Below are 50,513 nucleotides of genomic sequence, written 5' to 3' on the forward strand. Positions count from 1 at the left end.
GTGAACAGGCTGTCGCTGTCGAAGGCGTGCTCGCGCAGCATGCGGTTGCACCAGCTGTGGATGGTGGATACGGCGGCTTCGTCCATCCATTCGGCGGCCAGCTGCAGCTTGCGAGCGCAGGCTCCCCAGCTCTCCGGCGGATAGTCGGCGCGCAATTGCTGGAGCAGTGCGTCTGCGCCGGGCCCGGACGGATCGGCACGGAAGTAAGTTGCTGCCTGGGCGAGCCGGGCGCGGATGCGGTCGCGCAATTCCTTGGTGGCAGCGTCGGTGAAGGTGACGACGAGGATCTCCGGCGGCGTCAGGGCCCTGGGGAAGGCGGTTTCATCTTCACCATGGCCCAGCACCAGGCGCAGGTAGAGGGCGGCGATCGTGAAGGTCTTGCCGGTACCGGCGCTGGCCTCGATGAGGCGGCTGCCACGCAGCGGGAAACGTAGCGGATCAAGGGAGGTCGGGGTCATGCCTGCTCTCCGGCGGCAGCCGCAGCTTTGCGCTTGCGGGAGGATTCGACAAAAGTGGCGGCAAAGAGCGGGCGCAGCAGGCTGTCGGCCAGGCGGGCGAACTCGCCATCTCCGGTCAGTGTTTCAAAGTCGGGCCAGGCGCGCCGCAGGTAGGGGCTGGACTGGACCTCGCCGGTGAGCTTGTAGCCGCCCTCATAGACGGACTTGGCGCTGGTCGAGCCATCGAGCCACGCAAAGGCGGTCTTGATCGCCAGCGGCAGCGGACGGCGCATGCCGTCCTGCCAGGCGGCCAGCAGGGTATCGATGTGGGCCCGTGCATCGGCGGGTTCAAGGGGCTCGAAGCGCACGTTGCCGGCCTTGCTGACGATCAGCGTGGTCAGCGGTTGCCCGCCCAGGTGGCCGGCCAGGTGCACCAGCCAATGCTTGATGAGGTGGTGGCGCTGATATTTACGCTCCTTCACGGCGTCGCTGGGCTCCAGCACCACGCGCCCGCGCTCGTCGTCTGCATTCAGGCGCAGGTCCCGCAGCCAGTCGTCGATGCTCAGGCCGGTGGCCGGGTGCGTGTGGCTTATCAACTCGTCGTGAGGCGCCTCATGCGGCCATTCGGCGAGGCCCTTTGCGTAACGCTCGAACATGTCCGCCATTGGTGCGGCCAGGTCATTGATCATTACGTCAGCAAAAGCCTTGGCGGCCAGCTCGCCCCGGCGCTGGATGCGCTCAAGGGTGGCTGCGAGGGCGTCCTCCCGCGGCTGGCCGGCGTTGAGCGCCTCCGCCTGGCTGACAATGAGTTCGTTCCACAGGCTCCATTTCTGCAGGCCGTCGAGGTCGAAGGGCTCCTGGTCTTCGCTGGCCGGATCGTCGATGTCGAAATCCACGTGCAGGCGCTGGCGGAAGAAGGCCTTGACCGGGTCGCGCAGGAAGGTGGCCATCTCGGCGATACGCAAGGGTTCGCCACGGCCTACTGGGGCCAGCTGTTGTGGGCCGTCTGAGGGCCGGTCGTCTTCCATGCGCCATTCGTGGGCGTAGGTGAACAGCGGGCTGGCCGCCGCGGTGGCTGGAAAATAGTCGGGGTTGAAGGGCTGCAGGCTATGCTCGATGGTCAGGGCACGGAGCAGGGCGCCCTCCGTGGCTTCGTCTCCGGCCAGTCGCCAGCCGGCGGCCAGGTGGTCGCACAGCTGGCCGACCAGCACCGAGGGCGGCCGCACGGTGTTGTCGTTGATGCTGCGCCCGACCCATGAAATCAGCAGTTTTTCGCGGGCCGACAGCAGGGCCTCGAGGAACAGGTAGCGGTCATCTTCGCGACGCGAGCGGTCGCCGGGGCGATAGTCGCGGCCCATCAGGTCGAAGTCCATCGGCACCCGGGTGCGCGGGTAGTCCCCGTCGTTGAGGCCCAGCAGGCAGACGTGGCGGAACGGAATGGCGCGCATCGGCATGAGCGTCGCGAAGGTCACCGTGCCGGCAAAGAAGCGTTGCGACAGGCCGCTGTCGTCAAGCTGGGCCAGCCAGTGTTCGCCCACCACTGCCAGCGGCAGCGGGCTGTCGAGGCGGGCCGCGGCGCAGGCTTCCTGCCAGCGCACCAGAGCCAGGTCGAGGCGCTGCAGCGTGAAGGCGTCGGTGCTCTCTTCGGGCGCGAAGAAATCAGCCATCAATTGACGCAGGCGTGCGCTCCATTCGGCCGGCGCGGCGTCGCTGGAGAAGATTCGCCAGGTGGTGTCGAGCCGCTCGAGAAGTTGCACCAGGGGGCCGAGCAGCGCAGCGTCGAGGCCACCGATTTCATCGAAGGGCTCGATGTCGTGCCAGGCGCCGCTGGTGGTGCCGACCGCGTAGCCGAGGAGCATCCGGCGCAGGCCGAACAGCCAGGTGTTGCCTTCCGGTGCGTCGGGCAGGCCGAGGCTTTCGCGGTGCTCGGCGTGCAGACCCCAGCGCACTTTGGCGCCGTGGATCCAGCGCTGCAGCAGCGGCAGCGCGTCTTCGGGGATGCCAAAGCGGCTGCGCAGGGTCGGCACTTCAAGCAGATCGAGCACATCGCTCACGGCCACACGCCCGTTGGGCAGATCGAGCAGCTTGCCGATGGCATTGACCAGCGGGTCGTGATGGCGCAGCCCCTGGTCGGCGATGCTGAACGGAATGAAGCGCGGGTCGCGGCCGTCGATGAGGCCGAACACCGCCTGGATGTGCGGCGCGTAGGCGTCGATGTCCGGCACCATCACGATCACGTCGCGCGGGCGCAGGGTGGTGTCGGCATTGAAGGCGGCGAGGAGCTGGTCGTGCAGCACCTCGACTTCGCGCTGGGCGCTGTGGGCGATATGAAAGCGGATCGAGTCATCATCGGGCCTCACCGCCGGCCATTCCGTCAGCGTCTGGCTGAGCGGACGCAGATCGCGGATGTCGTCCTGCAGCTGGTTGAGCAGGGTGCCCCGGCCGTGAGGCGAGAACAGGTCGATGCGCTGGCGGATGTCCACGAAATGCTGCAGATAGCCGGCGCGGGCCGTGTCGCTGTCGTGCTCGTCGAGCAGGCCGATGAAGTCGCGCCCCTGCTTACCCCAGGCGGCCAGCAGCGGGTGGGCGAATAGGTGCAGGTTTTCGTCGGAAATCTCGGTGCTTGTATCGGCCCGGCGCTGCTGGCGCGAATGGGTGGCCCGCAGCAGATCCTTGTTGGCGACGATGTCGGCCCAGTAATGCTCGCAGGGGTTGTGCACGCACATCAGCACCTGGGTCCAGCGTGCCAGGGCGGCCAGCACTTCCAGCGACTGGCGCGGCAGCGCCGAGATGCCGAAGACGATCACCCGGCGCGGCAAGCCGGCGGGCCGTTCGCTGCCCGCGCCGCTCTCGGGCCACGCCTCGACCTGGCGCAGAAAGGCCTCATGCACCGCCGCCCGGCCCTGACCCGCCAGCGCACTGCCGTCCGCTGCCGCCACGTCGGCCAGCAGCGCCCGCCACAGGCAGGCCTGCCAGCCCTGTTCGTCGGACAGGGGGCGGCGTTCTCCATTCGCCTGAATCAGCACATCATCACCCGCGGCCCATGCGGCCAGCCAGTCGGCGCGATACACCTGGTACTGGTCGAACAGGTCGGCCAGCCGCTCGGCCAGCTGGAAACGCTTACGCTGGTCGGCATCCAGCGCCAGAAAACGGCGCAGCGGCGCATAGGCCGGCTGCCCCATCACATCCGGCAGCAGGCGCATCAGGCGCCACAGCAGCAGGGGCTTGTCGAAAGGCGAGGTTTCGGGAACCCCGTCGCGCCCCAAAACGGCCCGATACACCTGCCACAAAAAACGGGAGGGCAGCGACATGTCCAGCCCGGCAGCGATTCCGCAGCCACCGCCGGTCTCGTCGTTCCCGTCCTCGGCCAGCGCCAGACGCAGCCATTGGGCCACGCCGTTGCTATGCACCAGCAAGGTCTCGGTTTCCAACGGAACCAAGGGATAGCGCCGAACCCACGCAACTAGCAGATCGCGCAGGGATTCCGGATGGTTGCCATGCACAAGCATCAGGCCGGGGAGCAGGGTAGGTAAGGTCAAGGCGGGCTCCTAAGGCGGATAAATCTGTAGATCAAGGGGTGGGGAGTATTTCAACATGGAGATGCGTCAATGGATGTCGCTTAGCTCCCCAGCTCAACACCCTGCAGAACTCCAATTGGAAGTCTTTACGGAGATTCCCACCGGGTTAATAGCTCTACGGCTTCCCCGTTCACTCCAGGCGCGTCGAAAGGCAGCGCCAGAGCCGGGTCGATAAACGCCCTTTTGTGGGGGCGACTGAAGTCGCCCCCACAAAAAATCATCGGTGAATACCGACGGCACGTTCAGGCTGAACGGTGGTAAGCGCATTTGAGCCACTCCCGCACTTCCGGGATAGCGAGCCTTCGGAAGGGTCACCGATGAAGCCGAGTCCTTGGCATCTTCACGGTTGTGTTTGGGCGGACAGCCAGTTTTCTGTTGAGCGACTCGAGACCCCTGCGCGTGCAGCGTAAAACCGCCTCCGCGAAGCTCTGCTCGCGTGCGTCGGTGTCGGTGTCAAGGGGCGGGACGCCACCGAGCAACAGGCCGAATGCGTTGATGCGTTGTCTCATGATTTCGACGGCCTTTTCGTCGCGCGTTCCGCCGAAGGTCGGATACGCGTAGCGGATCGGCTGCCCCGTCAGCGCCGCCCAAGAGCCGACCCGGCGAATGCGTCCGTTGCGCTGCAGGGTGCGCACGGGGCTCGGGTCGAGTTCGTAGTGAATCAGATGTCTGCAACAGCGGTGCAAATCGACGCCCTCGCTGAGATGGTCCGTCGTGACGAGGACGTCAGGGCCGAACGGACTGTTGAAAAGGGCGAGCACGATATCGGCCTTGCCGGTGTAGAGCGTCTCTGGCTGCACGCCTTGTCCATCATGCCCCCACGAGCCCATGACCCGGAATCCGTCGTCGAGCCGGCCTGGAAAGTGGGAGCTCGTACCCCCGAAGGCGCGCTCTTTTTTGGCGATGCTTCTGAGCAAGGCAAGGGTCGACGTAGACTGGGTGTCCAGGAGCGCGGCGACGAGGCTCCGTGCCGATTCGGCGATGGTCGGCACGCTGGGGGCCGATTTGCGCGGCCGTATTTCCTCGAGCTGGTCGGCAAGGGGCTCCGCCGCCTCGGCGGGATCTCCGAGCCAGCCTGCAACCTGTCGGCGAATGCCTTCTGAGCACAGCCAGTCGAGGATCGGCTTGATGGGCTGCTCCTCCGTCTCTGGCAACACGGACGTCCAGGCCGCGCGCCACACCGCGTCGGGAGGGTCGCTGGGGATGTCGTTCTCGAGCTTCAGAGAGCTCTCCAGCCCCACAAGAAGCTCCGCTGCCGTCGCGTGGTGGTGGCAGAACACCAGAACCTTCTCGCCTGCGTCGAGCAGCGGCCGGATGGCCTCGCTGACCGCCGCAATCTTCGGGTGAGCCGTGCCGTGCCGCGCCTGGAGTGCCTGGTTTGCCTCCTCGATGTGACGCGACACGATGGGATCCTCATCGTTTGCGTTTCGCTCTGCTGCGCGCTCAAGCTCGGTGCCCAGGTGTTGCCAGCCGACGTGGAGGCGCGGATCGTTGCGACGCGCGCCTTTGCGCACGGGCGTGAGCTGGAGCAAGCGGTCCATTCGCAGCAAGAGCTGGATGTCCTCCGACGAGGCGGGGGGCGTAGCGATCTCCCACGGCACACTGCCGACAGCACCAAAATGCTTTTGCTCACCGGACAACAGATCGTCGATTCCGTGGCGAATCAGGTAGGGTTGCAGTTCCTTGATCGCCGTCTTCGCCGCGCGTACTAGGCGCTTGGATTCAGCGACAGCGTCGTGCCCCTCGCCGAGCGTGTACAGCCGTTTCATCTCGTTGGCGTAGTGCCTGATGGCGTCGAGCTGGGTCGCGCCGGCGAAGCGGAGAAGCTGCTCCAGTTCGGTGAGCCGGATACTGAACGGCGTCGCGGTGAGGATCAGCTTCCGCTTCGCGCGGTCACCAAGCTTGCTGAGGGCTTTGTTGAAGGCGCTACCCTCACCTCTGGCGCGGTGGGCTTCGTCGACGATCATCAGGTCGCAGTTGGTGCTCTGTTGCCCTTCACCGTGGCTCAGCGCATGGTGCGTTGTAACCTGGATGCGTCCCGGGTTCAGCCTCCCAACGTCACCTGGCTTGATGCGATTGTTGTGAGCGCCGAGCGACGTGAGCATCGGCACGTGGTGTTCGAGCTCCTCCGCCCAGCGGCGCCGCAGGACTTCATTCGGTGCGTAGATGCGGACCCGCTTGTTCTGGCAGGCAACGGCCCACGCGACAAGTGCACCGACGGTCGTCTTCCCGAGCCCGACGTCATCGGCGAGTAACACCCCCCGACCGTCTGCGAGGCGCGCCAGGATATCCTTCGCGGTATCGAACTGCCGCTTGAGCGGCTCGATACGGAGGCCGCCGGATTCTTGCTTGATGTAGCGATCGGGGTGGTCGAGGAAGCTCCACTGCGCGGCGTCAATCTCAAAATCGTCCATCAGACGTTGTCCTCAATGTGCCAGCCAAGTTCTTGAGCGGCGAGGCGGGCGGCGGGCCCCTCCCGCCGGGCGTAAAGCGCCCTGAGTTCGTGGCCATCCAGGCGGACACGATCCAGCAGCATCGGCTCGGTTTTCGCTGCGTCGAGGGCAGCGCGCCACTGGTCGACGACATGGAACGCACGCCGAGCGTCTGCCCAGGCCTGCACCGCGTAATCGCTGGAAGGTGCCGCCGTCCCCGGCCGCCGCGTGCCTCCGAGACCGGGGATGGCGTCGACATCCACGACCGGCCCGCCATAGCGCTGGAGGAGAAACGCCTCCCGCAGCGCCTCCGAGAGGGCGGGATCGATCTCGGGCAGGGGTGTCTTGGCGAACTCCGAAGGCGGCCGGATATCGAGGATGTGTGCTTCGAGGGCCTCGTCTCCCTGGACGAAGCGCACCGTGAGCGGGGGGCGCCCGGCATCGCTCCAACGCATCCTGGCCTCTCCGTTTCCGAGCGTGAGCGCTTTGTCGGCGCGACCGCTGAAAACGATGGTCGCCTTGATCGGCTCGGCGGGATGAGTGCTGCGCGCGCGCAGCGCAATGCATTCGCCGTCCCAGGTCGCCTCGGCCCATTCGAGCGATGACGAGGTCTCATCGTCCTCGGTTCGATTGAGGCAGAAGGGAAGCGTGTGGGGCGGATCGAAGGGTTCGGCGATGTCCTTGAGATCGCTCCAGGTTGACGCAAAAACTACGCCCAGTTCGAAGTTCCGTGGTGGCGTCTTGCCCGCCCCCCAGGCCGAAACGCTCCAGTTGGCCGAGGTCACGAGCAGGCGTCGCTTCCTGCCACTGCCGAGCAGGTACAGCTTGGCGTGGCTCCAGCGCGCGTCGGCGTCGCGGCGGGCTTGGGTGAAGCGGGCATCGTCGGGCATACACTCTACCTGTACGCCGTGTGCCTTGAGTGTGGCGCTCGTCTTGGCCGAGAGCGTCCAGCCTTCGCTCTCGGCCCACGGGTGCCGCTTTGAGATCCATTTGAGGTGGACCTTATCGGGCGCGACTCCAACATCGCTCGTCCAGCGCGCGAGGGTGCCCTTGTTCCATTCGCCGATGGTCGGCGTCAGAACGTGGATTTCCGACACCTCGAACGGCCCGAGCTGGCGAGCTGCGCTCTCGCCGCCCGGAATGCTCGCGATGAACGTGATGTCCGCCGGACATGCGACGCGGGAGAGGAGGGTGACGAGGCGCTGGACCCGCGTTTGGGCGACGGCGCCCGCCGACGTTCCGAGCGCATCCAGAAACGGGATGAGCGCTCCCCATGAGCTCCGCGCGGTCGCAGTAGGGCGCGGACCAAGGGGCAAGGTCAGCTGCCAGCCGGCCTGGATTTGTCCCTTGAAGGCCGACGCCGTGAGATTCGTCGACGACACGTGCAGCTCGATGAACTCCTGATCCTCGACCTTCCAGTGAAACGCCCACAGCTTGGAGTGCTGCACGGCACGCGACTCCGCTCCCACCGTGAAGTGCCCCACGTAGCGCCACAGCCACGGATACTGCGAAGCCTCTCGATCGCCCCGGGGCGAGGACGAGATTACGGTGATCCTTCCATGCAGCGCTTCCAGCGCAGTGCTGAGCTCGCCGAAGAACAGCGTGCGCTCGTGCACCTCTGGCGTGAGCGTGTAGCTCGTGCCGAGCAGCGAAGGTAGCAGGTGCTCGACGAGGAGCCCGGCGTCCGGCTGGTCGAAGCTCGTCATCCAGGCCTCGTGGAGACGGCCGCCAGGCGGCGGGGCGGGAAGGACGTCTTTCCAGTCAGGGGCGCTCACAGGAGTTCTCCATCGTGTTCGGGGTGATCATGGGTGATGACCTTCAGCGCAGATTGCATGTCTGCCACGCCGCACTGGGCCGCCAGCAGGCAGATGGATCGCAGCCTGAACCGGTAGTCACTCGCGACGATGCCGGTGTCCGAGACGAGGGGAACGAGCTTTCCGGCCTGCTCCCGGAACCAGCGCCGCCCGCCACCGTGCTGATCGTGATGTCTCGCCAGCGCCCGCAGTTGTTCAAGCGGCGAGATCGCGCCACGCATCGCCTCGGCGAGCTGGTCGGCGACCTGCGCGTGGGGGAACGCGCTTCGCCCTGGCGCCCTGAGCCACGCCTTGCTCATTTTGTGGAGCTGTTCGAGCTTCGACTGTAGCTCGGCCAAGCGCACGAGCTTCTGGACTCCAGGCGCCTGAGCTTCCTGGTCGCGGTTGAGTTCCGCCCAAAGCGCGCGCATGGCGTCCATCGCGGCGTCGGCGAGGCGCGTGAAAGCCGGCAGCGGCGCGAGAGACTCGCGAGCGATCTTTTTCGCGATCGCATCGGAGCCGGCGAGCGCATCGCACAGCTCAGGATGCGAGCGGGCACCCTTCGCGCTCGCCAGCGTCTCGGCGGTCAGCCGCCGAACCGAGTCGTCGCCGAAGAGCGCAGGCTTGAGGAGGCCGCGCTCCTGTTCGGGAAGCAGGCTGCCGATCTTGTCGTCGGGCGTAGGGAAGAGGCCCTTGTCTGCCTGCTCCCAGGCGGCAGGCCAACCGCGCTTGACCCAGTAGCTCGCTTCATCGTCAGTCAAATGGCGCCGTTTCGTGCTGCTTTCGAAGTGCTCCTGCTGGAGTCGCACCGCGCTGGGAAGACTGTCGTTGACGAGGTCTGCGAGCTTGAGGGCAGTGGCATCTGGCGTCCAGCCGTCGTTGTCAGTCGTGAGGCCTGCGACCGTGCGGAACATGACCCGGTACGCGCCATAGGTGCCGACCTGCCGGTAGCGGCGGAACTGGTCGGGGCTCATCGCGAAATTCGTAAACTTGCGGTCTTCCTTGCGCCAGCGATCCAGGCTTCGCCGCCCGCGTAGCTGCCCGGACGTCTGTCCGGACTCCAGGGTGCGGTCCACCCACAGAAGCTCCAGTGGGCGCAGCCATGCGTAGCGAGCGCGCTGCTCATCACGTCGCGTGAGATCCCCGCCGCCCGTGTTTTGCCACACGACGTGCGACCACTTGAGACACCAGGAGAGCAGGGTGATCCACCGGGCGTCAGAGCTTGCGTTGCTCAAGCCTGGCGCGATGAGCTCGGCGAAGTAGTCTGCTCCCGCTCGCAGGCCAAGCGCATCGCCACGCCGCATGGGCACCGGGTCCCAAGGGGCTGTGAAGTACCAGCTTGCGTTCATTGCGAATTACCTCTCAGTTTGGGAATGTCACAAAAAATTATACGGAGGGCTCCTCGAAAAACCTCTTTTCCAAAAATAACGCCTCTATAAATCAATAAGTTACGAAGCACTTGAGGTGGAAGTCAGGGGTTTTCGAGGTGCCCGGAATGAGTTTTGGTAATTTGATCAACGGTGGCCTCCTGCACCGTGGCGTGGAGCGCGCAGTGCCGGATCTTCCTCGGGGGCGCCGATTTTTCGGGTCGGCGCGCGCCCCTGATCGCCACCGCGCGCTCAAGCCGCCGCCGGACTCATCGCTACCCGCTCCTTCCACCGGCATTCGCTCATCAGCCGCCGCAGGAACTCCTCCGGTGCCAATTCCTCGTCCAGCAGATTGCGTTGCCGCACCACGTTGGCGAAATCCCCGGGGGTGAGGTGTTCCAGGCTCTGCAATTTGCGCACTAGCAGCGGCGGGATGGATTCGACGGCCTCGGCGCTCCCCAGCGCTTCGCGGGCGAACAGCGCGAGGCGCTGGGCCGGGGCAAGCGGGCGGAAGTGCAGCTTGAAGTCAAATCGGCGTAGGGCGGCGGCATCCAGCCCGTCCATCAGATTGGTGGCCGTGATGAGGATGCCGGGGAAATGCTCAATCTGCTGCAGCAACTCATTCACCTGGGTCGTCTCCCAGCTGTGCCGAGCCTGGCGGCGGTCGCGCAGCAGGCTGTCTACTTCATCAAGAAAGAGCACGCTACGCTCGGCGTCGATGTTGTTGAACAGGGCGGCGAGGTTCTGTTCGGTTTCTCCCACGTATTTCGACACCAGATCGGAAGTTGCGCGAACCACCAGCTCGCGTCCAAGCGCATCGGCCAGCACATGCGCAAACTCGGTTTTGCCGGTTCCAGGCGGCCCGTAGAAACATAGCCGGCCGTGGCCGTTGCGCTGGAGAGCCTCGGCGATTTTTCCCGGTGCGATGCCGCCGGCGAGGTTGAGATAGGCCACATCGAACTCCGTTGTGGTCTGACGCCGACGCGGGCTGGCGCTTCCATGCAGCAGGCGACGTGTCGCGGCCACACCGCCCCGCACGACATCGATCGGATCGGTATCCGGCTGAAGGTCGAGAAGGCGCCTGGCCGCGCCAAACTGGGCCGGCAGAAGTGCTTCGTCGGCAGCCAGGTCATCAAGCAGTTCCGCCGGCACCGGGGTATCCCCGAGGTGGCACTCGGCCATGCGCCGGCGCACGCTACGCGGCGGCGTCGTGAAGGCGACCGGCAGCAGGAAACGACGCAGAAAGGCGGGGTCCATGCTTTCGGCGTCGTTGGTAATCCACACCGCCGGCACCGGGTTTTCTTCGAGCGTGCGGTTCATCCAGCCCTTTTCGCCACTGCCTTGGGCGGGCTTTCCCCCGAGCAAGGCCAGCAGGATATTTTGGCCATTGCCGAAGGCGTCTTCCACTTCATCGAAGATCACCAGACAGTCGGTGCGACCCCGCAGCAGACGCTGGAGAAGCAGGTAGGCACCCAGACGACCCTCGCGCGACAGGCCTTCTCCATCGTCGTCCGCAGTCTTGACCCGATAGGCGGTGAGCTTTGCGGTGGTGGCCAGCGCTTGCGCAAACTCGGTCTTGCCGGTGCCGGGAGGGCCGTAGAGGAGGGCATTGACTCCCTTGGCGCCCTGATCTGCCGCACGGGCGAGCACGCTTTGCAGGCGCTGGCCGTCACGGTCAAGATGCGGAAAATCGGCCAGTGTCCACCGCGATGCGGGCGCTTCTTCGACGATCGCGGCGAGGAGTTCGTCCTGGTTCTCGGGCGCCAGGATCAGGATGTCATTAAACAGTTCTTCAGGCTTTACGAAGTCTTCCAGATCATCCCGGGAACGGCCGACGCGCAACAGCTGCAGGACGCGCAGGGTGCTTTTGCGTCCCAGGGCGCGCTTGATTTCGGCCAGCGGCACATCGATCGCGGCGGCCAGGCAAGCATAGTTTTTACGCTGGCCCGCGCACTGGGTTTCACGCAGAAAGTCACTGAAGGCCGGTGTATGGGCGCGCTTCTCGGCAAAATCGAGGATCGCAGTCTCAACGGCGTCGAGGCCTGTGCAGTCCGCAATCACCGCCACACTGGGATGGGTCGGCGCGGCGCCATCCTGGATCGCGAGGCGCTGCAAGACGGGCAAAGGTACCCGCTGGAGTACGTCAGCCAGGTAGGCGCGCATGCGCTGTCTGGGCAGACCACGCAGGCTTCGACGTTTGGGCGGGCAGAGGAAATCCGGCAGATCGTCGTCACAGAACGCGTCATCGGCGCCCTCGCTTTCTTGCTCCTCTTTCTGCTGCCACTTGGTCTGAAGCTGCACCAGCAGCCGCGGGTCGATCAGCGGCAAACAAAGCGCCCACAGGGCGCCCAGAAAGTCCGAATCTTCGAGCCGGTCAAGCAATTCGGTTCGTTGGGTGATCAGCTGCAGGGCGTAGCGGCCAGCGCGGCGCTGTTCGGCCGGCAGGGTACTGAAGTCGGTCCGCCACGGTGAGCGGCTGGAAGGGCGCACTGCGCGGGGCAACCTGGAAGATACGGCCATGATCAGTTCTCCTCGGAAGTCCAGGTTTGCAGGCGACGGCTATCGAAATGCCACACGACGAAGTCCCCCCGATGCGGCCCTTCCTCGATGAAGACGCCAACTGCGAGATCGAGCGGCTCGCGGAAATACGCATCGCCGGAATCCTTTTCGGTATCGTAAATCGGCGACTCGAGCACCTCCACGACGATGGCGGGCTTGCCATAAGTGGGCCAGCGACGATTCTTGAGCCCGGCCTTCCAGCCGACGACATCACCCGGCCGAAAGGCCTCGCGGCGGGTGAAGCTCCGGAAACGCTCGCGAAGGCCGGCAGCCAGATCCTCCAGCGGCGAGTCGAGCGGTTCATCGTCAAACAGCAGGGGCTCGGGGTCGTTCTGGCTAATCCCGATCTTCGCGAGCAGTTCGCTGGAAGACAGGGGCTTCGGGTTTGTCGGGTTCATCGCACTCTCCTGGTGGCTTCGATGAGTGCATTTGAACAGGACAGTACGTCATCAGATGTCGTACTCTGCCCTCTTTGAAGGAGAGGTGAAGATGGCTGCTTACAAGGATCGTATAGACCGGCTGAACATGCTGGCGAAGCTGATTCCAGCTCATTTGTCGAAAAACGATTGCCCTGATCCCGGGCGGCTGCTTGGCAGCATGGCCGAGCAATACGACCAGCTGGTCAGCGAAAGCGCACGCCGCCGGGCAATCCAGCGTGACCTCGAAGCGCTGGTCAAGGAGAAGCGTATCGAGGTAGTGAATCCAAATGGAAAACCCCTGCGCTATCGCCGGCTGATCGATCCCGATGCGGCAGATCCGCGCATGTGGGACTACGCCCGCAAGCTGATGACTTCACTGATACGCGATGCGCTGCCAGAGCGTCGACTCGAACGGATCTGGGCCAAACTGCGGGAAGAGGGTGACGAGTTTGGTCTTGGCGACGACAAGCTGTGCATTCTCAGCGATACCCAGCGTCTCCTGCCGGCTGACATTCGCGAAGAGGTGCTCGCCGCAACGCTCGAAGCCCTCTCCCTGTCGCGAACCCTGCACGCCACCTACCGCGACCGGGACGACAAGCTGACCCGCCCGGTGCTGCACCCCCAGGCCCTGCTGCAGCGCGGCCCGCGGCTGTATCTCTTCGCCATGAAGAACGACGAGCTTGAGCCGGTGCGCATGTATGCCTTGCACCGCTTCATCAGCGCGAAGCTTGGAGAGGAGTCTGCCCGTGTTTCAGAGCACTTCAATCTTCAGGACGCCGTTCGAAAAGGCCAGGTGGATTTTGCCGGAGACCGCCAGGTTTGCCTGGAACTACGCGTGCGTGGTTATATCGCCGAACTGCTCCGGGACTGCCCGCTATCAGACAACCAGGTGATTGAGGACGAGTCCGAAGGCAGCCCCTTTGTGGCCCGCGTCAGTGCCACCGTACCCGACACGGGGCAGCTCCTGCGCTGGGTGCTGGGCTGCGGCGCCAACGTGGAAGTGCTTGCGCCGCCCAAGCTGCGCGAGGTGGTCGCGGCCCAGGCCGCAAAAATGGCGGCGCTATACAGCGGGCCGGCGGCCTGAGCGTTCTGCTTCTCGACCTCATCCACGGATCTGCGACTAATAAGACAGCCGCGAATGGCCGATGCCGCCCCCTTTATCAACCCTGATCTGGGCGGGAATGCGTTCCTTCAGCCCCTCCACGTGGCTGATGATGCCGATCATCTTGCCGCTGGCGTTGAGGGTGTCGAGTGCATCCAGGGCGATGTCCAGCGTATCTCCGTCAAGGGTGCCGAAGCCTTCATCGAGGAAAAGTGAATCGATGGATGTCTTGTGGCTGACCAGATCGGACAGGGCCAGCGCGAGGGCCAGACTGACCAGAAAGCTTTCGCCGCCGGACAGCGTCCGGGTGTCGCGGGAGGTTTCGCCCTGCCAGCTGTCGATGATCTCCAGCTCCAGCTCTCCGCTGCTCTTGCGGCGCAGCAGATAGCGGCCATGCAGGCGAACCAGGTGACGGTTGGCCAGATGGAGCAAATGATCAAGGGTCAGCCCCTGGGCAAACTTGCGGAATTTGTCGCCCTGGGCCGATCCGATCAGGCCGTTGAGGCGCTGCCAGACGTCCGACTCTGCCGTCTGCGCCTTGATCTGGTCAAACAGCGCTTGCTGGCCAAGGCGTTGCTGGGCGTCTTTTTCAAGCAGGGCACGTTGTGCTCCGATTTGTGCGTTCAGGTCGGCAAGCTGTGCTTCCAGTTCCGCCAAGTCCCGTTCCAGATCGGCAAGCCCCCTGTCGGTAAGCGCCCGGGCCTGTAGTTCGGCGAGCTTTTTGCCGGCCGAAAGCTGCAGGGCGGCGGCTTTCTGGCAATCCTGCTCACGGGCCTCCTTGAGGAGCTGGAGGCGCTGGCGCTCGGCGGCGGGGAGCAGTGCAGCCAGAAATGCGTCCCGGTCGGCGAAGGGGCTGGCAGCGCAGGCGGCCTGCCAGTCTCCGGCCGTGCGGGTCAGGGCCGTACGCTGCTCGGCAAGGGTGCTTTCCTGTTGCTGAATGCGCCCGGTGAGGCTGTCCAGCTGCCGGGAGAGCTGGACGATCCGCTCCGCGGTCCGGGCCAGTTCAGAAACGGGGTCGTCGGCAACAAGGGCTTCCAGCGGGGCCTCGGCGGCCTGGCCCAAGGTCTGCCAGCGGCTTTCCCATTGCTCGGCATCAGCCTGGGCGGCCTTGCTTTCGGCCTGATGACGCGGCAGCTCGATGGCGAGTTGTTGGATGCGTTGCTGGCTGCGCTGCCACTCCAGCCACTCAGCCTCCCGCTCCCGCAGCCAGGCGACAGAATCGGCCGGCCGCTCGAAACCGGCCTCATTCAAGCTGGCAACAAGGCGGGCGTCCAGATCCGTCCGTTCTTGTTGCCGCGCCTTCAGTTGTGCGTGGCCGTCAGCCAGGCGCGTAGCTGTGCTATCGATCTCCTGCTGCAGCAAGGCAAGATTGCTGCGGGCAACCACGAATGCCTGGCTGCGCGTGTTCACGAGCTGGCTGGCCTGCTGGATGGATGCCTCTCCTGTCTCGGCGCCCTTGAGGTCGGCGCCGAGGCGTGCCTGCACCCGCTCGGCCAGCTCCCGCCCGGCCTGCAGGGCGTCCGGGACTTGCCACGCGTCGGGGGCGGGCGTGTCGGCCAGCCGGGCGCGCTGGCCGTCCCAGTCGGCAGCGTCACGGGCCAGCTCCTTGCCCGTCTGCAACTGCTCGGCCAGGAGCGAATCCCGTCGAGCTTGCGCAGCCTTGAGGTCCCCGGCCGCCTTTTGCCCCTGCTCAACCACGGTTTCGAGGGCGGCCTGCCTTTCCTTGAGCACCGCTTCGGTGACCGAGACGTCGAGGGCCTGGTAGGCGGCGATCGCCGGGTGTTCGGTTCCGCCGCACAGGGGGCAGGCTTCGCCGGGCTGGAGGCGCTGGCGATGGGCTTCCAGGCTCTGGATGCGGCGCTCCTGCTCGAGCAGCTTCTGCTTGTCAGCCACCTGGCCTTTCAAGTCCCGGTGCTTTTCGCGCTGCGTGCCGAGGGACGCTTCCTGGCTGACGATGCTGGCGTTTTCACGCAGGATCCGCTCGGTCTGGGCTTCGTGACGGCTCGTCAGCTCCCGGCGCTGTCGGGCCAGGGTTTCTAGCTGTTGCCAGCGGGCCAGGCTCACCTGGCCATCCTGCCAGGCCTGTCGCAGGTCGGCCAGGCTGCGGCCGGCGAGACGCGTGCCCTGCTCGGCCTGGAGGGTCTGAAGGGCCCGCTCGGCGGTGGTTCGAAGCTGGTTGGCGAGCTCGACATCGGTGTTCTGTTTCTTGAGCTGGGCTTCCTGCTCAGCCCGCGTGTTGAACAGGGTTTTTTGGGCAAGCTGGCGCTCGACAATGTCATTGCCCAGCGTCTGGTCGTGGTTGAACTGCTGACGCCAGGCACCCAGGCGTTCGCCCAGCCGTGCACGTTGCGGGTGGGCGACGCACGCCTCTTTGAGCTTTCGACTTTCGTCCTGAAGTTGCTGCGATTGCCTTGCGGCGTTATTCGAGATGTGGCGCGACAGGATGCGTGCGAGGGTGTGCTGGTTGACATGTTGATGCACCAGCGCGGTCTGCTCGGCACGCAGGGCGAGCAGGGCCGCTTCGCTATGATTCACCGCTAGTCCGCTCTCCTGCCAGCGCTCGTGCAGTGGTTTGAGCGCTTCCGCGGGCATGCTGTCGGCCAGGCGACGCAGCTCCGGGGCCACGTCGGCCAGTGCCTGTTCGGCGAGTTTCAGGGCCGCGTCGGTATCGCGTGCCTCCTGCCCGGCGTGTTCCAGATCCAGTCCCCACTGACGTAGGGTCCGGGTCTCGTGTTGGCTGCGCTGCTTGTCGACCAGCTCTGCACCGAGGCGGCTGATCTCCAGCTCCCTGGCCTCGCGCTCCCCGGCGTCGAGCAGCTCCATGCCGTCGGCCCGTGCCTTGAGCTGGTTCAGCTGTTCACGAGCTTCTTGAGCTTGTTCATAGACACGCTGGGAGATCAGCCCGTAGATGTCGGTCCCGGTGAGTTCTTCGAGGAGCGCAGCCCGATCGTTTGCGTTGGCATTGAGAAATGCCGCGAAGCCGCCCTGGGCCAACAGCATCGATTTGGTGAATCGCGGAAAGTCGAGGCCGGTTATCTCGGCGATCTGCCTGAGCTTGGGGGCGATCTGACTGCAGAGAATTGCGCCCTGCCCGGTAGAGGGATCCACTTTCGAGAGCTCTGCCTGTGGCGGCTGGAGGTTTCCCTCCGGATTGTTGCGCGCCCGATGTTGGCTCCAGAAGGCCCGGTATACCTCGCCTTTGACCTCGAACTCTACCTCGGCGAGGCAGTCGGCCGTATGGCGGGTCATGATGTCGTTGCCCGATGCGGAGATGCTCTTTAGCCGTGGTGTCTCGTGGTAGAGCGCCAGGCAGATGGCATCCAGCAGGGTCGACTTGCCAGCGCCGGTAGGGCCGGTGATGGCAAACAGACCATTATCCACAAAGGGCGGGCGGGTGAAGTCGATGGACCATTCACCCTTGAGGGAATTGAGATTCTTGAGGCGAAGTCTGAGGATTTTCATTGGGCGGCATCCTGCAGCTCGGCAACGATTGCCGTGTAGCGTTCGGTCAGGGCCGCCTCAAGGTCGTCGGCGAGCTCTTCCTGGGCAAGGCGACGGGCAAAAACGTCGGCGGGGGTGAGCTCATCCAGGGTTTCGCTGACCTTGGCTTCCAGCCGGGCCACGGCACTGCCCCGGTCGCGGCGGATGCGCAGTACCTCCACGTGGAGCCCTTCGGTCAGGGCCTCGATACGGGCCGGAAGATCAATCAGATAGTCGTCCTCCTTGACGGTCACCTCCAGCCAGACCGGCTTTGCTGCGGTGCCTTCGCTTGCCGCCGCGGCAATCGCCGCCTTCAGCTCCAGCAGGTTGCCGCTGATGCAGATCAGTGCCTGAAAGCACGGTACCGGCAGCGGGGTCACCGACTTCAGTCCATCCGCACCCAGATCGACCAGCAACACCTCCTTCTGTTGGCGAGTCTCGTCAAAACTGAGTGGGATGGGCGAGCCGCTGTAGCGGATGTGTTCCTGTCCGCCGACCGGTTGAGGGCGATGAATGTGCCCGAGGGCGATGTAATCGGCCGGCGGAAAAGCATTGGTCGGAAAAGCCTCAAGGGCGCCCACATAGATCTCCCGCACCGACTCGCTGGCACTGGCTCCCACCGTGGTCAGGTGGCCAGTGGCAATCAAGGGCAGCGTCCGGCCGAGGTCGGTGGCCAGGGCGGAGCGTCGGGCGCTGGCCGCGTCGAAAACCGTCTGATAGTGGGCCTTGATGGCGACCTGCAGTGACAACAGTTTTTCTTCGGCGCTTTGCCCCGCCTGGCTAAAGAGCACATCCCGCGGACGGATGAAAGGGATGGCGCACACCACACAGCCGGCTTCACCGTCCCGGCGCGGCAAAACACACACCTGAACTGCCGGATCTGCGGCGGCGGCCACGACGGTTGTCCCCAGGCAGGCCAGCAGGGCCCGGCTTTCGTCCAGCACCGCCACCGAATCGTGGTTGCCACCGAGCAGCAACAGCCCGACACGTGCATCTCGCAGCCTCACCACCAGCTGGCCATACAGCTCACGGGCGTAGCTGGGCGGCGCACCGGTGTCGAAGATATCGCCGGCGATCAGGACCGCATCGACGTTGTGCGTGACGACTTGCTCCAGCAGCCAGTCGATCAGTGCCTGGTGCTCGACCTGCCGGCTCTTGCCCATAAAGTGCTGGCCGAGATGCCAGTCGGAAGTGTGGAGAATGCGCATGGTATGACGATAGATGAGTGAGAAGGCCGCTGGTATGGGTCGGCTGTACCGCAGGGCAAAAGTGAAGAACCGGGAGCCGGCGGCATGCCCGCAGAAGTGTCCTACTGGCAGGGAAACGCTGCCGAAGACCCGACGCTGACACTGACCTTGCACGACCCCTTTCTCGAGGGGGGCATCGGCTTCGAGGGTGAGGTCGTGGCCCTCCTCGACTACGCCTGAGCTGCCTACCCCAGCGCCTTGGCCAGACAGGCTTCGGCGCGGGGCGACAGCACCATCTCCACCGCCAGATGTGCCCGGGTCAGGCCAACAAAGAGCTTGCGGCGCTCGATGTCCGTGAGCGCGTCGAAATCCAGTTCGCTCAGCACGACGCCGCCCGCGCTTTGCCCCTTGAAACGGTAGATGGAGTCGACCAGCAAATCACCTTCGGTCCAGCGTGGCGTACCGTCGGGGGTGTAATGCCCGGTGAAGCGTTTCAAGACAAAGCCACCAAGGCAATCCGCGTTCTGGAGGATGGACTTGGCGCGTCCGCGACCGCTCAACACGACAATTTCGGCCAGGGGAATGCCGCGTGCCATGAGGTCCAGCACCGCCTCTTCGGTGCGCGTCGGCAGATCCCGCTCGTCGGCATAGGTCCGGAAACCCGGCAGCTCACCTTCGTAGGGGCTGCGCCCTTCGACCGGATGATCCGACAGTCGCAGGGCATTGATGACCTGACAAATCACTCTCGGACTGCGGAAGTTGTCGTGACAGTTGAGGGTGACCGCCCCGTCGAGATCGAAGCCGTCCCGCTCGTAGAGGCGCTGCGCATTGTCTTCCATCACATACAGCCGGGCATCCTCCGCCAGTTGGGGCAGCAGGCTGGCGACCCAGTCAGGCTCGAAGTCCTGCCCCTCGTCGATAATGATCAGATCGTAACGTGGTGTCTGTGCCGAGGATGCTGCGCAGTAGGTTTCAGTCAGGATCTGGAACATCTCAGGACGATCGAAGTCCGGGGCGCTGTGGTTGCGCGCATGGTACTCGACGCACAACTCATGGAAGCTGGTCACCTTGGCCCCCGGCGGTGCAATGCGCCCCATGTGATCTGCCAAACTGCGGTTGAAGCAGACATAAAGGCTGTGTTGCCCCTTTGCCGCAGCATCCCCAAGCAGGCGTAAGGCGAGTTGCGTCTTGCCAGACCCGGCCGTGGCCTGAATGCGCACCGCGCCAGAAGGGGAAACAATGCGCGGCACCCAGGTTGCGAGCCCATCCGCCAGTCGCTGGCTGCTGCGCCTGACTTGTTCGCCGAGCACCTGCAGATCTGCCGATACCCGGAATTCGTTGGCGAGAAAACGCCGGATCGACGCCACATCACTCTTGCTATGCCCCGAGTCGAGCATTTCCCGAACCCTGGTGCCAAGAAGCGGGTAGTCGCTCGCATCGATGATTCGGCTGCGGGGAATCGCCACCACCGGTGTCTCGCCCAGATGGTAGTCGGGGAGCACGAGACAATTGGTGACTTGGGCATGGAGACTGGCTTCACTCAGACTGCTCACCATCGCGCTGTACTGGACGCGGGTCTGGCGCGCCACGTCATGCTCCCGGCCCTGGTAGAGCTTGAACACATCGCCGTTGCGCAGCACCACCCCGCCCGCCTTCACCTCCATCAGCAGCATGTTGCCGGTGGGGCTGAGGATCACCAGATCGATTTCCCCGTGGTGGTCGCTACCCAAGTAAAAGGTGTGCCACGAGACGCTGTGGAAAATCTCGAAGTTGTCAGGAAGACATTGCTGAAGGTGCTCCAGTACATCGAGTTCGCGAGCCAGGCCCGCATCCTTGCGTTGCGTGGGAAGGCTGGGGGAAAGCTGGGCCATCTGGGAGTTCGTACTTAATCGGAATGGATGACACCCCTGATTCTCCCACAATGAGAAGGCATGAACAGGCCCCATTCCTTACGTTCATCGGGATGCTCGAGTGCGACAGGAGATGTCGTTGGTTCAGTCCAGAATAAAACCCTCAAAAAGATTTCCACTGGAGCCCCCATGACAGTCGACCTTCGTCCCATCTCTTCCGGACCGCGTTTCAAGTCTGCCGCCGTTCGCGAGCGCCTGGAGAGCAGGAATTACATCGCCGTCTGGCTGGAAAACATCACTGCGCCGGAGGGGGACCCGATGACCGAGTACGAATTCATCATCATGGTGTTCCCCAGAGAGCTACCCGACCCCGTGCTTTTCATTACGTCGGAGAGAGACGCCTGTTATGGTCATGCCAGCAAGAAGGGTGCTTCTGGCAAAGATGGCGGTTCGCACTTCTTCTGCCTGTTCGATGCCGACCGCCACTACAACTTCGGCGCATCCGACTCCTGGGCTGACCCGCTACTTTTCCGGACCGAAGCCATCATCCACATGGTTGAGCGTACGGGAGAATTGTTGCGCCCGGAGGGCGCTTATTTATAGCGGCTCCCCTTGTATCTAATGACTGCCGGGAGGACACGTCTCACCGGCTCTGATCACGATTGAACAGGGATGCCGCCAATGCTGGACTTGAATGACCCTATGCGTTACTACGCCATTCGTAACCGTCCGGCCATGGGCTTACCTCGTTAGCGAGCGTGAGTTCGGAAGTGAAAATATCTTTCATCTGGCCAGAGGGCACCCGGCGGGGAACCAGTGTTTGACTGGGGCCGGGCAAGTAGCCCTTGGCGGCAAGCAGGCACCGCGTGTAACGGAAGGGCTCCCGGCCTCCCGGTGGCGCAAAAGCGTGCTGCACGCCCAGGATGGACAGAAGCTCCAGAAAGACGCGGACGGTGCTGAACCGGTCATCCTCATTGAGGGTGAAGCCCGCATCGAGTGCCGACCAACGGGTTCCTGCATCGAAGCGGAAACGCTCCTTCATGGTCGTTCCGAGTTGCAGGACTTGCGCGGCGCTGCCGAGCTGGGGCCGGAGTTGCAGCGCGGCGGCCCGGAGCCCACGCAAGATACTGACGGCGCCAGTTTGTCCGGCACTCAATTTCCAGGCGGACCTCTCCTCAAAGTCAGGACGCAACCAGTTGTTGAGCAGGAGCGGCGACTCGCCTTCACCGAAACGAAGCTGTAGCGGCGGGAACTTGTCGTCATCCTGGGTGGGGTGGAGGGCCGATTCGTCCAGATGGATTTCCATTGTGAGGAGCCGATCCACCGCGGCAAGGACATCGGAATCGCTGACACCAAGCAGTCGGAAGCCCTGCGCGGTCCACATGGCCGACAAGTCCGTTTGGCTGGAGGAAAGCAAACCTAGAAGCCCCAGACACGCCAGATACTCCCAAAGTTACGTGGGTCGGCCGGGATATCGACAGCGTTAGGCGATGGTGCTGGAGCGGGAAGAAGTAACGGCTGTGCGGACTCCGTGGCTGGCGCTGCGGCAAGGCGTTCGGCATCCAGTTCTGCCAGGACATCCGCTCTCTTGCGTGCATTGGCAAAGACATAGGCATGGTGTGGCAGCGCCGCGCCAAAGACTGCCACCACTCGGGCCAGCGTCGTGTCGGGGCCGGCACGCATGTCCATTGGCTTGACCGCCAACCAGGCCGCATCAATGCGGATCACCGCAGCCAGTCCTGCAACGCGCTGAGCCGCGGCCGATAGGGGCCAGTGCAAGGTGATGAGCTGATCGCCCTTGCGCAGTTCGATGCGGATATCGGCGCCCGACGTGTTCAGATCCAAGGGAACAAAATCTGGAGACGGTGAAGGGGACGGTGGCGAGGGCAATGCAGGACTCAGGGCTTGCGGGGATTTAGCCCGAGTGACGGCCTGATGGGTCGGGGCGCTATAGAGCACCCAGCGACGAATGAGGCTGGCATTGAGGCTGTTGGCCAGCGCCACGGCTGCGGTTGAAATACCGGGCGCCTTGCAGGTGGCCACGACGTCGACCTGCGGTGGGGAGATGGGTTGTTGAAGCGTCCATGTGTCCTCCAAAGGAGTTGTGCGATGACGTGATCATGGGCTCAGGAGCGCCTGAGAAGATGACTTGGCTGGACGCTTACGGTGATCGGGCACCTGAAGGGCGACTGCTGGCTAAGGCGAAACTGGCTTAAAGGATTCGAAGGGGATGTGTTGCACCCGGTGCTGTGTGCTGCTCGGGCGAGGGTTCTTGGCCGGAGGGTAGACCGCTGGATGTGGCAGATATTTCAGGGCCGACTATAAGACATGATCTGTCGTTTAGGGCTTGTACACTGGGTTTTCCTTGGATTGGAGACTTGTGTGAGCGGCTCGGATGGCTCACCTACCACCATGCTGCAACCGCTTGCCCCGGGGCTCAGTGTGCAATCGGTCGAGGTTGACGTGCTGTGACTATATTGAGGCATTAGTTTTTTAATTGATGCCGTGAAAAAACGATGTCTTGTGCTCAAGTTTCACTTTTCTGGGTCGATACTCTTAATGAGTAAAATACGGGAAAATATCAGCCGTTATTTTTATCATTGGTGTTGGGCTTCTACATCGAGACTTGGTAGTGCTGCCGTTGAATGGTTTTATTAATCTATATTATTAAACGGATAAAGGTGCATGGCGTTGATTTTTTTGCTGCTCGTGATGCTTGGCGTTTTCTCTGCACTCGGCATTTTGATCACTGTCACGCATGTTGCAAAGGCGATCGGCATTGCTACTTTCTGCATTCTTATTGTTGCGCTTTTCGCTGTTGGCTACATCGGGGTTTTTGTTTCAAGTATCAGCGCTGCAGTTTTTTTTCAATGGTGGGGGAGTGACATTGGGGGATGGGCTTTGCTTGCAGGAGGATGTTTAGGGCTTCTAATAAGTATCGGAATAATTGTTTCGATCGTAGATGAAATAAAGGCTCGGACTCAATTTGTTTCTCATTTTTTTCGCCGCAAATCGCCTTGCGACAAAAGGCTCCATCAAAATATAGACTGAAGAAAGCGCCTGTGCCGATCAAGCCTCCTGCAACAACTTACACCTGCCCTTCCTGTGGGTGGTCAAAAACTGTAACGCCAAGGAGCGATGTGCTCATGCCCGGCGATATTTTATTTGAATGTCCGCGTTGTGGGTGCCAGTTTTTGAATAGTCAGAAGGCGACACTGCTTGCGGAAGTGGTGACGATTCTCAATAGCAAGCTGAAGCGCTAACTGAGCTTGCACCGTTTGAGTTACATGCAAGATAAAGACCGCTCTGATAGATGTCGCCGCCTTAAGATTCGTCGACCATGCTTCCGATGAATAATCAATGAAAAATAGATGAACATGAATCGCGGAAAATATGGAATTGGTATGCAAACTCCGGAAATTCTACTAAAGGATCTGAACGCAGCCTTGCGCGAATTGCGTGGTGCCGCGACGCGCCTGAACGAGGAACGGCTGAACGATGAGTTGCTGCCCGTGATGCGGCGACTCCTGCTGGCCGAGGTTATCGGTAATACCTGGATCATGGCGATTGGTGGCTCGCAAGGCGCCGGGAAGACTACGCTGCTGTCCACGCTGTACCGTCTATCTGGTGAGGATGCACAGTGGCTCAAACCAAACGAAGGCCGCGGCGAGAAGCTGCCTGTGCTGGTGCTGGAGGATGCAACGATCACTAAGGTGCAAGGCGCAGTTCGGCGACTGCAGGATACGGGAAACCACTACCAGTTGATCGAGGACGACGTAAGCATCCCAAAGTTCCAGGAGGCCGTCAGCGCTTCCGATCCAGAAGTACTACTGCCGGTACTGAAGGTGCCCCAGCGCTACTTCAGTCGTCCCAACCAGGCCTGGTTACTGCTGCCTGGCTACGAGCCGCAGGATCGTGAGAACAAGGCCTGGCAGGAATTGATGCGCCAGGCGCTTGTGGCGGCTGCAGGCTGCGTCATTGTGACCGACGAAACCCGGATGGCTAATCAGCAGCAGGTCGATATCGTCAAGGACATGATGTCCAACGAACTGAGCGGCGCGCAAGCGCTGGTGGTGATCAGCAAGACCGAGGCAGCGCGAGCTCAGCCCGACCGACTAGAGGAACTGCGCTCAACTGCGCAACGGGTGTTCGGTATCGCGGAGAAGCATGTGCTCTGCGCTGGAGCGGATGATCCGTCCTATGTCGATGAATGGCTTCCTCTGCTGACGGTCGCGATCGGGGATCTGAGCTTATCGGGAGGCGGCGACCGCAAGGCACAGCTCGCACGACTGGAAGAAGCGCTGGGCCGGGATCTGACCCGGGCACTGAACTTGATTCGCACTAAGTCGCAGTTGTTCTTTTTGCAGCGGGATGGTGGCGAAGATGGGCCACGCGAAGTGCTGAAAGGCTGCACGGAAGCGTTCGAGGAGGCCAGGGATCAGTTGCGCTCCCGTTACCAAGACGAAGTGAAGCGGTTTCTTGACGAGCAGCTCGAATCGGCTTGGGTTGAACTTCAGAAGCACCTTGTCAACAACCACGAAGGCTTTCAGAACATTGTGACCGGGGCCTTCGACACCGTGACGGAAAGCCAGCAGCGCATAGAGAGCGACGTCAGCAGTGCGTGGCGAAGCGGTCGTCCGGTACTGGAGCGCCATGCTGAGGCGGTGTCTCGCTTGACACGGCGAGCATTGGGCGCGCCCGAGGACAAACCGTGCTTGCCTGGAGGATCCATGCTGCAGCAGCTTGGCTATGTCAATGACAAAAACGAGCCTGAGCCGTGGAAGCGACCGGATCAGAACGACCAGAAGAACTTGCAGATCATATTTTCAAGACCAAAGCCGTCAGACGAGCTGAGCGCCGATCGGGTAACAAAGGACTTCAAGCGCACGGTCGAGCTGCTGCCTGCCTTGGCCATGGAATATGTGCGTGCGGCCAGTCGATGCCTGCGCTGGTCGGTGTGCATCCCGATTCATTGACAGAGGCATCAGCCACCGAACGGTCGGATCTGATTAGTCTATCTGTGGACAAGTTGAAAGACGGGGTCACGCTGGGCCAGACCGTGCTGCGCAGCATTGCCACCATACTGGCAATCGATATCGCGAGCGATGGCGAAATCGACGTAATTAACGCCCTGGGAGGTAAGGCCGAAGCAGACACGGCTGCCGAAGGAACGGCGGCTGGCAGTGCTGCAGCAGCGTTAGGCGGCGTGGGTGCCGCGGTCATCGGCGTGGTGGCAGTGGGCTATCTGGCGTATTCCGCGATGCAGGAGGTGCGCCGCCACGACGCCAAGGGGCGTGCGCTTGCACATCAGCTACTGCTGAACATCAAGGATCACCACCAGCGGCATTTCATGCACCACTTCGACAGCCTGATGGATCAGGTTCGGTCACGCCTGGTTCAGCGGTTGCGCGAACGCTATCGCCTGGACGAATTTCTGATGGAGCAGGACCGCTTGGCTAAGGCACTCGCTGACGCGCGCGCGCTTCAGCGCGACCTGCTCGACGAACTGGGACGCTCAGGAAGAACCGTGATGCTGTTCAATGCAGACGTAGAGACATGATGGCGATGAGATCGTCCGCTCGATCGCAATCGACACTCAACGAGCGGTGGGCCGCGCATGAGCAAAACCGCCTCGGCTGGGCTTTCAAGGCCTATGAACGCTTCGTCAAATCACTGAGTCCGGAAATCAGGGAGCGTCTGGCACACAAGAATCACCAGGAGGAGGCCTATGTGGTGGTCTTCGGCAAGACTCAGGTCGGAAAGACCACCCTGCTGATGGACCTGATGGGAGTTTCTCCTGCTGCGATGGAGCGCGTATCCACCGCGCTGCGTGGCGGACGAGCTCATGGACATTCGGCTACCGCCACCACGATGGAATACCGGCGTTCGGAAGACCAGCGCTGGGGCCTTCGGGTACATGAGGTAACCCGCTGGTTCGTCGCCGATAGCGAAATCACTACCGCACTGGGTGATCTGCGTGAGCGGATGGAGCGTGGAGAGTTGCTCGTCGATTCGCCTTGTGTGGTCTCTATCCCAGCCAACTGCTTCGTCACTCAGGCCGACCAAGGACCGGTGATTAAGATGCTCGATTTACCAGGCGACCAGCCTGCGAATCCGGTCGAGCGGGAGCATGTGCACAATATGGCGCGCCGCTATGTGCCGCTTGCCGACCTGATCCTGTTGGTAGGACGTGGAGACGATCTGTCCTTTCTGCAACCTGGCGGACTGACCTTGCCCGGCATCGAGGACTGGCAAAGTGTGCCTGGACGCTTCCGCATCATCACGACCTATTCGTTCACTCCGCAGTCGATCCGTGATTTCGTGCGCCAGAACGGAAAAACAGCCGATCCACAGGTCTATCGACGGCGATTGATTGAGCAGATCGAGAAATTCGCGCCCCTGAGCGACGATGCAAAAACTCCACGTCGCTACTTCCCGCTTGAGTTCGGAAAGTCCTGGATTTCCGCAAAAGCCAGCCAACCCAAGTTGTATTCACTGGTCTCGCCGATGATCGACGAACTCAAGAGTGAATTGCATCGGGACATACAAGACGCCACTACATCGCTGGCCCGACTGAACAGCGCAGTGGAGGCCCGAGTGGTCATCAAAAGGGTCAAGGAAAACAAGCTCAGTGAGATGGAGACGATCGGCAAGTCCTTGCGGAACAGCCTTGAACGAGACCAGAGCGAGCTCGAACAGGTGGAAGCTATCGTTCAACGGATGTCTCCTGAACATAAAGAGATGAGCTGTCGACTAGCGGAGTTGACTTTTGATCGCCTTCAGGACGATCTGAAACAATATCTCAAGCTCTCAGGATCGACACTACCAGGGGATCCTGGTGAAAGGGTCTCCGGCTTCAAGCTCTTGATCTGGCGAATTCGAGCGTCGCTGAAGCAGCGGGTGACGGACAGTCGACCCGATACCGCTGGACTGTCGGAAACCGCATGGTTCTGGCGCGGCGTGAAAGTAAACTTCGAACGGCTGTCAGGCAAGATGGAAGAAGTCCTGGATTCAAGTTTCAACGCCTTCGAGAGCCATATCTCCGATTACACTCTCGACAAATACTGGTTTAAAGGAAGCAGCAGCGACTACCAGGCCGACATCTGTCGGCTAAAAAAATGCATGGAGACCGCTGAGTTCAATATGCTGGAATCCTCAAGAGAATGGTGGCTAGAAGAAGCCAAGCGATACCTCAAGCAATTGCATAGAGAACATAACCAGTCAAAGAACCAGATTCATTTTTGGCACCGGCGCACCCAAGAAATAGATAAGTCTATCAAAGCAGCACAAGACAATATTGATATTCACGAGAAAGGCTGTGAAGCATTCAAGCAACGGATGGAGCTGGATCTGAAAGAAAGCAACCGCTTCAGCGAGATCCTGGACAGTGAGTACCTCCACGAACTCAAAAGTCGGCGCCAAATCATGCATGAGCAGACACAACCCACTCAGACTTTCATCGACTTGCTGGCGGCATTGCAGCTGATCCAGACCCGGCAGAAGCTCATAATGAGAATCGAAACCTGCACCGTTTAACCTCGACTTCCAGAAAGATATGAAATCCGGGCAACAAATTGAACAAATAGAAACAGAACTCCAGGAACTTCTGCAGAGTGTGATGCAGGCTCCCTTAAGTCCGCTCACACACACCCTGCAGAGTCTTCAGAGTCATTTGGATGAAGTCGAAGACTTGGTCAAGGAAATCAAGAACGAAGATTTAATAGCGCTCTCTTTAAACTCACAGGACACCGAGAAACAGATCAAATCTCTTAAGTCAAGCATAGAGGGCACCCCCAGAGACATTCAGGAAGCGCTGCACCCCCTGTTGCAGCAGGAACTGAAATCACTGGAGCAGTCATACCAGGCGAACATCGATCAACTTCAATCAGACCTGAAAACAAGCGCAGTGGAAAACGATCGCCAGCTGCTCCAGAGCCTGGCAGAGAGAATTTCAGCCGTTTCTACGTCAGTCGAGGAACTCCAAGCTGCACTGGCGACACAGTCCCAGCAGGCCTCATCGTTTCTGGACCAGGCTGCACAAACTTTGACAATTCGTATTTCCGAACAGTCGGCTTCGATCTCAAGGCTGCAAGCCACGCTCGAAAAGCAAGCCGAGCAGGCCGCATTAGTATTGGAGAAAGGGACACGAGAGCTGGTGGTAGAGATTTCTGCCTTGGCAGAACAGGTTGCTCAACAACAGACCGTGCTGACAGTGCAGTCAGAACAGATGAGCCGGCTCCAGCAACAACAGTCCTCAGCACAGGTCAAGTTCGCCGAGCAAGCTCAGCGACTCCTGCAGCCTATGCGGCGATGGCTGACTACCGCCGCTGTAGTAGCCGGTTTGGGATTGCTTGGCACAATGGCGTTGGTGGCACATCAGTTTTATTAACTACGAGTGGGCTCGTCCTTGTCTCATCGTGTCAAATTCTGGTGGCTCCCCCGATATATCGGCCCTGATGGCTTTTGGGGGCTTGGTCTGGAGCTAGCAGGCCGATGCAAAACGCCGAGAAACCCCGCCAGCCGTAGCCTTCGCTATTTGATTTCTCATGACTTCATTCCCGGAATTGGTTTCCCATTCCCGTTTTGATGCCCATCGAATGAGCAGGAGAATGGGCTTTCGCCCAATTCCGGGTGCCGCTTCATGCCGCACTCCCCGCGCTCTGCAATTTCGCAATTCGCAGCAGGTTGTACGCCGCCGCCGACAGATAGGCGGCGATCTGGGTTCGGGTTTGGCCGATGAAGCGGGTCTTTCTCATTCCACCCACCGTCTTCAGCCAGCCGAAGATCTCCTCGATCCGCTTGCGTTTTCGCTGGCTGACCTTGTAGCCCGCGGTGCGGGTCGTGCGCCCGTCGAGCCCCGGTGTCTTGCGCCCGTCGATTCGGGCGATATGTGGCTTGATCTTGTGCTCCCGCAGGTGCTGGACGAAGTCCTTCACGTGATAGCCCTTGTCGGCACCCAGGGTCTTCGGGTGTATCTTCCGCCGCCGCGCACGAGTGAGCAGTTGCCGCGCCGCTTGATGCTCGGCCAGGGTGGCGTCGGTGATCAGCAGATCCACGCACAGGCCGCTCCGGTTCTCCATGAGGGCATGGCCGCCGTAGCTGAGTCTGGCCGGCTGGCCGTTGCCCTTGCGCATAAGCTTTGCGTCGGGATCGGTGGTGCTCCGGTGGGTGGCGTTCGAAAGCTTCTCACCCTTGAAATCGACCATTCCGGTGCCGTCCCCGGGCTTGGGCGGTTCTTTATCGTCCTTGCGCTTGAAGCTCTTGAAAGAGGCCCAGGCGTCGATCAAGGTGCCGTCGACGGTGAAGTGATCGGAGGAGAGCAACTTGTCCTTGCGGGTCAGACGCACCACCTCGTCGAAGAAGCGCCGGGCGATGTCGGTTTCCACCAGACGCTCGCGCAGGCGACTGAAGTTCGATTGATCGAGCCCACCCGATTCCAGGTCCAGATCGAGAAACCAGCGGAACAGCAGGTTGTAATCGAGCTGCTCGCAGAACAACCGGTCGGAGCGCACCGAGTAAAAGGCGATCAGCAATTGGGCCTTGAGCAGGCGCTCCGGCGGAATCGAAGGGCGGCCCGTCCTGGCGTAAAGGCCGTCGAGTTCCGCAGAAATGGCCGACAGCGCCGAGTCGGCCAGTTTCTTCACCGGTCGGAGCGGATGATCGGCCGGAATCCGGGATTCGACCGAGAAGTAGTGGAACATCGAGGACTGAGGATCGACTTCGCCGCGCATCGTTGCTGTGCCTGGGGTTCGGGGGTGCGGCTAGGACAGGCGGGTGGCCGAATCGTTCACTGGGTTTTGCATCGGCCTGCTAGGATTCTTGTTCCGGGCTGCTGAGGGCTGCAGCGCAATCCTTATTGGAACACCTTAATCCGGGCTCAGAACCATGGTCCGTCTTGCCATCGTCCACCGAAAGGCACTAAACATTGCTCAAGACGGGGCTGCACTGAAAGGTTCCCCGCTAAGATGTTCAACGGAGATGGTCAGCATGTTTTCTTATTTGCCAGAAAATACGCATGCAATTAAGCGTCAAGAGCCTACTGAACCAGACCAGCACGCGTCTGAAGACCTCTTCGACTCCCTGGACTTCTGGCTCAAGACGCCGCACATCGCTTACACATCCTGGTTAAGTCGGCAAACCTACGCAGCTTCGACCAAGACGGTTTACATCGCCATGTTTACGCGCTTTTGCGAATGGCTGGGCGAGCAGGGTAAACGTCTTGACCGCTGCGAAAAGGATGACCTTTGCCGGTTTCTCGATACCGCCAATCCCAATCTGCCTGAAAGCCGACGCCGCCCTCAAACAGGGCTTCAGCGCCAGCAGTACGTTCGCCAGCTTGAACGAGTCTTCGTGCACCTCAATGCTTTGGGTCTACGAGGACAGAACCCTGGCCGCCAAGCGGCATACGACAAAGTTGGGCAGGGCCAAGATAAGCCGACACGTTTTCTTTCGAGGGAAGAGCGAGACGCCGTAATCCGGACAATTGAACAATCCTTGACGCGCCTGGAGCTTGAAGATCCTGATTTAGTGCCCTGGACGGATTTTCGGGATCTGGCGCTGGTGTCGCTCTTGCTGGGAGCAGGTTTGAAAGTTTCGCATATTGAACGGTTGACGATTAATTGCATAGATATGCATGAGGAGCGAATTGATCTTAGCTTGCCCCGCTACACTCACCGGGCCCGAATCATGGTTTTTGCCATGGCACCACTTCGAGCCTGGTTGTTAATTCAGGCCAAACGGCGCGGGGGAGAAGTGAGTGGGACGCATCCCGTTTTCGAGGGAGATCGGAGTGTCGGCTTTGGGCGAACTGCGAAGAGCTTGTTCATGCACGCCTCGTCCATCCATCGTCGTACCCAACGTTGCCTCGAAGCGGCTGGCGTGACGGGAGATCGGGCCTGTGCCCAGACTCTGCGCAACACCTATGCGGGTTTACTAATCGATGCAGGCGCCAGTGACGAGGAACTCGTCGACTTCATGGGTCTGAAAGCGTCGGTTACGAGCACGCGATTGCGCCAAGCCTATGCGCAGAGCAAATCCCGTCATGAGCCAGTCGTTTCAACCCCGCACACGGCCCATCCAAATCTGAAAACCGATCAGCTGGTCTGAATCATCCCGGGTTGGTAAAGGCTTGAAACCCCCTGCATTGCTCTGCCACCCCTGGAGACCTCGCCGCGTGCAGACATTTGTGAGCATGCGCTTCGATCACGAGAGCATTGCGGTCACTGGCTCGCTCTCCCTGGTCAATTCAATACCAGCGCCAGCACTTCAGCATCAACGACTTCGGGAATCGCTGGGTGCCGGATCAACGTGCTTTAGATATGCCATTTCGGCTCAATTACCCAGTGTGCGGTGACTTGGCTTCAGTAACGTGCTGCGAGACGATAGGCCTCGTCGATCACGCGCATGGCCGGGAGTTGATCCCAGATCAGTTCGTCATGCCAGCGCCCGCTGCGGATATGGGCGGCGAAGCCATCCAGTTGCCCGGCCATGGCTTGGTGCCATTCGCGGTCAGTGGTGGCGACCCGCAGCTCGTCGTGCCAGATGCCTTCGCGGTTCGCCTCCCAGATGCCTTGGCTGGTTTTCAGGATAAGGCGCTCAGACTTTATCGGCTTACCGGTTTTCGGATCGGGCTGTCCGGCCAGCCATGAGTCAAGCATGATCCAGCCTTTTTCGGCGCGTCCGGTCAGCCAGGCGCGTTCGTCGATTTCGTTGTCGCCGATGGGCTGTCCGTTCCGCCACAGCGAGGCTGATACGAGATCGAATGGGCCGAACATAAAATGCAGCAGATCCACAAGGTGGTAGCCGGCGTCGAGCAGTGCGCCGCCACCGGCTTGGTGACGCTTGTCGCGCCACGACTCAACACCGCCTGTGGTAGCCGTGAAGCCCAAGTGCATGTGGGCGTGAACTTCCCTAACTTCGATGCGCTCTGTTTCCAGCGTTTGCTTCAGTAGTCGGTAGCTCGGGTGATGGCGACGCTGAATAGCGGTCTGCACCGGACATCCGGCCGCCCGCGCACGATCGAGCAGAGAAAGGGCTTCGTCGAAGCTTCGGCCAAGCGGCTTTTCCTTCAAGATGGGCAGGCCCAGGGCGAGCAGAGCGTCCCACGCCTCAGTGTAACGGTGGTGCGGCAAGGCCAGCACCAAGCCATCGAGCATGGCCGGGTCAAGGCTTTCTAGGCTCTCCAGTACCTGCATACCGTTGCCGCTTTCAAGCACACGCTGGCGCGTTTCTGGACTGGGGTCTACGCCAGCCACAAAAACAATGTCTTCGCACAGGTCCGCAGCGTTCAGGTGTTCCAATCCCTGCTTGCCCAGACCAATCAAAGCCAGGCGCAATTTTTTCTTGCCCATCAGTGCCCCCACATGCTGCCGGCGGTCATGTCTATGACGCTGCCGGTCAGGTAGCTGCAGTCCTCGCCAAGCAAAAAAGAAAGCATTCGCGCGATTTCATCCGGCGCACACAGCCGCTTCAGAAAGCTGCCGTCGGCAATCGCAGCGCGACGCTCCGCGCTCCAGTCGTGGGTCATACCGGTGAGGGTCGGACCGGGCAGAAGCAGGTTTACGCGGATATTGTCGGGTCCGAGGTTGCGCGCGCAGCTCACGGTAAGGCCGGTCAGGGCCGCCTTGCTCGCGGCATAACTCGGTTTGCGGGCTCCGACAATGCCGACGGGGGAGCCGACGTTGACGATGCTACCTTTGCCATTGGCCTTCATGCGCGGCGCGAGGAGGCGTATGAGGCGCATCGCTGGGGTCACATTGACGGCGAACGATAGGTCCCAATCTTCGTCGCTGAGCCTGTCGATCGTGTCGCCGACGGAAATGCCTGCCATGTTGACGAGGCCGGCAACTGGCGGCAAGGAGGTGAGAGCGCCCGCGACCCGGTCTGGCAGCCCGGAGTCGGCCAGGTCTGCAACGAGCGCGTGGAGGCCCGGGATCTCCTTGCTGAGCGGCTTCAGATTTTCGGCGCGGTCGATGCCCAGCACCTGCCAACCCTGCGCGGCGAGGTGGCGCGAGGTTGCGTAGCCCATGCCTCCTGCAGCGCCTGTCACGACGACGGTACGTTCGGTTTGCATCTGCATGGTGCTTCGCTCCAGAGAGTTCAGTTCGGTCATATAAAAAAGCAGGCTCGCCTGACCATAGTGGCATCGAAGGATTCGACCTCCTCACACAGCCAGGCAAAGCCGTTTTCGGCTGGCAGCGCAAGGCTGGCCCAAGTCCGGTCGAGGATCGATTCACCCGGAGGAGCAGGCAGCGCCTCCAGTGCCAACAGTTGGCATACGGCGGGAGGCGGGGCCACGGGGAGCCCATCGAGCGTGGCGAGCAGGCGGTCGACCCAGGCCCTTTCGCAGGGCAGAGCCTGGCCCGGGAGGTCCAGCACGCCGAGCGCAGAATGCAGACACTTGCGCGCAGCGCCGGTATTGCCCAGACGCTGCTCGCGCATGGCCCGGCCGACATGCAGGAAACCTGCAGCAACGGGCGTCAGGCGAGTTGGCAGGTAATCGCACAAGGTCAGCAGCACGTCCGGTGCGCTTTGTCGTCGGTCGTCAAGGAGCAAAAACTGAAGCCGAGCCAGGGCGTGCCAGACGCTATCCGCGTCTTTGGCATCGTGCGCCATGTGCAGGCTCGTCATCAGGAGCGATTCGGCGCGCAGCGCAGCGCCACTGCGCATCAGGGTACTGGCCAGGTAGTTCAATTGCCGTGGCTGTTGGCCACTGCCCGGCGGGAGCAGATGGTAGGCGGTGCTCATGCACGCGTGTGCCGCCTGGGGCTGTGCGGCCCGCAACATCAGCTCGCCGAGCGCGCCATAGGCCTGCACCAGGCCGAACAGGCGTTGCTCGTCACGGCTTTGCTGCAGTGAATGCAGCAGCCAGCAGCGGGCGTCCTGCCAGTGTCCGCTGCGCGTATAGACCTTGCCCAGGCCCAGCGCAATGTCGGCCGCGAGGGCTGCTTCGTCGGGCGCCTCTCCGAGGGTAGCCCAGGCTCGCGTGAAAGATGCAGCGGCTGCTGGGTAGTCACCTCGATAATAGTCAAGCCAGCCCTGCCAAGGCAGGCGCAGAGCTTCAGGCGCCTGGGCCAGGTGAGCGGGTTGGTCAGACAGCCTAAGTTCGGCCGACAGCCAAGCGGCCAGTTCTGGGTCGTCGCTGCCGTGCTCCGCGACCCAGCGTCTGGAATAGCTTTGTTCGCCATGAACGAGGCGCTGGAGGTGGCGATCCTGGCGGACAAGCGTGGCCCTGATTGTTGAAGTATCCATCCTGGTTTCCTGCGAGGCTTTCATCGATTTAGTCGGTGCGGTTCCCCATGCCTCGGATACTGCAGTGTGCCAGTCCCGCCCAGAAGGGGCGGCCTTGCAAGCTTGCGAGGGAATTGGGTGCAGGCTAGTTTGGACATTATGCACAACCAACTCATGCGACCAATCGAAAGAACTTTCCATGCAACATGCTTCATCCAGCGCCCTGGCCTCGCCGATCTGGCTGTTGAACGCACCCATCATCACGGCTGACGGGCTGTTCCGCAGCCGCACGATTCCACTTCTGGAGGCGCAGCAACGCGTTCATGAGCACGGCTTCGAGAGCGCCATAGGGCATGCGCCGACCGCGGCCATCCTCTCTGAACTGCTAGGTATCGAGTGCCCAATGTGCAGGATCGAATTCGAGCAGGCGCCGGGCCAGCTTGCTCTCGTCTTCCGGCTTGCGCGGCGCATGGAAGAAGGCCGGGTGCTGCAAAGTCGGGCCGAAATCGAGGCGGTGGGTTTCTCCTTCCTGCTGCTCGTCCGTGAGTCATGAACGTCTGGCTCTGACGGGCGGCGGCGTGAATGCTCTGGCATATGCGTTCAATGCCCCATCCAGTCGAGAATCTCGCGCTTCAGGCCGTTCATGCGGACGGCTTCGAGTACCTTGACGCCATAGTTGCTGGCGCGGCGGCGAGCATCGTCATCGAGCGGGCGGGCGGACACAAGGAGGGTGCGACCGAACAGTCCGCGGGCATGATTGCCGAGCGCGTCGAGCTTATTGAGGATGTCCTGCTTGCCACTTGCTCCCCACCAGTTGATGGTCTTGCATTCGGCGATGAGCAGGCGGTTGTTGTGCAGTACCACCAGATCGAGTTCGTTGTCGTCCTTGTCGCTCGCCATGCCGTCCTTGTTCATCTGCACGAAAACCCCACAGCGGCAATCGTCGGCGCCACATGCGCGGGCCACATGCCAGGCCCATTCCTCCAGCCAGCCGCCACTCAGATAGCGCAGCGCGTCCACGCCAGCGAAGAAAACCGCACCGTCTTCGTTGCGCCGCAGCAGACCGGTATCGAACAGGCTGGCGATCAGCGGGGCCAAGGCTGCCGGAAAGGCGAGCGCGGGGCTGGGGGTGAATGGCAGGTGTTGTTCGAGGAGCGCGTTGCGCCTCTCCGTACTGAGCGATCGGGGATTGCCCTGAAAATGAGTCCTCAGGAGCTTGTCCTCCGTCTGCTGGGCACGGCGGTTCAGTTCGCCGATGAAATTGTTCATGATGTTCGTGCCGCTCCCGGCAGCCAGCTGTTCCGAAACGCCGCGTCGAGCATCGGCGTTTTCGCGCCAGCGTTTATCGTCCGAGGTGCAGCGGGTGATGCGGTAGCCCTGGCAATGCAGGTAATCGTCGATGCTGGTCACGAGACTACCAAGCGGCTCGGGGCCGGCAGCGCTGCCATCCATGTGGCGGATGAAGCCGCCGCCCTGGGTGTCGGTATAGAGAATCTCCAGCCCCTGGAACTCCATCAAGAAGGCGCTCGAGAGCGCCTTGGTGCCGCCGGTGGCGTTGAGTGTCAGGGGCTCGCCCGGATGAGTCTGGAGTAGCTTTTCGCGCAACTGGCGGGCAAACAGGCGCGCAGCATGAAAGTCCGCGGCGCATTCGCGCGGCGCTGCATGTGGCGTGACCTGCTCGACGCTGTAACCGTAATTGCCGAGCGAGCGGGCGAGGCGATCCACCCCTCTGCCATCCTGCTGCATCTCCGGCGTACACACCAGTTCGACACGGGCGGGCCGGCGCTTGAGGATGGGCAGTAGGTTGGCCATCTGCTGGTCGGAGACGAGGCACACATGGGCGCCGGTTCCGGATGCAGGAAGCGATGCGGGCGCTCCTTCAGATGAAGTGCCAGGAGCGCCAAAGACGATGAATTCGCGGCAACTGGCGCCAAAGGCGTCCATGTCGTCCGGCGTCAACTCCTGCCCGCGTCGCTCGGTGGGCACTGACATCGCAATATGAAAATAACGCGCCCCCCGCGCACAGATATCCGCTGCCAAGTGAACTGGCAGGGTGCCGATTACAGTGTCACCCACGTTGACCTCGCTGGCCGCGATGCTGTCGACGATGCGTTCTGCGCCCTCTTCGGTTGAGACGATGCCATGCCGGTGTGCCCAGGCGATGGCGCCACGGTGACGGGTGACAAACCAGATGGTCATGAGGTTTTTGCTCGATTGATCAGGGGCGGCAGATGCTGAGGGAAGAGACTATTTCTGAAGATTGGGGCGGCCGGAATTCACGCCTGCAACACCTGAATTCCGGCCAGGGCCGCCCAGTATTTCAGTCTTCGCCCTTGAGCCCCATGAAGAACTTGTAGGCCTTGGCTTTGGCATTGTTGGTCTTCTTGGTTTCTTTGCTCCAGGAGCGGATCAACTCGCCATGTAATTCCAAACCGATTTTGGGCACCAGCACCCATTCCGCTTCGGAATACTCGCTTTTCGTTGCATTGAAGCCTTTGCCGAATTTTTCGGCGAGCTTCTTTTCACTGAGATCACTCAGTTGAAAACGAACTTTGCCGGCTGGGTCGAGGGCCTGTATCAGCACTTCGTTTTGCGCCTTTTTAGCTTTGTCCATGGCCTTCTGATCGACTTCCATGAAGCCGTAGCCCGCGGCCCGCTTGGCGCCGATGCCAGACTCTGTCAGTGCCTTCTGAAGTAACTTGAGGGCCAGATCGGTCCAGGCAGCATCCCCTTCGACGACGAAATGAAACCCACCACCAACGGCGATCTGCACATTCGGGATCGGACTGTCGAAATCCGTCGCTTCGCCCTTTCCGGCGTAGTACTGCTGATGATGGACGGTGACCACATCCCGGACGAAGGGCCTAGGCGCACTGTCCGGAATCCACCAGGCGTCGTGCCATACCAGGCTGCCTGCGCCCGGCACGCGCTTGGCCGCGGCCGCGGTAGTCTCGTCCTCGCCGAAGAGCGCAGCCAGGTATTCGACCGGTACGCCGATCGCCGCAGCATGGGCTCTCACTGCACCCTTGACCGAGGAGCCAGGAATCATCGGCATACCGTAGCTGTGGCTTGTACAGACTCCGGTTTCGATGGCAGAGGCTGTGCTGAGACCAATGAACAGGCGCTGCGGAAGCCGCATGTAGAGGCTGCGAAAACGTGCCGTGTCGGCCGTCAGCTGCTTCCAACGCTCATAGGCCAGTTTGTAGAGGGGCGATGGGGTCTGCTCGCACGCCCTATCGAGATGCCCACCCTTGCAGTCATGCTCGTCCTGACTGAACTCCTTCCAGCCACGGCTGAGCCACAGCCCCACATGGGGAGAGATCGCCTGGCTCACGGCGCCCTGGAGGGTCTTCCTCATCAGTGGCAGATTCATTCTTTTTCCCCGTCGGTGGTCTGGGCTCCTAGAAGACCCTGGGCATAGCGCTTGAACCAGCCAGCCGCCTCGAGCGTGCGGCGCGTCAGGTGCTGGTAGTCACTCAGATCGCTGGAAATGATTTTTGAGTGAAAAGCCGCACCATCTTTTTCGCCAAGCACATCGGCGATCTCATCAAGGTAGCGCAAGTGCTCATCTTTCTTTTTGGCGAGCACAAAGCCTGTGGCCTGGGCCAGCCCCGACTGCAGGACCATAACCGGGAAATTCAGCGCCAGCGCGCCATACTTCTTGGCTACGGAACTGTCCTTGACCGCTACGACCTTGGCGTAAGCCGCTTTTGCATAGCCTTGGGAACGTGTCTGCATACGATCTCTCCTCAGGCGACGAGGAAGCGGCACAGGCCGCGGCCGACGGTGTGCTTACCGCCAATCTGCAGAGCCAGTTCCTTCTGCGGCAACAGGGCCGCGAGGTCGGCCGCGGTGGTTTCGTCGTCCTTGTTGCGGGAGCGGGAGACGCCCATCACGCCCCACAACACCGCTTCGGCGGGTAAATTTTCCTCGTACCACAGCGCGCCGTTCGCCACCGTGCGGGTGGCTTCGTCGATCCGGATTCGCGCACGGATCTCGGTAGCCGTATCGGCGAGGAAGGAGAACACCTGGTCGGGCAGGATCGCGAAGTGTTGCCTGAATTCCTTCTGCCATTCCGGCTGATCCGGATAGAGGCCAACCGCGATGCATTCGGACCAAGCGGTGATCGCGGCATCGTTGGAGACAGCGTTGAGGTCAAGATCTTCGAGCAGCACCTTGTTTCCGCTGACGAGCAAGCTACCGCCGGTCACGGCTACCTGGTCTTTATTCAGCGTCGGTACGGTCGCCGTGAGGCCCAGATCGCGGGCGTAGCGCTTGAGGATGAAGGGGCAGGTCGCAAAGGCCACCACGCCGTTGAAGGAGCGAATCGGCAGGATCAGCAGATGCGCGTCACCTACGGCGAGGGCGCCCGCATGAATGTCGCCGTCGAGTGCAGATTCCGGCCCAAAGAGGGTCTTGATACGGCGCATATCAACCCCCGGCAATTGGGCGAATTCGTCGCGCAGAACGCCTTTGAGCGCGGAGCCTGGCACCAGAGGCAGGTTTGTCGCGCGGGCGCGGGCGATGGGCAGGTCGACGACACCAACGCTCTGGCCCGTACCGACATGCAGCGCGGAGAGTGCGTGCAGATGGAATATTTTTTGTTGCATGACAAATCCTTTTTATTGATGTGCGGGCGGGAGCCAGGCGGCGGGCAGTGCAAGACCGAAGCCGTCATGTCGGTCCTGCGTATGATCGGAAACAGGGCGAAGCCACAGCTGGTCGAGGAAGCCGGAAGGCGGATCACCAAGCAGCTCAAACCAGTACACGGCGCCCGGAGCGACAGCCTTGCGCATCGCGCGTGCCTTGTTGGTGGCGAGATCCCAGCCCGAGACCGGCAGCCAACGCTCGATAGCGGCGGCCCTGAGTCGTAGCGACAAACCCGGACAAGCTGGTGGTTCGCCAGACAGCGTCTGTGCGTCTAACCAGCCAGGCAGATGCCCTGCCGAGAAGATGGCTGGTGTGGCCAGCGTCAGGCGCAGGCCTTTGGCGGCGCGGATCTGCGCGTCGAGTTCATGAGGCGGGGCAGGCCAATAGTGCCCCGTGTCCGCCGCGTGAAGGCGCGAGAGGCGGCGTTCGCCACCGAAGGTGGCCAGGGTGCTCGCCAGTTTGACTTCCCCGCGGCCCAGAAACACGAGGTCGTGCGACTCCCAGCCCTGTTTGTCCTGACATGCGGTCAGTTCAATACCTCCGGTCTGGAACAGACGTCCGTCGTCAGCCGCGTAAGTCTTGCGATCAAGCGCCACATGAGTGCGATCTTCCGTTGCCAGGGAGGCCAGACCTTCAACCTTGAGTTGATGGAAATCCAGTTCGGCTCCGGCACTCCATTCGATTACGCGCTCAAGCGGCCAGAACTGCGGGCCCACTACGGGCTTGCCATCAAGTGAGCGGGTCATTTGCACCGGCATAAGCGCTTCAGGCAGATCACAACCGGCGCCCGACGGCAAGCGAGCCGGTGCGAGACGGATCACACAGGTATCAGCACCGTCCTTCAGATACAAGGCATCGTTCGGTTTGGGCAGTAGCGGCACGGTTCTGCCATCCGCTTCGCGCCTCGCCAGCAGAGGGCCGGCCACGGCGATCTGACGCAACGCATCGGAGAAGCCCTCCTTGTGCTGGTCCGCATAGAGGGTTCGGACCAGACCGGCCAGGCTGGAAGGGAGGGGGAAGGCCGCGCCGTCGGCGCCGGCTTGCGAACCGAACGGTTTGCCGGAGCGGAACACCAGCGGAGCGAGGGCTTCGATCAGATAGTCGTGGGGCATCATTCGTCTCCGATGTCGCGTGCTGTATGGGCGGCAAGCCAGCGTGCAACGATCAGTTCATCAGCCAGCGTGGCGAGGCCGATCTCCCGGTTTCGGGACTGGAGCCTGGTCTTCATTTTCTCATCCAGTGGTTTGCCGGTTTCCGTGCGGGTACGCTCCAGCAGGCGCGCGAACTCGGCGTGTTGAATGCCGGGTTCGGGCTTGATTTTTTCGGGCTCGTCGTCGAGCAGCGCGAACGCGGTGCGCTGCTGAACCTGGCGGGCATCGTAGGCTAGGCGGCTGGGCAACTGGCGCGCGCCCTGCTGATAGCAGGTCTGCCAGAAGACAAAGTCTCTCAGCGCCTCATCATCATCCCAGCGCATGCGTAACGTGATGACTCCGCCGGAGCGCACACGCAAGGCAATCCCGAGAGCGTTGCGTTTTTTGTCGTCCGGGCAATCGTCGCCCTTGGCTATTTTTTCAGCCTGACCTGCCAGGGTGCGCAAATTGCCAAGCGGCTCCATGATGTGTCCGATGGCCAGACCGACGCTTAACGTGGGCAGGTTCGTTGCGCCCAGCGCCTCGGCGACGGGCTGCAGAAAGTCGGCAAAATCTTTCTGCAAGGCACTCGCGCATTCGTAAGCGGATTGCAGCGGCACGAAAGCCAGTACATCGTCGCCCCCGGCGTAGATGGCGTGGCCGGAAAACTCTTTGACACGGCCGCGCACACTTCCCGCAAAGTCCGACAGGGCCCGGGTGATGCGGATGTGATGTTCGCGATCGTGCACTTCACCGAGGAGGGCACCCATCTTGTCGCCATCAGCGAGCAGGATCACGCCATAGGGGCAGGGCTCGCCGCAGCGATGCCAGACGCCCTTGAGCACGTTCCGCAGGGCCTGCAGAGCTTCGGCCTCGCCGTTGTCGGCATCGCGCAGCGCCGTATCGAGCCGCGAGCGGTAGAGCAGTTGCGCGTCGAACGGGAAGGCTTTGAAGCAGTCCCCGTTGCCGGCAACACGGGTCGCCAGACCGGCGCCGACCAGTGGCTCATAAGCGTCAATGAGCGCCTGACGGTCCACTTCGGACAGGGCTTCGATCCATGCATGGGCGGCGAGGCGGGTGTAGGGCGTGAACTGGTCGATGTTGCCGCCCATACGTTTGGCGATACCTGCGCAGTCGAGTTGTTCGCCACCGCTCAGGCCTAGCTTGCGGCGCAGGGTCTGACCCGGTGAGTCCTTGGCAAGCACGGTTTCACGGGCTCCGTCGAGGGAAGATTTCGGCAGGCTGAAGAAGGGGTTTTCATTTGCACTGCGCGCCGAAGGCTGGAAATCCCGCGTCGCCTTGCGGGCAGCGAGCGCAGCCGAGGCCCGCTTGACAGCCGTGTCGTAGCCCGCTTCGCCTATACACGCCCAGGCCGCATAAGTTTCGACATAATCGCTGACTTGTGCCTGCCAGATGTCGTCGCGCAGGGCGCCTGGATCCTTTAGCTCCTTGCGGGCGCATTCTGCGATTTCTCGGAATCGATTGCGCGCCGCCTGCTTGGCTGTTTCCATCAGTGCCCGGACGGCAGCCTCGTCCTCCTTTTCAAGGACGGCCTGAACCTTGTTGCCGACCGAAAATTCGCTGCCGGGTGAAAGATCGCTGCCCGGCGCCGGGAAGATCAGTAGCGCGCCGCCATCCTGCAGCGCTTTGGCCGCGGCCTTCGAGATTTCCGACAAAAGCCACGAGCCGCTCCACAGATCGCGGCTACGCCGCGCAGCGCTGATGAAGCTCTGGACAGGGCCCAAGGCAAGCAAGAGAAGATGGTCACTCATTGAAACAACTCCTGCCTATTTAGCGAAATATTTGAGAAATGCCGACAAGGCATCCTGGCCATGCGGTGCCATCGGCTCAACCTGCGCAGCCTGTTCCGGTCGCCACCATTGCTGCGGCGCGGCAATGGTGCGATCCGGCATGACGAGGCGCATTTTCTTCACGTGCTCGTGGGGCAGCAGCAGGGCGGCCGGAAACCACTTGCCGTTTTTGAAATACGGGCGCAGCAGAAGCGGGCTCCCTAGGCGATCAAACCCCTCCGGCCCCAGCGTAAAGTTTTGGGGATCACCGGCCTTCTTGTCCTCGTCCTTGAACTGGAAAATGATCGGCAAACCGAAGGCCGCGCGGGGATAGGCTTGTCCGGCCTGATGTTCCGGCGCGTGCAGTGGGGCATGCGTGTTGGTCGCACGCCGGATGGCATCGGGTTCTGGCCACCGGCTTCTGCCCGGACGGCCGCTTTTGGTGCCTGTGTTGCGAGCAAAGCCGGGCTTTTGCCGGAAATCCTTCAGCTTGTTGATCGAAGCCTCCCAGGCTGCACTTGCGTTGTCCTTCGAGGAATTGGTGACCACCAGCCGGCAGCCGGCAACTTCAGCTTCGTCGGCACTGACGCACTCGAGATTCTGTATCTGGAAGGCACCAAGGCCGCGACGGGACCTGGCACCCACGCCACCGAACGACGCCCACCAGCGCAGGGCCTCATGCACCCGCCCGTCCAGATCCTCGCGCAGTGTCGCGTCCGCTTTGTCCGGGTAATGGAGGCCCAAGTGCAGGGTCCACGTCAAGCCGGGTATGGCCAGACCATGCGGGTTCTCCGAGCCCGGACCGGGCCGCTTGCCCTGGGCAGGGAACAGGGCATAGGGCGCATTGGCCCACTGTGCAGGCTTCGGAATGGACTTCCAGCCGCCACGGTCGCTTTTTTCATATTCGGCCCAGGGTTCGACTACAAGATTTGCAATCGTATCGATCCGCACCCAGACATTGCTGGCCTGCGGCGTATCACCCAGACCGCCCCAGAGTGCGAACTCCCGCTGCCGGATTTCGTCCGGTTTGAGTCTGTATTTGTGCTTCGCGAGGAGGCGCCACCAGAAGCGCAGATGACCGCGGATTGCGCTGGCACGGATCGGCATGTAGGCATCGACTTCTCCGGCCTTGACCCCACCACCGTAGAGCGGTGTCACGAGGGTGCAGGAGTAGTCCTGCCAGCGGATATCCGTGGCTGCCCCGGTCAGTTGCAGTTTGCCGGGGTCCAGATCGACGGGCGGTTTTCTGAGTGCCATTTCTCAATCCTCAAAGGAAAAGTGGGTATCGATGCGGCCAAAGCCGAAAGCAGTCTTGGCGCCCAGCTGGAGAACTTTTCCGAGGGCCAGGAGGCCCGTGAAGGGGGCCACATCGCCGCGGTAGATCAGGTGCCCGGTCATGCCTTCGAGCACCATGGTTTGCCCGCTGCGTGACGACTGGCGTTTGACCTGCACCCACTCAAGCTCGCTGTGCATGAGGCGCACGTCGGCGGCAAGACGGAGCTGCGTTTCGGTGAGAGGGCGGGCAAGCGGGGAGGCTTCCCCGGCGGCTTCGCACAACTGGGCGATCCGTTTATGGAGACGGCGCACAAGCTGACTGAATTCGAAGGCGCCACAGCAGGCGACCTTGCCGTCCTTAACGCACAAGGGCGTCCGAAGATCGATACGGATGAGGTTGGCATTGCCGGACGACTGCTCCAGCCACAGCTCAGGGCCGGCAGCGACAGGCCAGGCCGCCAAGCCCGACGCTGCATCCAAGAAGGGGGAACTGCCGCTGCCGGCGACCCGGGCGTCGAGCAGGCGGTAGTGTCCGCGGTGTTCGCCGAGCCCCATTTCGCCCAGCCGGGCCACCGCCTGTGTGCAGGCAACGGCATGCTCGGTGGCGGCGCCAAACAGGGTCAGACCAAGCTCGAAGGGCTCGCCGGGATTCACCGCAGCAAGTGGCGACTGCAGGGCATAGAGCCGGCCAAGACGCGCATGCTCGGCAAAGAGCAGGTCGAATACGCCCGGAAAATGATTCTTCAATGCCAGGCCAAAGCCGCTCCTCCACAGTGGCCCGGAAAAGAAATCCAGGGCCAGTGTTTCGGACTTCAGCCTGAGACGCAGGGGCAGCAGACGGAGATGCATACCATTCACCTGGACATTGGCATGCTCTGAAACTGAATCCTTCAAGTGCATTCTTTCATTTTACAAAGGTCTGGTCGGGCGGAATGCACGGGCACGTCGCGCAGACCCGCGGGAGGGTTTGGATAATGCCAAAATTGTGAAGCCCCGGTTAGCACTTCAGCGTGTTTATGTTCGGCGCGTAAGCGGTTGCCCTGGGGGGGCTCACAACGGTTTCCAGTAAATCGAACAGGGTGATCTTCTGGGTTAAGCGTGATTCGATGGCTTTATTGTGCATGGCCGGCCCGGGATGAGCTCGTGTGGCAAGCTTGCGCTGCGGCCTGCTTTCCGATGTCGCTGCATTTGCAGTGGCGCAGTGGATCGGAAGGTCGTAGGGCGTGGCTTATTCACCCGGCCCTTGAATATCTCAGCCCGATCGCTCCAGGCATGTCGAAAGGCAGAGGCAGCGCCGGGTCAATAACATTACGCCATTGGCTTGTGCCCACACTGTGGAGATGCACCGCCCCATTCCAACACTTCCTGGACGATCCCATGCCTGCAACGTTGATTTCTTTTCTCGGTCTGGTGCCCCAAGGCGGCAACTACCACCAAACCACCTATGTGCTCGGCGAGCATGTGTTCACGACGCCTTTTCTCGGGGTTGGCCTGGCCGACGCGCTGGGCGTGGATACAATCCGCATCCTGGGCACAACCGGCAGCATGTGGGATGTGCTTGCCGACTCGCTGGGGGCGACGCGCGACGAAACAACCTGGGTCGATCTAGCCGACGCCGTCAAGGGAAACCGGGTGGACAGCACGCTGCTTGCCCGCGTCGAGGCAGAACTGAATGCCCACAGTCAACGCCGTTTCGAGCTACGCCTGATTCCATACGGATTCGAGGAGGGCGTGCAGGTCGATATTTTGCAGACCCTCGCCGAAGGACTGGGCCACAACGACGACACCCTGTATCTGGACATTACCCACGGTCTGCGCCACCTGCCGATGCTGGGGCTGCTGTCGGCCTTCTACCTCGAAGCAATTGGTCACGCGCAGATCCGCGAGATCTATTACGGCGCCTATGATCCGGCCAATCGGGCGAGCACCCCGGTGGTGAGCCTGCGTGGCCTACTGGTGGTGCAGGAGTGGATCCGTGCTTTGGAGCAGTTCGACAAGGACGGCGACTACGGCATCTTCGAGAAACTTCTGGACCGCGAGGGTTTGGCTGGCCGCCTGCTGGCCGAAGCGGCCTTCCTTGAGCGCATCGGCAACCTGTCGCTGGCCCAGCAAAAGCTCAACTCGTTCTGGAAGGCCACGACAGAGCCCGCTTCTCCGGCGGGCCGGATGTTTTTCCCCCGGCTCAAGAAAAGCCTCGAATGGCGGACTTCGGCAAAACGTTCCGAGTGGGAGCGCCGGCTCGCGCTGCAGGCGCTGCGCAAATGCGACTACCTGCGGGCCAGCATCTTCGCCTACGAATCAAGCATCTCGAAGCAGGTTGAGCTGAACGGCGGCGACGCGAACAATTTTCAGCGCGACCGCGAGCAAGCTGAGCGGCAGCTGGAACAGGAAACCAAGGATGCCCGCGTCGATCTCAAAAGCGAGCGTAATTTCTACGTGCTGAAGTTCCTGCGCAACCAGCTGGCCCACGGCGTGCGTGCCAATGTAGAGGCGCAAAGCTGGTCTGTTCGCGAAACCGCCAGGTTCGTCGCGGCGCTGGCCGGTAACGAGGAAAGCCTGCGCAAATGGCTTGACAACGCCTTGCGCTGACACGATTCGCCTGGTGCCGCTCGTGATGGCAACAAGCTTGTGACCCAGGGGGCACAAAGTGCGTGCGCCTACACTCGCTTCATCGGGGCAGAGGCCCAGCAACCCGCGGAGCGGTAAAAGGAGCAAGGCATGGCACTCGGTATTTCATCCCTGCGTCTCGCGCTGAAGGTCAGCGCAACCGGCGCCGTGCTCAGCGCCGAAGTTGCTGCACTCCCAGCCGAAGCGGTGGTTGGCGTCCTCGTGGTAGCGGTCATCGGCACGATCTGGCTGGCGGACCGCTACCTCGGCAAGTCTGGCCGCTAGGACATGGCCCGGCGCGCCCTCTATCTTGCTGCCTACGACGTGAGCCAGCCGGGCCGCCTCGCTGTCGCGCGGGCCTTGGTAGGCGGCTATGCCACCGGCGGGCAAAAGTCTGTGCATGAAATCTTCCCGACCCCGTTGGAAAAGCGCGAGTTCATCCATGCCATGAGTCTCCTGCTCGATGAGCACAAAGACCGCGTCCTGCTGCTGCAACTGGCCCCCCATGAAAGAAGCCTGACCCAGGGCCGGGCCCGCCCGCCGGCTGATCCGTCCTGTTTCTACTTTGCCTGAATCCGGAGTCCACCATGGCCACGCTCTATCTCGACCGCTCCCAGCTTGAAATTCGCGCCGACAGTGCCGCGCTGGCCCTGTACGAAGGCGGTGAACGTTGTGGCAACGTGCCCTTGCGTCTCATCGAACGGGTTGTCATTCAGGGAAGCCAGACCCGGCTCGACAGCGGCGTGCTCATCAAGCTTGCCGAAGCCGGCATCGCCACGCTGCTGCTCAGTACCCGCGGCAGCCGCCGCGTTGCCCTGGTGCTGGGCCCCGCCCACCAGGACGCCGCAGTGCGCCTGGCCCAGGCCCACCGGGTGATGGACCCGGCCTGGTGCCTGGCATGGGCGCGCGAGCTGATGGTCTACAAGCTGCAACGGCAGCAGCGCCTGTTACGCCAAGCCATGATGGAGCGCCCCGACGCACGCAAAGCCATCGGCGATGGCTTTGCCAGCCTTGCCGCGGTGGCTGCGCTGATCCCGGCCTGTCCTATGGTGGCCAGCCTGCGCGGGCTCGAAGGCGCCGCCGCAAGGGCGCATTTTGGAGCGCTTACGGCGCTCTTTGCGCCTGAGCTGGGCTTTATGGGGCGCAACCGCCGCCCGCCGCGTGATCCGGTCAATGCCTGCCTGTCGCTGGCCTACACCATGCTGCATTTCGACGCAGTGCGAGCCGCCCATGCCGCCGGCCTCGACCCGCTGCTGGGCTTTTACCACCGACCGGCATTCGGCCGCGAATCTCTTGCCTGCGACCTCATCGAGGTGCTGAGGCCGCACGCCGATGCGTGGGTGTGGCAGCAATTCCGCAGCCACAACCTGCGCGCAGAGCACTTCAGTCAGCACAACGGTGCCTGTGTTCTCGGCAAGGCAGGGCGCGAACACTTCTATTCCGCCTGGGAGAAGAGCGCAAAGCTGCCGCGGCGCTGGCTTCGCGCTCGCTGCGCCCGCCTTGCGCGAAACCTGCGCACCGACGGCAGCACCTGGATCGCCAGCCCCGACAACGACGAGGAGTTTTAACATGCCCGTCTTCCCGAACTGCACGGCCGCCTGCGTCGCCATCTAGCAGCGGAGAATCAACCATGTCACTGAATGCCCCCGCGCCTGGCTCATCGCCTACGACATCGCCAACCCCAAGCGCCTCAACCGCGCTCATCCCCTTGTCATCAAGCACTACGTGCCGGTGCAGTACTCGCTGTACTACTTTGAGGGCAGCAGCCACGCAGTGCAGGAGCTGTTCAAGGACATCGAAGCCCGCAACGCCCGACATCGTGACCCTCGGTCGCGGCAACCTGCCTTCGACCCTCAGACTGCTTTCCGCCCTTCAGCCCGCGCTCAGCGAGCTACTACAGGGGCAAACAGGTTAAAATACGCGTCTTGGACTGTCCGCAGCAGCACCGCCAGATCCATCGCTTTTTAAACCTGCCGATCTTCGTCAACCACCTCTTCAGGTGTTTGATTTTAATCTTGTTTTTTGATCGAGCAGTCCGGAACCCAGCCCTGAAACCAAAGGGATTAAGACAAACGCGCTTGACTTCGATTCCGGCGTTTCTGAAGGTCCGGAACCCAGCCCTGAAACCAAAGGGATTAAGACCGTATTCGGATTAACGCTATTAAAAATAGACGCAGGTCCGGAACCCAGCCCTGAAACCAAAGGGATTAAGACCCGGCTGCAAACATCGGTTTGAACGCTGCTACGGGTCCGGAACCCAGCCCTGAAACCAAAGGGATTAAGACTCTCCAATGGATCAGAACAGTTCAGACAGATCAAGTCCGGAACCCAGCCCTGAAACCAAAGGGATTAAGACATCTTGATCTGCAGATAGCCGTCCTTACTGTGCCGTCCGGAACCCAGCCCTGAAACCAAAGGGATTAAGACTTCTTCGCTTTTCATCCATGCCTCTGATTTATGTAGGTCCGGAACCCAGCCCTGAAACCAAAGGGATTAAGACTTGTTGGTTAGAGGTTCCTGGACGCAGCCAATGTCCGGAACCCAGCCCTGAAACCAAAGGGATTAAGACTGGTGAAAGTGATTTGATTGGTCATGATCTTCTCCGTCCGGAACCCAGCCCTGAAACCAAAGGGATTAAGACTCTGGCGAGACTTCAAGGCGGGTTTTCAGCCGCTCGTCCGGAACCCAGCCCTGAAACCAAAGGGATTAAGACCGAAGGCCAGGATTAGCAGCCCGTGCCTGTTACGTCCGGAACCCAGCCCTGAAACCAAAGGGATTAAGACGAACTGCTGCGCGCAGGACAGCCGGACTTCCGTCGTCCGGAACCCAGCCCTGAAACCAAAGGGATTAAGACTGACTTAGCTAAAACGTGGCGCGGTGCATTCTTCGAGTCCGGAACCCAGCCCTGAAACCAAAGGGATTAAGACTTATTACATGTCGCCGGTGTTGCTCGGCGCGTCGTCGTCCGGAACCCAGCCCTGAAACCAAAGGGATTAAGACCCCGTTTCGCGAGATACCGCATCGTCGCCCAGTCCGGAACCCAGCCCTGAAACCAAAGGGATTAAGACCATCGTGTTTTGACTGATGCACTCAGCAAAGCGGGTCCGGAACCCAGCCCTGAAACCAAAGGGATTAAGACCCGAGGAGCGCATCAAATACCTCGAACTCATCGGTCCGGAACCCAGCCCTGAAACCAAAGGGATTAAGACCCGTGAAGTTCACGTTGAACGGTAAGATCAAAGGTCCGGAACCCAGCCCTGAAACCAAAGGGATTAAGACGTGTAGGTGGGTTGGTTAGGTGTGCTCAATTTGTCCGGAACCCAGCCCTGAAACCAAAGGGATTAAGACAGCTAGGTCGCCCTTAACGGCGCCGTTCCAGGTCCGGAACCCAGCCCTGAAACCAAAGGGATTAAGACATCGATGACATCGGTGGCCCGTATAACCTTTAGGTCCGGAACCCAGCCCTGAAACCAAAGGGATTAAGACCACGTGCCCGAGCATCCAGCGCTGCACGCTCTTGTCCGGAACCCAGCCCTGAAACCAAAGGGATTAAGACGCGTTCGATCGCTTGCACCAGCGTTTCGCCTTCGGTCCGGAACCCAGCCCTGAAACCAAAGGGATTAAGACTGCACCAGCGTTTCGCCTTCGATGTCGTAGTTGGGTCCGGAACCCAGCCCTGAAACCAAAGGGATTAAGACGCTGCCCAGGTATATCCGGTGAATTGAGAGCGTCCGGAACCCAGCCCTGAAACCAAAGGGATTAAGACTCAGCCACCCTCCATCCTTCCGGGCGCTCATTGCGTCCGGAACCCAGCCCTGAAACCAAAGGGATTAAGACGCTCACGTAGTCGTCAGGGTCAACAATCCGGATTTGTCCGGAACCCAGCCCTGAAACCAAAGGGATTAAGACGCAGCAGCGCCAACCACGACCGCGCCCGTCAGGCGTCCGGAACCCAGCCCTGAAACCAAAGGGATTAAGACGCAGCAGCGCCAACCACGACCGCGCCCGTCAGGCGTCCGGAACCCAGCCCTGAAACCAAAGGGATTAAGACCCGAGGGCGCCCACATGACACGCATTATCGTCGTGTCCGGAACCCAGCCCTGAAACCAAAGGGATTAAGACGCGCACTTGGCGCGGAGGGCTTGGGCTTGGTCTGTCCGGAACCCAGCCCTGAAACCAAAGGGATTAAGACGAGCACGATACACACGGCCTGCAACTTTACGGGCGTCCGGAACCCAGCCCTGAAACCAAAGGGATTAAGACGAAATTATGCCGGGTACATCGACTGCCATTTTGGTCCGGAACCCAGCCCTGAAACCAAAGGGATTAAGACGTACAGTCTGCCAAATTCGCTCCACACGAGGGTCCGGAACCCAGCCCTGAAACCAAAGGGATTAAGACTTTCGTCCTGATCGATGATGTCGTACCTGCGTATGGTCCGGAACCCAGCCCTGAAACCAAAGGGATTAAGACTATGAATGTACTAATATAGAACATAAAAGAAAGTCCGGAACCCAGCCCTGAAACCAAAGGGATTAAGACCCTTGTTTGCTTAGATTGTGCGGGTGACGGTCAGGGCCATCGCATTCGAAACTCATAACGGATGAATCCCGAGCATTTTCATACGG

39 protein-coding genes and 1 CRISPR repeat array are annotated in these 50,513 nt (G+C 61.5%); of the genes, 15 read left to right on the forward strand and 24 right to left on the reverse strand.

Features of this window, described 5'->3' with window-relative positions:
- From Q1W26_RS11350 to Q1W26_RS11380, 7 genes are all read right to left on the reverse strand, one after another.
- A partial coding sequence (locus tag Q1W26_RS11350) for a UvrD-helicase domain-containing protein (RefSeq protein WP_300439937.1) occupies positions 1–458 on the reverse strand: 458 nt, incomplete at its 3' end.
- The gene (recC, locus tag Q1W26_RS11355) at positions 455–3,976 is read right to left on the reverse strand and encodes an exodeoxyribonuclease V subunit gamma (RefSeq protein WP_300439939.1); all 3,522 of its coding nucleotides are present in this window, start codon (positions 3,974–3,976) and stop codon (positions 455–457) included. The genes Q1W26_RS11350 and recC, both read right to left, overlap by 4 nt.
- Positions 3,977–4,326: 350 nt before the next feature.
- Positions 4,327–6,429: a DEAD/DEAH box helicase gene (locus Q1W26_RS11360; RefSeq protein ID WP_300439941.1), complete on the reverse strand. Its 2,103-nt coding sequence runs from the start codon at positions 6,427–6,429 to the stop codon at positions 4,327–4,329.
- Positions 6,429–8,153 carry a hypothetical protein gene (locus tag Q1W26_RS11365; RefSeq protein ID WP_300439959.1) on the reverse strand — a complete coding sequence of 575 codons (1,725 nt, stop codon included), beginning with the start codon at positions 8,151–8,153 and terminating at the stop codon, positions 6,429–6,431. Before Q1W26_RS11365 ends, Q1W26_RS11360 begins: the two co-directional genes overlap by 1 nt.
- 65 nt (positions 8,154–8,218) lie before the next feature.
- Entirely contained in the window at positions 8,219–9,589 is a 1,371-nt protein-coding gene (locus Q1W26_RS11370; RefSeq protein WP_300439962.1) for a hypothetical protein, read from the reverse strand.
- Positions 9,590–9,859: 270 nt separating this feature from the next.
- On the reverse strand, positions 9,860–12,127 hold the full coding sequence (locus Q1W26_RS11375) for an AAA family ATPase (protein ID WP_300439963.1): 2,268 nt from the start codon (positions 12,125–12,127) through the stop codon (positions 9,860–9,862).
- A 2-nt stretch (positions 12,128–12,129) separates the two neighbouring features.
- Complete coding sequence (locus tag Q1W26_RS11380) at positions 12,130–12,564, reverse strand: hypothetical protein (RefSeq protein WP_300439965.1); 435 nt, start codon at positions 12,562–12,564, stop codon at positions 12,130–12,132.
- Positions 12,565–12,655: 91 nt separating this feature from the next.
- Between Q1W26_RS11380 and Q1W26_RS11385 the strand changes: the two genes are divergently transcribed.
- Entirely contained in the window at positions 12,656–13,669 is a 1,014-nt protein-coding gene (locus tag Q1W26_RS11385; RefSeq protein WP_300439966.1) for a WYL domain-containing protein, read from the forward strand.
- 36 nt (positions 13,670–13,705) lie between these two features.
- Here the strand turns inward: Q1W26_RS11385 and sbcC are convergent, their stop codons facing one another.
- Complete coding sequence (gene sbcC, locus Q1W26_RS11390; RefSeq protein ID WP_300439967.1) at positions 13,706–17,149, reverse strand: exonuclease subunit SbcC; 3,444 nt, start codon at positions 17,147–17,149, stop codon at positions 13,706–13,708.
- The gene (gene sbcD / locus Q1W26_RS11395; protein WP_300439969.1) at positions 17,146–18,375 is read right to left on the reverse strand and encodes an exonuclease subunit SbcD; all 1,230 of its coding nucleotides are present in this window, start codon (positions 18,373–18,375) and stop codon (positions 17,146–17,148) included. Before sbcD ends, sbcC begins: the two co-directional genes overlap by 4 nt.
- Before the next feature lie 84 nt (positions 18,376–18,459).
- Between sbcD and Q1W26_RS11400 the strand changes: the two genes are divergently transcribed.
- Positions 18,460–18,594 (forward strand): hypothetical protein, encoded by a 135-nt coding sequence (locus tag Q1W26_RS11400; RefSeq protein ID WP_300439972.1) that lies wholly within the window; start codon positions 18,460–18,462, stop codon positions 18,592–18,594.
- 5 nt (positions 18,595–18,599) lie between these two features.
- On the opposite strand, the gene Q1W26_RS11405 is transcribed toward Q1W26_RS11400, so the two are convergent.
- A complete protein-coding gene (locus Q1W26_RS11405; protein ID WP_300439973.1) occupies positions 18,600–20,225 on the reverse strand; it encodes a nuclease-related domain-containing DEAD/DEAH box helicase in 1,626 nt (541 codons plus the stop codon).
- A gap of 168 nt (positions 20,226–20,393) precedes the next feature.
- Here Q1W26_RS11405 and Q1W26_RS11410 point away from each other — a divergent pair, with 168 nt between their 5' ends.
- On the forward strand, positions 20,394–20,807 hold the full coding sequence (locus Q1W26_RS11410; protein WP_300439975.1) for a hypothetical protein: 414 nt from the start codon (positions 20,394–20,396) through the stop codon (positions 20,805–20,807).
- 97 nt (positions 20,808–20,904) lie between these two features.
- On the opposite strand, the gene Q1W26_RS11415 is transcribed toward Q1W26_RS11410, so the two are convergent.
- Together Q1W26_RS11415 and Q1W26_RS11420 are read right to left on the reverse strand one after the other, a co-directional pair.
- On the reverse strand, positions 20,905–21,588 hold the full coding sequence (locus Q1W26_RS11415) for a hypothetical protein (protein WP_300439977.1): 684 nt from the start codon (positions 21,586–21,588) through the stop codon (positions 20,905–20,907).
- Positions 21,589–21,623: 35 nt separating this feature from the next.
- Entirely contained in the window at positions 21,624–22,247 is a 624-nt protein-coding gene (locus Q1W26_RS11420) for a hypothetical protein (RefSeq protein ID WP_300439979.1), read from the reverse strand.
- Positions 22,248–22,889: 642 nt separating this feature from the next.
- Between Q1W26_RS11420 and Q1W26_RS11425 the strand changes: the two genes are divergently transcribed.
- The 5 genes from Q1W26_RS11425 to Q1W26_RS11445 all read left to right on the forward strand — a co-directional run bounded on the left by Q1W26_RS11425 (position 22,890) and on the right by Q1W26_RS11445 (position 28,593).
- A complete protein-coding gene (locus Q1W26_RS11425) occupies positions 22,890–23,255 on the forward strand; it encodes a hypothetical protein (protein WP_300439981.1) in 366 nt (121 codons plus the stop codon).
- 320 nt (positions 23,256–23,575) lie between these two features.
- On the forward strand, positions 23,576–25,180 hold the full coding sequence (locus Q1W26_RS11430; protein ID WP_300439984.1) for a hypothetical protein: 1,605 nt from the start codon (positions 23,576–23,578) through the stop codon (positions 25,178–25,180).
- The gene (locus Q1W26_RS11435; RefSeq protein ID WP_300439986.1) at positions 25,144–25,764 is read left to right on the forward strand and encodes a hypothetical protein; all 621 of its coding nucleotides are present in this window, start codon (positions 25,144–25,146) and stop codon (positions 25,762–25,764) included. Before Q1W26_RS11430 ends, Q1W26_RS11435 begins: the two co-directional genes overlap by 37 nt.
- Positions 25,761–27,740: a hypothetical protein gene (locus Q1W26_RS11440; RefSeq protein ID WP_300439988.1), complete on the forward strand. Its 1,980-nt coding sequence runs from the start codon at positions 25,761–25,763 to the stop codon at positions 27,738–27,740. The genes Q1W26_RS11435 and Q1W26_RS11440 overlap by 4 nt, the downstream gene beginning before the upstream one ends.
- A gap of 19 nt (positions 27,741–27,759) precedes the next feature.
- On the forward strand, positions 27,760–28,593 hold the full coding sequence (locus Q1W26_RS11445; protein WP_300439990.1) for a hypothetical protein: 834 nt from the start codon (positions 27,760–27,762) through the stop codon (positions 28,591–28,593).
- Between the two features lie 250 nt (positions 28,594–28,843).
- Here Q1W26_RS11445 and Q1W26_RS11450 read toward each other — a convergent pair whose 3' ends face one another.
- A complete protein-coding gene (locus tag Q1W26_RS11450) occupies positions 28,844–29,935 on the reverse strand; it encodes an IS5 family transposase (protein WP_300439993.1) in 1,092 nt (363 codons plus the stop codon).
- A gap of 256 nt (positions 29,936–30,191) precedes the next feature.
- Between Q1W26_RS11450 and Q1W26_RS11455 the strand changes: the two genes are divergently transcribed.
- The gene (locus Q1W26_RS11455; RefSeq protein ID WP_300439996.1) at positions 30,192–31,310 is read left to right on the forward strand and encodes a tyrosine-type recombinase/integrase; all 1,119 of its coding nucleotides are present in this window, start codon (positions 30,192–30,194) and stop codon (positions 31,308–31,310) included.
- Between the two features lie 254 nt (positions 31,311–31,564).
- On the opposite strand, the gene Q1W26_RS11460 is transcribed toward Q1W26_RS11455, so the two are convergent.
- The 3 genes from Q1W26_RS11460 to Q1W26_RS11470 are packed head-to-tail and all read right to left on the reverse strand — an operon-like array spanning position 31,565 to position 34,454.
- Entirely contained in the window at positions 31,565–32,554 is a 990-nt protein-coding gene (locus Q1W26_RS11460) for a Gfo/Idh/MocA family oxidoreductase (protein ID WP_300439999.1), read from the reverse strand.
- Positions 32,554–33,315 (reverse strand): SDR family oxidoreductase, encoded by a 762-nt coding sequence (locus tag Q1W26_RS11465; protein WP_300440002.1) that lies wholly within the window; start codon positions 33,313–33,315, stop codon positions 32,554–32,556. Before Q1W26_RS11465 ends, Q1W26_RS11460 begins: the two co-directional genes overlap by 1 nt.
- A complete protein-coding gene (locus Q1W26_RS11470; protein ID WP_300440005.1) occupies positions 33,312–34,454 on the reverse strand; it encodes a hypothetical protein in 1,143 nt (380 codons plus the stop codon). Before Q1W26_RS11470 ends, Q1W26_RS11465 begins: the two co-directional genes overlap by 4 nt.
- Before the next feature lie 178 nt (positions 34,455–34,632).
- Here Q1W26_RS11470 and Q1W26_RS11475 point away from each other — a divergent pair, with 178 nt between their 5' ends.
- Positions 34,633–34,986 (forward strand): DUF1874 domain-containing protein, encoded by a 354-nt coding sequence (locus tag Q1W26_RS11475; protein ID WP_300440007.1) that lies wholly within the window; start codon positions 34,633–34,635, stop codon positions 34,984–34,986.
- 47 nt (positions 34,987–35,033) lie between these two features.
- Here Q1W26_RS11475 and csx16 read toward each other — a convergent pair whose 3' ends face one another.
- The 8 genes from csx16 to cas6 all read right to left on the reverse strand — a co-directional run bounded on the left by csx16 (position 35,034) and on the right by cas6 (position 44,127).
- Positions 35,034–36,632 carry a CRISPR-associated protein Csx16 gene (gene csx16, locus Q1W26_RS11480; RefSeq protein ID WP_300440010.1) on the reverse strand — a complete coding sequence of 533 codons (1,599 nt, stop codon included), beginning with the start codon at positions 36,630–36,632 and terminating at the stop codon, positions 35,034–35,036.
- A 121-nt stretch (positions 36,633–36,753) separates the two neighbouring features.
- On the reverse strand, positions 36,754–37,806 hold the full coding sequence (gene cmr6 / locus Q1W26_RS11485) for a type III-B CRISPR module RAMP protein Cmr6 (protein WP_300440012.1): 1,053 nt from the start codon (positions 37,804–37,806) through the stop codon (positions 36,754–36,756).
- Positions 37,803–38,171: a type III-B CRISPR module-associated protein Cmr5 gene (cmr5, locus tag Q1W26_RS11490; RefSeq protein WP_300440015.1), complete on the reverse strand. Its 369-nt coding sequence runs from the start codon at positions 38,169–38,171 to the stop codon at positions 37,803–37,805. Before cmr5 ends, cmr6 begins: the two co-directional genes overlap by 4 nt.
- 11 nt (positions 38,172–38,182) lie before the next feature.
- Positions 38,183–39,043 carry a type III-B CRISPR module RAMP protein Cmr4 gene (gene cmr4, locus Q1W26_RS11495; protein ID WP_300440017.1) on the reverse strand — a complete coding sequence of 287 codons (861 nt, stop codon included), beginning with the start codon at positions 39,041–39,043 and terminating at the stop codon, positions 38,183–38,185.
- Between the two features lie 12 nt (positions 39,044–39,055).
- Entirely contained in the window at positions 39,056–40,198 is a 1,143-nt protein-coding gene (locus Q1W26_RS11500) for a type III-B CRISPR module-associated Cmr3 family protein (RefSeq protein ID WP_300440020.1), read from the reverse strand.
- A complete protein-coding gene (gene cas10, locus Q1W26_RS11505; protein WP_300440023.1) occupies positions 40,195–41,985 on the reverse strand; it encodes a type III-B CRISPR-associated protein Cas10/Cmr2 in 1,791 nt (596 codons plus the stop codon). The genes Q1W26_RS11500 and cas10 overlap by 4 nt, the downstream gene beginning before the upstream one ends.
- Positions 41,986–42,000: 15 nt before the next feature.
- Positions 42,001–43,260: a type III-B CRISPR module RAMP protein Cmr1 gene (cmr1, locus tag Q1W26_RS11510; protein WP_300440026.1), complete on the reverse strand. Its 1,260-nt coding sequence runs from the start codon at positions 43,258–43,260 to the stop codon at positions 42,001–42,003.
- 3 nt (positions 43,261–43,263) lie between these two features.
- Positions 43,264–44,127, reverse strand: a complete 864-nt coding sequence (gene cas6, locus Q1W26_RS11515; protein WP_300440029.1) for a CRISPR system precrRNA processing endoribonuclease RAMP protein Cas6 — start codon at positions 44,125–44,127, stop codon at positions 43,264–43,266.
- A gap of 528 nt (positions 44,128–44,655) precedes the next feature.
- Here cas6 and csx2 point away from each other — a divergent pair.
- From csx2 to Q1W26_RS21505, 5 genes are all read left to right on the forward strand, one after another.
- Positions 44,656–45,867, forward strand: coding sequence for a TIGR02221 family CRISPR-associated protein (csx2, locus tag Q1W26_RS11520; protein ID WP_300440031.1), 1,212 nt, complete (start codon positions 44,656–44,658; stop codon positions 45,865–45,867).
- A 129-nt stretch (positions 45,868–45,996) separates the two neighbouring features.
- On the forward strand, positions 45,997–46,170 hold the full coding sequence (locus Q1W26_RS11525; RefSeq protein ID WP_300440034.1) for a hypothetical protein: 174 nt from the start codon (positions 45,997–45,999) through the stop codon (positions 46,168–46,170).
- Positions 46,171–46,173: 3 nt separating this feature from the next.
- Positions 46,174–46,458 carry a CRISPR-associated endonuclease Cas2 gene (locus tag Q1W26_RS11530; protein ID WP_300440036.1) on the forward strand — a complete coding sequence of 95 codons (285 nt, stop codon included), beginning with the start codon at positions 46,174–46,176 and terminating at the stop codon, positions 46,456–46,458.
- A 14-nt stretch (positions 46,459–46,472) separates the two neighbouring features.
- Positions 46,473–47,453 carry a CRISPR-associated endonuclease Cas1 gene (gene cas1 / locus Q1W26_RS11535; protein ID WP_300440039.1) on the forward strand — a complete coding sequence of 327 codons (981 nt, stop codon included), beginning with the start codon at positions 46,473–46,475 and terminating at the stop codon, positions 47,451–47,453.
- A 145-nt stretch (positions 47,454–47,598) separates the two neighbouring features.
- Entirely contained in the window at positions 47,599–47,853 is a 255-nt protein-coding gene (locus Q1W26_RS21505; RefSeq protein ID WP_366143671.1) for a hypothetical protein, read from the forward strand.
- 65 nt (positions 47,854–47,918) lie between these two features.
- Positions 47,919–50,427: a CRISPR direct-repeat array (repeat unit 37 nt; unit sequence GTCCGGAACCCAGCCCTGAAACCAAAGGGATTAAGAC).
- Positions 50,428–50,513: the final 86 nt, after the last annotated feature.

Origin of the sequence: Zoogloea sp. (assembly GCF_030157465.1) — a bacterium.
Classification (GTDB): Bacteria; Pseudomonadota; Gammaproteobacteria; order Burkholderiales; family Rhodocyclaceae; genus Zoogloea.

Excerpts from the sequence above, each read along its gene's own strand:
- Q1W26_RS11360 (WP_300439941.1), bottom strand. The coding sequence starts at position 6,429 with ATGGACGATTTTGAGATTGACGCCGCGCAGTGGAGCTTCCTCGACCAC.
- Q1W26_RS11365 (WP_300439959.1), bottom strand. The coding sequence starts at position 8,153 with ATGACGAGCTTCGACCAGCCGGACGCCGGGCTCCTCGTCGAGCACCTG.
- Q1W26_RS11370 (WP_300439962.1), bottom strand. The coding sequence starts at position 9,589 with ATGAACGCAAGCTGGTACTTCACAGCCCCTTGGGACCCGGTGCCCATG.
- Q1W26_RS11375 (WP_300439963.1), bottom strand. The coding sequence starts at position 12,127 with ATGGCCGTATCTTCCAGGTTGCCCCGCGCAGTGCGCCCTTCCAGCCGC.
- Q1W26_RS11380 (WP_300439965.1), bottom strand. The coding sequence starts at position 12,564 with ATGAACCCGACAAACCCGAAGCCCCTGTCTTCCAGCGAACTGCTCGCG.
- Q1W26_RS11385 (WP_300439966.1), top strand. The coding sequence starts at position 12,656 with ATGGCTGCTTACAAGGATCGTATAGACCGGCTGAACATGCTGGCGAAG.
- sbcC (WP_300439967.1), bottom strand. The coding sequence starts at position 17,149 with ATGAAAATCCTCAGACTTCGCCTCAAGAATCTCAATTCCCTCAAGGGT.
- sbcD (WP_300439969.1), bottom strand. The coding sequence starts at position 18,375 with ATGCGCATTCTCCACACTTCCGACTGGCATCTCGGCCAGCACTTTATG.
- Q1W26_RS11400 (WP_300439972.1), top strand. The coding sequence starts at position 18,460 with ATGCCCGCAGAAGTGTCCTACTGGCAGGGAAACGCTGCCGAAGACCCG.
- Q1W26_RS11405 (WP_300439973.1), bottom strand. The coding sequence starts at position 20,225 with ATGGCCCAGCTTTCCCCCAGCCTTCCCACGCAACGCAAGGATGCGGGC.
- Q1W26_RS11410 (WP_300439975.1), top strand. The coding sequence starts at position 20,394 with ATGACAGTCGACCTTCGTCCCATCTCTTCCGGACCGCGTTTCAAGTCT.
- Q1W26_RS11415 (WP_300439977.1), bottom strand. The coding sequence starts at position 21,588 with ATGTGGACCGCGCAGGGCTTCCGACTGCTTGGTGTCAGCGATTCCGAT.
- Q1W26_RS11425 (WP_300439981.1), top strand. The coding sequence starts at position 22,890 with ATGGCGTTGATTTTTTTGCTGCTCGTGATGCTTGGCGTTTTCTCTGCA.
- Q1W26_RS11430 (WP_300439984.1), top strand. The coding sequence starts at position 23,576 with ATGAACATGAATCGCGGAAAATATGGAATTGGTATGCAAACTCCGGAA.
- Q1W26_RS11435 (WP_300439986.1), top strand. The coding sequence starts at position 25,144 with ATGCCTGCGCTGGTCGGTGTGCATCCCGATTCATTGACAGAGGCATCA.
- Q1W26_RS11440 (WP_300439988.1), top strand. The coding sequence starts at position 25,761 with ATGATGGCGATGAGATCGTCCGCTCGATCGCAATCGACACTCAACGAG.
- Q1W26_RS11445 (WP_300439990.1), top strand. The coding sequence starts at position 27,760 with ATGAAATCCGGGCAACAAATTGAACAAATAGAAACAGAACTCCAGGAA.
- Q1W26_RS11450 (WP_300439993.1), bottom strand. The coding sequence starts at position 29,935 with ATGCGCGGCGAAGTCGATCCTCAGTCCTCGATGTTCCACTACTTCTCG.
- Q1W26_RS11455 (WP_300439996.1), top strand. The coding sequence starts at position 30,192 with ATGTTTTCTTATTTGCCAGAAAATACGCATGCAATTAAGCGTCAAGAG.
- Q1W26_RS11460 (WP_300439999.1), bottom strand. The coding sequence starts at position 32,554 with ATGGGCAAGAAAAAATTGCGCCTGGCTTTGATTGGTCTGGGCAAGCAG.
- Q1W26_RS11465 (WP_300440002.1), bottom strand. The coding sequence starts at position 33,315 with ATGACCGAACTGAACTCTCTGGAGCGAAGCACCATGCAGATGCAAACC.
- Q1W26_RS11470 (WP_300440005.1), bottom strand. The coding sequence starts at position 34,454 with ATGGATACTTCAACAATCAGGGCCACGCTTGTCCGCCAGGATCGCCAC.
- Q1W26_RS11475 (WP_300440007.1), top strand. The coding sequence starts at position 34,633 with ATGCAACATGCTTCATCCAGCGCCCTGGCCTCGCCGATCTGGCTGTTG.
- csx16 (WP_300440010.1), bottom strand. The coding sequence starts at position 36,632 with ATGACCATCTGGTTTGTCACCCGTCACCGTGGCGCCATCGCCTGGGCA.
- cmr6 (WP_300440012.1), bottom strand. The coding sequence starts at position 37,806 with ATGAATCTGCCACTGATGAGGAAGACCCTCCAGGGCGCCGTGAGCCAG.
- cmr5 (WP_300440015.1), bottom strand. The coding sequence starts at position 38,171 with ATGCAGACACGTTCCCAAGGCTATGCAAAAGCGGCTTACGCCAAGGTC.
- cmr4 (WP_300440017.1), bottom strand. The coding sequence starts at position 39,043 with ATGCAACAAAAAATATTCCATCTGCACGCACTCTCCGCGCTGCATGTC.
- Q1W26_RS11500 (WP_300440020.1), bottom strand. The coding sequence starts at position 40,198 with ATGATGCCCCACGACTATCTGATCGAAGCCCTCGCTCCGCTGGTGTTC.
- cas10 (WP_300440023.1), bottom strand. The coding sequence starts at position 41,985 with ATGAGTGACCATCTTCTCTTGCTTGCCTTGGGCCCTGTCCAGAGCTTC.
- cmr1 (WP_300440026.1), bottom strand. The coding sequence starts at position 43,260 with ATGGCACTCAGAAAACCGCCCGTCGATCTGGACCCCGGCAAACTGCAA.
- cas6 (WP_300440029.1), bottom strand. The coding sequence starts at position 44,127 with ATGCATCTCCGTCTGCTGCCCCTGCGTCTCAGGCTGAAGTCCGAAACA.
- csx2 (WP_300440031.1), top strand. The coding sequence starts at position 44,656 with ATGCCTGCAACGTTGATTTCTTTTCTCGGTCTGGTGCCCCAAGGCGGC.
- Q1W26_RS11525 (WP_300440034.1), top strand. The coding sequence starts at position 45,997 with ATGGCACTCGGTATTTCATCCCTGCGTCTCGCGCTGAAGGTCAGCGCA.
- Q1W26_RS11530 (WP_300440036.1), top strand. The coding sequence starts at position 46,174 with ATGGCCCGGCGCGCCCTCTATCTTGCTGCCTACGACGTGAGCCAGCCG.
- cas1 (WP_300440039.1), top strand. The coding sequence starts at position 46,473 with ATGGCCACGCTCTATCTCGACCGCTCCCAGCTTGAAATTCGCGCCGAC.